Source organism: Streptomyces sp. NPDC007164 (assembly GCF_040634135.1).
Lineage (GTDB): Bacteria > Actinomycetota > Actinomycetes > Streptomycetales > Streptomycetaceae > Streptomyces > Streptomyces sanglieri.
In genome coordinates this window covers 54,533-105,799 of record NZ_JBEYFB010000004.1, presented here as the reverse complement: position 1 = coordinate 105,799, position 51,267 = coordinate 54,533, and the positions used below count along the sequence as shown (strand labels likewise).

50 protein-coding genes and 2 tRNA genes (1 of these 52 running past the window's edge) are annotated in these 51,267 nt (G+C 70.9%); 32 read left to right on the top strand and 20 right to left on the bottom strand.

Annotated elements, in window-relative coordinates; all coding sequences use genetic code 11:
• Positions 1-800, top strand: an 800-nt coding sequence (locus ABZ622_RS09185) for a PD-(D/E)XK nuclease family protein (protein ID WP_360541733.1), incomplete at its 5' end; no start/stop codon positions are given.
• A gap of 57 nt (positions 801-857) precedes the next feature.
• Here the strand turns inward: ABZ622_RS09185 and ABZ622_RS09180 are convergent.
• Positions 858-1,604 (bottom strand): hypothetical protein, encoded by a 747-nt coding sequence (locus ABZ622_RS09180; protein ID WP_360541732.1) that lies wholly within the window; start codon positions 1,602-1,604, stop codon positions 858-860.
• Positions 1,605-1,775: 171 nt separating this feature from the next.
• Here ABZ622_RS09180 and ABZ622_RS09175 point away from each other — a divergent pair, with 171 nt between their 5' ends.
• Complete coding sequence (locus tag ABZ622_RS09175; RefSeq protein ID WP_360541731.1) at positions 1,776-3,170, top strand: dipeptidase; 1,395 nt, start codon at positions 1,776-1,778, stop codon at positions 3,168-3,170.
• 44 nt (positions 3,171-3,214) lie between these two features.
• Entirely contained in the window at positions 3,215-4,162 is a 948-nt protein-coding gene (gene nudC / locus ABZ622_RS09170) for an NAD(+) diphosphatase (protein WP_259928770.1), read from the top strand.
• Positions 4,163-4,242: 80 nt separating this feature from the next.
• Here the strand turns inward: nudC and ABZ622_RS09165 are convergent, their stop codons facing one another.
• Positions 4,243-4,497, bottom strand: a complete 255-nt coding sequence (locus ABZ622_RS09165) for a mycoredoxin (protein ID WP_360541730.1) — start codon at positions 4,495-4,497, stop codon at positions 4,243-4,245.
• A 357-nt stretch (positions 4,498-4,854) separates the two neighbouring features.
• On the opposite strand from ABZ622_RS09165, the gene ABZ622_RS09160 reads away from it, so the two are divergent.
• From ABZ622_RS09160 to ABZ622_RS09140, 5 genes are all read left to right on the top strand, one after another.
• Positions 4,855-7,047, top strand: a complete 2,193-nt coding sequence (locus ABZ622_RS09160; RefSeq protein ID WP_360541729.1) for an ATP-dependent DNA helicase UvrD2 — start codon at positions 4,855-4,857, stop codon at positions 7,045-7,047.
• Between the two features lie 165 nt (positions 7,048-7,212).
• On the top strand, positions 7,213-7,548 hold the full coding sequence (locus tag ABZ622_RS09155; RefSeq protein WP_360541728.1) for a hypothetical protein: 336 nt from the start codon (positions 7,213-7,215) through the stop codon (positions 7,546-7,548).
• A 173-nt stretch (positions 7,549-7,721) separates the two neighbouring features.
• Positions 7,722-8,090: a WhiB family transcriptional regulator gene (locus ABZ622_RS09150; protein WP_124716511.1), complete on the top strand. Its 369-nt coding sequence runs from the start codon at positions 7,722-7,724 to the stop codon at positions 8,088-8,090.
• Between the two features lie 32 nt (positions 8,091-8,122).
• The gene (locus tag ABZ622_RS09145; RefSeq protein ID WP_124717384.1) at positions 8,123-8,446 is read left to right on the top strand and encodes a hypothetical protein; all 324 of its coding nucleotides are present in this window, start codon (positions 8,123-8,125) and stop codon (positions 8,444-8,446) included.
• A 171-nt stretch (positions 8,447-8,617) separates the two neighbouring features.
• Positions 8,618-8,833, top strand: coding sequence for a hypothetical protein (locus ABZ622_RS09140; RefSeq protein WP_360541727.1), 216 nt, complete (start codon positions 8,618-8,620; stop codon positions 8,831-8,833).
• A 75-nt stretch (positions 8,834-8,908) separates the two neighbouring features.
• On the opposite strand, the gene ABZ622_RS09135 is transcribed toward ABZ622_RS09140, so the two are convergent.
• Together ABZ622_RS09135 and ABZ622_RS09130 are read right to left on the bottom strand one after the other, a co-directional pair.
• A complete protein-coding gene (locus tag ABZ622_RS09135) occupies positions 8,909-10,408 on the bottom strand; it encodes an AarF/ABC1/UbiB kinase family protein (RefSeq protein WP_360541726.1) in 1,500 nt (499 codons plus the stop codon).
• Positions 10,409-10,449: 41 nt separating this feature from the next.
• Positions 10,450-11,595 carry a ThiF family adenylyltransferase gene (locus ABZ622_RS09130; RefSeq protein WP_360541725.1) on the bottom strand — a complete coding sequence of 382 codons (1,146 nt, stop codon included), beginning with the start codon at positions 11,593-11,595 and terminating at the stop codon, positions 10,450-10,452.
• A 236-nt stretch (positions 11,596-11,831) separates the two neighbouring features.
• On the opposite strand from ABZ622_RS09130, the gene ABZ622_RS09125 reads away from it, so the two are divergent.
• The 4 genes from ABZ622_RS09125 to ABZ622_RS09110 all read left to right on the top strand — a co-directional run bounded on the left by ABZ622_RS09125 (position 11,832) and on the right by ABZ622_RS09110 (position 15,691).
• Positions 11,832-12,455: a M48 family metallopeptidase gene (locus tag ABZ622_RS09125; protein WP_259928766.1), complete on the top strand. Its 624-nt coding sequence runs from the start codon at positions 11,832-11,834 to the stop codon at positions 12,453-12,455.
• Between the two features lie 107 nt (positions 12,456-12,562).
• Complete coding sequence (locus ABZ622_RS09120; RefSeq protein ID WP_360541724.1) at positions 12,563-14,224, top strand: TerD family protein; 1,662 nt, start codon at positions 12,563-12,565, stop codon at positions 14,222-14,224.
• An 11-nt stretch (positions 14,225-14,235) separates the two neighbouring features.
• Complete coding sequence (locus tag ABZ622_RS09115; RefSeq protein WP_189273532.1) at positions 14,236-14,916, top strand: AIM24 family protein; 681 nt, start codon at positions 14,236-14,238, stop codon at positions 14,914-14,916.
• A 19-nt stretch (positions 14,917-14,935) separates the two neighbouring features.
• Positions 14,936-15,691, top strand: coding sequence for an AIM24 family protein (locus tag ABZ622_RS09110; protein ID WP_360541723.1), 756 nt, complete (start codon positions 14,936-14,938; stop codon positions 15,689-15,691).
• 81 nt (positions 15,692-15,772) lie between these two features.
• Here the strand turns inward: ABZ622_RS09110 and ABZ622_RS09105 are convergent, their stop codons facing one another.
• Entirely contained in the window at positions 15,773-16,318 is a 546-nt protein-coding gene (locus ABZ622_RS09105; RefSeq protein WP_360541722.1) for an NUDIX hydrolase, read from the bottom strand.
• Positions 16,315-17,769: a zinc-dependent metalloprotease gene (locus ABZ622_RS09100; protein ID WP_360541721.1), complete on the bottom strand. Its 1,455-nt coding sequence runs from the start codon at positions 17,767-17,769 to the stop codon at positions 16,315-16,317. Before ABZ622_RS09100 ends, ABZ622_RS09105 begins: the two co-directional genes overlap by 4 nt.
• Positions 17,770-17,961: 192 nt before the next feature.
• On the opposite strand from ABZ622_RS09100, the gene ABZ622_RS09095 reads away from it, so the two are divergent.
• From ABZ622_RS09095 to ABZ622_RS09080, 4 genes are all read left to right on the top strand, one after another.
• A complete protein-coding gene (locus tag ABZ622_RS09095) occupies positions 17,962-19,104 on the top strand; it encodes an SDR family oxidoreductase (RefSeq protein WP_360541720.1) in 1,143 nt (380 codons plus the stop codon).
• Between the two features lie 142 nt (positions 19,105-19,246).
• Positions 19,247-19,708 (top strand): molybdenum cofactor biosynthesis protein MoaE, encoded by a 462-nt coding sequence (locus ABZ622_RS09090; RefSeq protein WP_360541719.1) that lies wholly within the window; start codon positions 19,247-19,249, stop codon positions 19,706-19,708.
• 128 nt (positions 19,709-19,836) lie between these two features.
• On the top strand, positions 19,837-20,007 hold the full coding sequence (locus tag ABZ622_RS09085; protein WP_266912420.1) for a hypothetical protein: 171 nt from the start codon (positions 19,837-19,839) through the stop codon (positions 20,005-20,007).
• A gap of 143 nt (positions 20,008-20,150) precedes the next feature.
• Entirely contained in the window at positions 20,151-21,239 is a 1,089-nt protein-coding gene (locus ABZ622_RS09080) for a PDZ domain-containing protein (protein WP_360541718.1), read from the top strand.
• A gap of 32 nt (positions 21,240-21,271) precedes the next feature.
• On the opposite strand, the gene ABZ622_RS09075 is transcribed toward ABZ622_RS09080, so the two are convergent.
• The gene (locus tag ABZ622_RS09075) at positions 21,272-21,832 is read right to left on the bottom strand and encodes a PPA1309 family protein (protein ID WP_360541717.1); all 561 of its coding nucleotides are present in this window, start codon (positions 21,830-21,832) and stop codon (positions 21,272-21,274) included.
• Positions 21,833-21,969: 137 nt separating this feature from the next.
• Here ABZ622_RS09075 and ABZ622_RS09070 point away from each other — a divergent pair, with 137 nt between their 5' ends.
• The 4 genes from ABZ622_RS09070 to ABZ622_RS09055 all read left to right on the top strand — a co-directional run bounded on the left by ABZ622_RS09070 (position 21,970) and on the right by ABZ622_RS09055 (position 27,618).
• Positions 21,970-24,969 carry a UPF0182 family protein gene (locus ABZ622_RS09070; protein ID WP_360541915.1) on the top strand — a complete coding sequence of 1,000 codons (3,000 nt, stop codon included), beginning with the start codon at positions 21,970-21,972 and terminating at the stop codon, positions 24,967-24,969.
• Between the two features lie 52 nt (positions 24,970-25,021).
• A tRNA-Met gene (locus ABZ622_RS09065) sits at positions 25,022-25,095 on the top strand.
• Positions 25,096-25,308: 213 nt separating this feature from the next.
• Positions 25,309-27,429 (top strand): tetratricopeptide repeat protein, encoded by a 2,121-nt coding sequence (locus ABZ622_RS09060; RefSeq protein WP_360541716.1) that lies wholly within the window; start codon positions 25,309-25,311, stop codon positions 27,427-27,429.
• A 115-nt stretch (positions 27,430-27,544) separates the two neighbouring features.
• Positions 27,545-27,618: transfer RNA gene (locus ABZ622_RS09055), tRNA-Met, on the top strand.
• 61 nt (positions 27,619-27,679) lie between these two features.
• Here ABZ622_RS09055 and ABZ622_RS09050 read toward each other — a convergent pair.
• The 4 genes from ABZ622_RS09050 to ABZ622_RS09035 all read right to left on the bottom strand — a co-directional run bounded on the left by ABZ622_RS09050 (position 27,680) and on the right by ABZ622_RS09035 (position 31,172).
• Positions 27,680-28,819, bottom strand: coding sequence for an ABC transporter substrate-binding protein (locus ABZ622_RS09050; RefSeq protein WP_360541715.1), 1,140 nt, complete (start codon positions 28,817-28,819; stop codon positions 27,680-27,682).
• A gap of 32 nt (positions 28,820-28,851) precedes the next feature.
• Positions 28,852-29,721: an ABC transporter permease gene (locus ABZ622_RS09045; protein WP_360541714.1), complete on the bottom strand. Its 870-nt coding sequence runs from the start codon at positions 29,719-29,721 to the stop codon at positions 28,852-28,854.
• Positions 29,718-30,428, bottom strand: coding sequence for an ABC transporter ATP-binding protein (locus ABZ622_RS09040; RefSeq protein WP_360541914.1), 711 nt, complete (start codon positions 30,426-30,428; stop codon positions 29,718-29,720). Before ABZ622_RS09040 ends, ABZ622_RS09045 begins: the two co-directional genes overlap by 4 nt.
• A gap of 324 nt (positions 30,429-30,752) precedes the next feature.
• Positions 30,753-31,172 (bottom strand): Fur family transcriptional regulator, encoded by a 420-nt coding sequence (locus tag ABZ622_RS09035; protein WP_360541713.1) that lies wholly within the window; start codon positions 31,170-31,172, stop codon positions 30,753-30,755.
• A 161-nt stretch (positions 31,173-31,333) separates the two neighbouring features.
• Between ABZ622_RS09035 and ABZ622_RS09030 the strand changes: the two genes are divergently transcribed.
• On the top strand, positions 31,334-32,785 hold the full coding sequence (locus tag ABZ622_RS09030; RefSeq protein WP_266912406.1) for a catalase: 1,452 nt from the start codon (positions 31,334-31,336) through the stop codon (positions 32,783-32,785).
• A 71-nt stretch (positions 32,786-32,856) separates the two neighbouring features.
• On the opposite strand, the gene ABZ622_RS09025 is transcribed toward ABZ622_RS09030, so the two are convergent.
• Positions 32,857-33,261 carry a CBS domain-containing protein gene (locus tag ABZ622_RS09025; protein ID WP_266912404.1) on the bottom strand — a complete coding sequence of 135 codons (405 nt, stop codon included), beginning with the start codon at positions 33,259-33,261 and terminating at the stop codon, positions 32,857-32,859.
• Positions 33,262-33,577: 316 nt separating this feature from the next.
• Entirely contained in the window at positions 33,578-34,378 is an 801-nt protein-coding gene (hisN, locus tag ABZ622_RS09020; protein ID WP_266912402.1) for a histidinol-phosphatase, read from the bottom strand.
• 138 nt (positions 34,379-34,516) lie between these two features.
• Between hisN and ABZ622_RS09015 the strand changes: the two genes are divergently transcribed.
• The gene (locus tag ABZ622_RS09015) at positions 34,517-35,200 is read left to right on the top strand and encodes a TetR/AcrR family transcriptional regulator (RefSeq protein ID WP_360541712.1); all 684 of its coding nucleotides are present in this window, start codon (positions 34,517-34,519) and stop codon (positions 35,198-35,200) included.
• Here ABZ622_RS09015 and ABZ622_RS09010 read toward each other — a convergent pair.
• From ABZ622_RS09010 to ABZ622_RS08995, 4 genes are all read right to left on the bottom strand, one after another.
• On the bottom strand, positions 35,130-35,453 hold the full coding sequence (locus ABZ622_RS09010; protein WP_124716491.1) for a multidrug efflux SMR transporter: 324 nt from the start codon (positions 35,451-35,453) through the stop codon (positions 35,130-35,132). The genes ABZ622_RS09015 and ABZ622_RS09010 overlap by 71 nt on opposite strands.
• 90 nt (positions 35,454-35,543) lie before the next feature.
• Positions 35,544-36,560, bottom strand: a complete 1,017-nt coding sequence (gene rsgA, locus ABZ622_RS09005) for a ribosome small subunit-dependent GTPase A (RefSeq protein WP_360541711.1) — start codon at positions 36,558-36,560, stop codon at positions 35,544-35,546.
• 3 nt (positions 36,561-36,563) lie between these two features.
• A complete protein-coding gene (aroA, locus tag ABZ622_RS09000; protein WP_266688732.1) occupies positions 36,564-37,880 on the bottom strand; it encodes a 3-phosphoshikimate 1-carboxyvinyltransferase in 1,317 nt (438 codons plus the stop codon).
• A 69-nt stretch (positions 37,881-37,949) separates the two neighbouring features.
• Positions 37,950-38,663: a M50 family metallopeptidase gene (locus tag ABZ622_RS08995; RefSeq protein ID WP_360541710.1), complete on the bottom strand. Its 714-nt coding sequence runs from the start codon at positions 38,661-38,663 to the stop codon at positions 37,950-37,952.
• A gap of 78 nt (positions 38,664-38,741) precedes the next feature.
• Between ABZ622_RS08995 and ABZ622_RS08990 the strand changes: the two genes are divergently transcribed.
• The 9 genes from ABZ622_RS08990 to ABZ622_RS08950 all read left to right on the top strand — a co-directional run bounded on the left by ABZ622_RS08990 (position 38,742) and on the right by ABZ622_RS08950 (position 47,227).
• Entirely contained in the window at positions 38,742-39,557 is an 816-nt protein-coding gene (locus ABZ622_RS08990) for an SOS response-associated peptidase (protein ID WP_360541709.1), read from the top strand.
• 67 nt (positions 39,558-39,624) lie between these two features.
• Positions 39,625-40,260, top strand: a complete 636-nt coding sequence (locus ABZ622_RS08985; RefSeq protein WP_360541913.1) for an alpha/beta family hydrolase — start codon at positions 39,625-39,627, stop codon at positions 40,258-40,260.
• A gap of 293 nt (positions 40,261-40,553) precedes the next feature.
• Positions 40,554-41,210 (top strand): sigma-70 family RNA polymerase sigma factor, encoded by a 657-nt coding sequence (locus ABZ622_RS08980; protein ID WP_266729806.1) that lies wholly within the window; start codon positions 40,554-40,556, stop codon positions 41,208-41,210.
• Positions 41,207-41,527 carry a mycothiol system anti-sigma-R factor gene (rsrA, locus tag ABZ622_RS08975; protein WP_124716484.1) on the top strand — a complete coding sequence of 107 codons (321 nt, stop codon included), beginning with the start codon at positions 41,207-41,209 and terminating at the stop codon, positions 41,525-41,527. The genes ABZ622_RS08980 and rsrA overlap by 4 nt, the downstream gene beginning before the upstream one ends.
• Before the next feature lie 137 nt (positions 41,528-41,664).
• Positions 41,665-43,113, top strand: a complete 1,449-nt coding sequence (locus tag ABZ622_RS08970; RefSeq protein WP_360541708.1) for an HD-GYP domain-containing protein — start codon at positions 41,665-41,667, stop codon at positions 43,111-43,113.
• Positions 43,110-44,453 carry an HD domain-containing protein gene (locus ABZ622_RS08965; protein WP_360541707.1) on the top strand — a complete coding sequence of 448 codons (1,344 nt, stop codon included), beginning with the start codon at positions 43,110-43,112 and terminating at the stop codon, positions 44,451-44,453. Before ABZ622_RS08970 ends, ABZ622_RS08965 begins: the two co-directional genes overlap by 4 nt.
• 92 nt (positions 44,454-44,545) lie before the next feature.
• Positions 44,546-45,538 carry a hypothetical protein gene (locus ABZ622_RS08960; protein ID WP_360541706.1) on the top strand — a complete coding sequence of 331 codons (993 nt, stop codon included), beginning with the start codon at positions 44,546-44,548 and terminating at the stop codon, positions 45,536-45,538.
• Positions 45,539-45,679: 141 nt separating this feature from the next.
• On the top strand, positions 45,680-46,318 hold the full coding sequence (gene def, locus ABZ622_RS08955) for a peptide deformylase (protein WP_360541705.1): 639 nt from the start codon (positions 45,680-45,682) through the stop codon (positions 46,316-46,318).
• A 177-nt stretch (positions 46,319-46,495) separates the two neighbouring features.
• The gene (locus tag ABZ622_RS08950; protein ID WP_360541704.1) at positions 46,496-47,227 is read left to right on the top strand and encodes a D-Ala-D-Ala carboxypeptidase family metallohydrolase; all 732 of its coding nucleotides are present in this window, start codon (positions 46,496-46,498) and stop codon (positions 47,225-47,227) included.
• A gap of 63 nt (positions 47,228-47,290) precedes the next feature.
• On the opposite strand, the gene ABZ622_RS08945 is transcribed toward ABZ622_RS08950, so the two are convergent.
• On the bottom strand, positions 47,291-48,265 hold the full coding sequence (locus ABZ622_RS08945; RefSeq protein ID WP_360541703.1) for a helix-turn-helix domain-containing protein: 975 nt from the start codon (positions 48,263-48,265) through the stop codon (positions 47,291-47,293).
• Positions 48,266-48,346: 81 nt separating this feature from the next.
• Here ABZ622_RS08945 and ABZ622_RS08940 point away from each other — a divergent pair, with 81 nt between their 5' ends.
• Positions 48,347-48,559 (top strand): hypothetical protein, encoded by a 213-nt coding sequence (locus ABZ622_RS08940; protein ID WP_360541702.1) that lies wholly within the window; start codon positions 48,347-48,349, stop codon positions 48,557-48,559.
• On the opposite strand, the gene ABZ622_RS08935 is transcribed toward ABZ622_RS08940, so the two are convergent.
• Together ABZ622_RS08935 and ABZ622_RS08930 are read right to left on the bottom strand one after the other, a co-directional pair.
• Positions 48,556-49,575 carry a ribonucleotide-diphosphate reductase subunit beta gene (locus tag ABZ622_RS08935; RefSeq protein WP_360541701.1) on the bottom strand — a complete coding sequence of 340 codons (1,020 nt, stop codon included), beginning with the start codon at positions 49,573-49,575 and terminating at the stop codon, positions 48,556-48,558. The two genes, ABZ622_RS08940 and ABZ622_RS08935, sit on opposite strands and share 4 nt — an antisense overlap.
• Positions 49,575-51,267 carry the 3' portion of a ribonucleoside-diphosphate reductase subunit alpha gene (locus tag ABZ622_RS08930; protein ID WP_360541700.1) on the bottom strand. Its footprint extends 719 nt past the window's final position, so only the last 1,693 of its 2,412 coding nucleotides appear in the window; its start codon lies off the right edge, out of view; it ends in the stop codon at positions 49,575-49,577. The genes ABZ622_RS08935 and ABZ622_RS08930 overlap by 1 nt, the downstream gene beginning before the upstream one ends.

Genomic DNA, 51,267 nt, shown 5'->3' with positions numbered 1-51,267 from the left:
CCCCCGCTCCCGCGCCCCCCGCTCCCGCGCCCCCCGCTCCCGCGCCCCCCGCCCCCCTGTCGCACGTCCCGGCCGCCCGTACCCCCGAGCCCGCCGAGGGGCACCGTCTCACCCCCGAGGAAGCCCGCACCCTCGCTTCCTGGGACCGCGACCTCGACGCCCTCGCCGGCGAGCTGCGCCGCGCCCGCGCCACCGTGCGCGACGTCCTCGTACCCGCGTCGCTCTCCGCCACCCAGCTGCTGCGCCTCGCCGACGACCCCGACGGCTTCGCCCAGGAGCTGGCCCGCCCGATGCCGCGGCCGCCGCAGCCCGCGGCCCGCCGGGGCACCCGGTTCCACGCCTGGGTGGAGTCCCGCTTCGAGGAGCTGCCGCTGCCCATGCTCGGGCCCGACGAGCTGCCCGGCGGCGACGAGAGCGACGCCGAGATCGCCGACGAGCGCGACCTCGCCGCACTCAAGGAGGCCTTCGAGCGCACCCCGTACGCCCGCCGCACCCCGTACCGCGTCGAGACACCGTTCCAGATCACCCTGGCCGGCCGGATCATCCGGGGCCGCATCGACGCGGTGTACCGCACCGGGGACACGTACGAGATCGTCGACTGGAAGACCACCCGCGCCAACACCGCCGACCCCCTCCAGCTCGCGGTCTACCGCCTGGCCTGGGCGGAACTGCACGACCTGCCGCTCACCGACGTCACCGCCACGTTCCTGTACGTGCGCAGCGGCGAGACCGTCCACCCCAAGCGCCTGCCGGGCCGGGCGGAGCTGGAACGCATCCTGCTGGACGAACAGCCGGACTAGTCCGTGCCCGCCCCGGGGCGGGGCCCAGGGGCAGGCACGCCCTGTGACGGGTACGGACTAGGACTGCGCGGGCCGGTCGATCAGCAGTTGGGCGCGGGCGGTCGTGAACAGCCGCCGCTGCGCGGCGAGCCCGCCGGGGGTCGCGGCGGTGTCGAGGAGCAGCTGATAGACCTGGCCGGCCTCGCCCGGGACGAAGACCTCGACGCGCTTGCGGGGTTCGCTCTGGCCCGCCCAGTGGTAGTCGATCTCCAGCCAGAGGGCGCTCCGGCCGTTCTGCCGGGTGGTGTGGGTGCCGGCCTTCAGACCGGCCATCGACGACCTGGCGGTGTCGCGGTACCAGGCGAGCTGCCCGGCGGAGGCGTCCTGGGCAGTCGCTCCGTACGACGTGTCCCGCTTGACGCTCATGTCATGGGCACCGTCCGGAGACACCCAGTTGCTCTGGATGGCGTTCCTCTCCTTCCGGGTCCAGCCGTCCGGCACGGCGAAGGCGACCGTGAGACCGGGCTCTTCGACCCGGCGCCACCTCTCGGGCACCGGCGGCGGGGCAGCCCGCGACGGCCCCGAGGTCGTGGCGCCGGGTTCGTCGGTCGCGTCCGGGGAACCGGGCCGGTCCGGTGCGGACGAGGCCGGGGCGGCCGGAGCGCCGGCGTTGTCGGCGATGGTCCGGTTGGCCGAGGAACCACCGACGAGCGGGACCCCCAGCACCGCCAGCAGCAGACCGACGACAGCGGTGACTGCCGAGACCCACGCGGCCGTCTCCCCGGTCCGCCGACCCGGCGGCGTACCCGCACCTGAACCGCTCAACTCCCTCTCCCCCCTCGCCTCCGGGCACGTGCGCCGCCCCGCAAGGCCATTCAGGAGGCCATTCAACTGGAGGAGCGGCGGCACCGACAGGTATCCGGCCACAGCGGTGCGGGCAGGGCCCCGGACCTCGGGCGGGAGGACCCCGCCGGGCGAGGCACTAGGCTCAAGGCCATGAGCGACACCCCGGACAGCGCCGTCCGTACGTACACCGAGCGGCACCGCACAGCCTTCCTGGACGACCTCGCCGACTGGCTGCGCATCCCCTCCGTATCCGCCCAGCCGGAGCACGACGGGGACGTACGGCGCAGCGCCGAGTGGCTGTCCGCCAAGCTCAAGGAGACCGGCTTCCCGGTCACCGAGATCTGGGAGACGCCCGGCGCCCCCGCGGTCTTCGCCCACTGGCCGTCCGACGACCCGGACGCCCCGACCGTCCTGGTCTACGGGCACCACGACGTACAGCCCGCCGCCCGCGAGGACGGCTGGGACACCGACCCGTTCGAGCCGGTGATCCGCGACGGCCGGATGTACGGGCGGGGCGCCGCCGACGACAAGGGGCAGGTGTTCTTCCACACCCTCGGCGTCCGGGCCCACCTCGCCACCACCGGCCGCACCGCCCCCGCCGTCAACCTCAAGCTGCTGATCGAGGGTGAGGAGGAGTCCGGTTCGCCGAACTTCCGCGCCCTGGTCGAGGAGCGGGCCGAGCGGCTCACCGCCGACGCGGTGATCGTCTCCGACACCGGCATGTGGGACGAGTCGACCCCCACGGTCTGCACCGGCATGCGCGGCCTCGCCGAGTGCGAGATCGAGCTGTACGGCCCCGAGCAGGACATCCACTCCGGTTCGTTCGGCGGCGCGGTCCCCAACCCGGCGACCGCCGTCGCCCGGCTCGTCGCCGCACTGCACGACGCGGACGGCCGGGTCGCGATCCCCGGCTTCTACGACGGTGTGGCCGAACTCACCGACACCGAGCGCGCGCTCTTCGCCGAGCTGCCCTTCGACGAGGCGACCTGGCTGCGCACCGCCAAGTCCCGCGCGGCATCGGGCGAGGCCGGCCACTCCACCCTGGAACGCATCTGGGCCCGCCCCACAGCCGAGGTCAACGGCATCGGCGGCGGCTACCAGGGCGCCGGATCCAAGACCATCATCCCGTCCTCCGCCCTGGTGAAGATCAGCTTCCGGCTGGTCGCGGGCCAGGACCCCGACCGCATCCAGGACGTGGTCCGGGCCTGGGCGGAAGCACGGATCCCGGCCGGAGTCGGGCACCGGATCACCTTCGCCCCGGCCACCCGCCCCTGCCTGACCCCGCTGGACCACCCCGCCCTGCAGGCCGTGGCCCGCGCCATGGGCCGGGCCTTCGGCCAGAAGATCCTCTTCACCCGCGAAGGGGGCTCGGGGCCCGCCGCCGACCTTCAGGACGTGCTCGGCGTTCCCGTCCTCTTCCTGGGCATCTCCGTACCGTCCGACGGCTGGCACGCCCCCAACGAGAAGGTCGAGCTGGACCTTCTGTTCAAGGGCGTGGAGACGACCGCCCACCTGTGGGGCGAGCTGGCCGCCGCACTCCGCTGAATCCTCTGAACACCCGATCCATCCCGGGGGAGTAGGAAGCACCTGTGAGCACCTTCGACAACGCCACCGCAGACCGGCCCATCGGTCTCACCGCGCCCAGCGGCATCGACCGCGCCGCGCACCACCGCCTCGACGAGGCATGGCTGTCCGCCGCGTGGAGCCACCCGACCACCCGTGTGTTCGTCGTCTCCGGCGGCCAGGTGCTGATCGACGACACCGCCGACGGCGGTACGGAGATCGTCATGACCCCGGCCTTCGAGGCCCCGGTCACCGAGACCCACCGCTACTTCCTCGGCACCGACGAGGACGGCGTCAGCTACTTCGCGCTCCAGAAGGACTCCCTGCCCGGCCGCATGGACCAGCCGGCCCGCCCGGCCGGGCTGCGCGAGGCCGGTCTGCTGCTCGGCCCGCGCGACGCCGGGCTGATGGTGCACGCGGTGGCCCTGGAGAACTGGCAGCGCCTGCACCGCTTCTGCTCCCGCTGCGGCGAACGCACGGTCATCGCGGCGGCCGGCCACATCCGCCGCTGCCCGGCCTGCGGCGCCGAGCACTACCCGCGCACCGACCCCGCGGTGATCATGCTCGTGACGGACGACCAGGACCGGGCCCTGCTGGGCCGCCAGGTGCACTGGCCCGAGGGCCGCTTCTCGACGCTCGCGGGCTTCGTCGAGCCGGGGGAGTCGATCGAGCAGTCCGTGGCGCGCGAGGTGTTCGAGGAGGCGGGGGTCACGGTCGGCGAGGTCGAGTACATCGCCAGCCAGCCCTGGCCGTTCCCGTCGAGCCTGATGCTCGGCTTCATGGCCCGGGCCACCTCGTCCGAGATCAATGTGGACGGCGAGGAGATCGAGGAGGCCCGCTGGTTCTCCCGCGAGGATCTGAAGGCCGCCTTCGAATCGGGCGAGATCCTGCCTCCGTACGGCATCTCGATCGCGGCGCGTCTGATCGAGCTCTGGTACGGCAAGCCGCTCCCGAAGCCGGGCAGCGTCGGCTGACGCCGGGACCGGTACACGGACGCCCCCTCCGGTGCTCGACCGGAGGGGGCGTCGCCGTACCGCGGGAACGCGCGCCGGGATCAGGCGGCGAGCGCCTGCTTCACCTGAGCCAGGGACGGGTTCGTCATGACGGCCTCGGCACCCGTGTCACCGACCACGAGGACGGTGGGAACGGTCTGGTTGCCCCCGTTGGCCTTCTCGACGAAGGCCGCGGACTGCGGGTCCTGCTCGATGTTGATCTCGGTGTACGTGATGCCCTCGCGGTCCATCTGGCCCTTGAGCCGGCGGCAGTAGCCGCACCACGTGGTGCTGTACATCGTCACAGTGCCCGACATGTCTAGGCGCTCCTCTGTCTCGTCTGTCTCGTTGGTCTTCTAGGACCCGTCGGAACTCGTCCGAACCCGTCCGAACTCGTACGTCTCATCCGGCACGCCGAGACATCCGTCGCGCGGAGAAGCCGGACCGTGCGTCACCGCACGGAAGGGGAACGTACGCGAGGCAACGACCATTCCCGCCACCGCCCCGCACCGGGCCCCGGGGCCCGGCATCGGGGCCCGGCATCCAGGCGGGCGCCGGGGTCGCTCCGGCGGCCCGCGGGCGGACGTCGAGGTCACCCCGGATTAGTACGACAGACGCGGCTCCCCTGTGGACAACCTCCGCGTCCGCCTCTGCCGACCTGGCAGCATGGCGGGGTGACAGCAGCAACGCATTCCTCCCTCTTCCCTCAGGTCCCCGAGTCGGCCGACGCCGTGCTCGACGGCCTGGACCCCGAGCAGCGCGAGGTCGCCACGGCCCTGCACGGCCCGGTGTGTGTGCTGGCCGGAGCCGGTACGGGCAAGACGCGTGCGATCACCCATCGCATCGCCTACGGGGTGCGCGCCGGGATACTCCAGCCCACGAGTGTGCTCGCCGTCACGTTCACCAACCGGGCCGCCGGTGAGATGCGCGGACGGCTGCGCCAGCTCGGCGCGGGAGGGGTCCAGGCCCGGACGTTCCACTCCGCCGCCCTGCGCCAGCTCCAGTACTTCTGGCCGAAAGCGGTCGGCGGCGACCTGCCCCGGCTGCTGGAGCGCAAGGTCCAGCTGGTCGCCGAGGCCGCGGCCCGCTGCCGCATCCGGCTCGACCGCAACGAGCTGCGCGACGTCACCAGCGAGATCGAGTGGTCCAAGGTCACCCAGACCGTGCCCGGCGACTACCCGGCCGTGGTCGCGAAGACCCAGCGCGACGCCCCGCGCGATCCGGCCGAGATCTCCCAGATCTACGCGACGTACGAGGAGCTGAAGCGCGACCGCTCGGTGATCGACTTCGAGGACGTGCTGCTCCTCACCGTCGCGATCCTCCAGGACCGCCACGACATCGCCGACCATGTCCGCCGCCAGTACCAGCACTTCGTCGTCGACGAGTACCAGGACGTCAGCCCGCTCCAGCAGCGGCTGCTGGACCTCTGGCTCGGGGACCGGGACACCCTGTGCGTCGTCGGTGACGCGAGCCAGACGATCTACTCCTTCACCGGAGCCACCCCCGACCATCTGCTGAACTTCCGCACCCGCCACCCCAACGCGACCGTGGTCAAGCTGGTCCGGGACTACCGCTCCACCCCCCAGGTCGTCCACCTGGCCAACGGACTGCTCGGCCAGGCCCGCGGCCGCGCCGCCGAGCACCGGCTCGAACTGGTCTCGCAGCGCGACCCCGGCCCCGAGCCCACCTACACGGAGTACGCGGACGAACCCTCGGAGGCAGAGGGCACCGCCCGCCGGATCCGCGATCTGATCGCCGCGGGAGTCCCGGCCGGCGAGATCGCCGTGCTCTACCGGATCAACTCCCAGTCCGAGGTCTACGAGCAGGCCCTGGCGGACGCGGGCGTGCCGTACCAGCTGCGGGGCGCGGAGCGGTTCTTCGAACGGGCGGAGGTGCGCGAGGCCGGAGTCGCCCTGCGCGGCGCCGCCCGCGCCGGGGGCAACGACTCCCTGCTCGACGACGCGGAGGGGCTGCCCGCGGAAGTACGCGCGGTGCTCTCCACCAAGGGCTGGACCCAGGAACCCCCCGCGGGTTCGGGAGCGGTGCGCGACCGCTGGGAGTCCCTGGCCGCCCTGGTCCGGCTCGCCGAGGACTTCGAACGGGCCAAGCCGGGCGCGACCCTCTCCGACCTGGTGGCGGAGCTCGACGAGCGGGCCGCCGCCCAGCACGCCCCCACGGTCCAGGGCGTCACCCTCGCCTCGCTCCACTCCGCGAAGGGCCTGGAGTGGGACGCCGTGTTCCTGGTCGGCCTGACCGAGGGCATGATGCCGATCACCTACGCCAGGACCGACGAGCAGATCGAGGAGGAGCGCCGGCTGCTGTACGTCGGCGTCACCCGGGCCCGTCTCCACCTCTCGCTGTCGTGGTCGCTCTCCCGCTCGCCCGGCGGCCGCGCCGGACGGCGCCCGAGCCGCTTCCTCAACGGCCTGCGCCCCGGCTCGATGCCGCTCGGCACGCGCGGCACGGCCGGTGGCGGCGGGATCGAGCGGGGCCCGGGTCCGGTGGCCAGGCGCAGCCGTCGTGGCCCCGCCCGGTGCCGGGTCTGCGGCAAGACCCTCACCGACGCCGGCGAGATGAAGCTGATGCGCTGCGAGGACTGCCCCTCCGACATGGACGAGGCGCTGTACGAGCGGCTGCGCGACTGGCGGGAGGTCAGGGCGAAGGAGATCGGCCAGCCCGCCTTCTGCGTGTTCACGGACAAGACGCTGATGGCGATCGCCGAGGCCGTACCGGGCAGCGAGGGCGAACTGGCGGTGATCTCCGGCGTCGGCGCGCGGAAGCTGGGCCGGTTCGGGACCGCCGTCCTGGCCATTTGCGCAGGTGAGACGGTTGAGGAGGTGCTCGGAGAGGCGGCTGACGAGATGTGAGAAGAACTCGTCGAAAAAATAGTTTGCGCCTGCCCCAGTCATCACCATAGGTTCTTAACCACGGGAACAGCGACTTCTCTGAAGCCCTGGTCCTGTGCTGTACTTATCCGAATACGTAGGACCGGCCCGCCGGTCCGCCCGAGACGCCGAGAGGAGGCGATTGAAGTGATCAGCATCATCAAGACCAACGAAATGACCGATCTCTCGGTCGTCTCCGCCTGCTCGCTCGGCCTCACCCGCTCTTCCGAGTCCCCGCTCCGTGGCACCGGTCTGTCCGGCATTTCTGTCGCACGTCCGCTGTCCCTGGCGAGCCTCCCCGTGCGGGAGCGCAATGAGCGACCGGCTCAGGCACCGGCAGCAGCAGTAGCGAAGGGACAGGCCCAGGCCTATGCCTTTGCGGCCGTCGGTGCGGGAGCGGAATCCGGCACCAAGAAGCAGACGAAGCAGCACCACACGATGTGGGCCTTCCGTGGGCCTGAACCCTGGAGTGATCCAGCCTGATTCACCATCAGGCCGGCGCCTTCAGGGCCGCGGAACCCCACTCGGGATCCGCGGCCCTTTTGTTTTGCCCGAACGGACGAGACAGCGCGAAGGAGCCTCGGGACAAGCAACACCCGGTACCAGCCGCCACCCGGCCAACAGGCCGGAACGACCAGACGAGGACACCACCCACCGTGCAACTCGAAGCGCACGCCCCGTCCGTACCGCCTTCCGACACGATCCCGCCGCCCGGCCTCACGGAGGACTCCACCTTGTTCCCCCTCACTGCGCTCACCGCGCTCGACGACGCCATCGAGAACCTCGGCGTGCCCGTCCCGTGCCGCTCCTACGACCCGGAGGTCTTCTTCGCGGAGTCGCCCGCCGACGTCGAGTACGCCAAGTCCCTCTGCCGCACCTGCCCGCTCGTCGAGGCCTGCCTCGCCGGCGCCAAGGAGCGTCGCGAGCCGTGGGGCGTCTGGGGCGGTGAGCTCTTCATCCAGGGAGTCGTCGTCGCTCGTAAGCGGCCGCGTGGTCGTCCGCGCAAGAACCCGGTCGCGGCGTGATCGCCGGACTGGGGGCCGCGGCCCCCAAACCCATGAAGCGCATCGGCACCATCGACCGTCCCCACACCCACGATCCCCGAAATCAGGCAGCAATGTCCGTCCCCACGAATGAGCCCGTCGGCTCCGCAACACCGAACGTCACGATCATCGGCGCGAACGACTCGCGTCAGAACAGGACCCGCGAGATGCAACTCATCCCAGAAGCCTTGGCTCGTGCTCATATGCACGACCGCATGAGGGAGGCCGACACGGAGCGCCAGGCAGTACGCCTGGTCAACGCGCGCCGTATGCAGCGCCGGGCCGAGCGCGCCTCGATGCGCGCCCGCCGGGCGTTGGCCATGGCCGTCATGCACTGAGCAGGGCCGCACACCAGTAGTACCCGCCGCCGGGCAGCCGCTCTGCCCGGCAGCAATCAGTACCCACAGTCAGTACCCCTTCCGCGGGGCCGGTCCGAGACGGACCGGCCCCGCGGTCGTGCTGTGCGGTGGCGCCGCGCGGCGCGGCGGTGACGGAGTTATCGTCACGAGGTGGACGAGGAGACCCAGCACCGGATTCAGCGACCCGCGCAGAGCGACGCCGCCGTCGTCACCTGCGCCTTGTGCGGCAGCTCCGCCGAGAGCGAGACCGCACCGCTGACCTGGCTCTGCTCCGTGGAGAACGGCAGACGCCAGTACTTCTGCGAGGAGTGCGCCCGCACCCACATCAGGTCGATCGAGAGCAGGCTGCACTCCGCCTGGTGGTGACTCCGCTTGGTGGTGCCCCCGACCCTGTGGTGATCCCCGCCCGGCGACGGGACCGCCAGCCGCGCAGCCCCGGACCTAAGCCCCCAGAGGCGCGTCCCCCGCCAACTCCTGCACCTCGGGCCCCTGCTCGTCGGCCTCCCGGACCGCGGATTCCCGCACCGGGGCTTCTGGTGCCGCGGATTCCTGTACCAAAGGTTCCTGCGTCTCAGCTTCCGGTGCCGCAGGCTCCGGTTCGTCCTCCGGCAGAAAGCCCGGCAACCAGGATTCGAGCTCGTCGCGCAGCCGCACCGTCGCACCCAGCTGGCACAGCACGCCGATCGTGCTCAACGTCACCCGGTGTATCAGCAGATAGGCGGGCGGCAGATTCAGCTGCTTGCCGAGCTGATGGGCGGGAGAGCGGGGATCCGCGATCCGCGCCGCCTGATTGCGCATCCAGCTCCGGGTGAACGTGAACTCCTCCACCTGCGCCGGCTCGATGATCGGGAGGAGATAGCCGAGCACCGCGTCCGGGTCGAGGTCGATCGTGTCCTTGACGAACCCCTCCTCGCGCAACCGCTCGTACACCGACTCCGCATCACCCGCCAGCGTCAGCCGCAGTGAGTCCCCGATGGTCCGGGGGAGACCGCCCGGCAGCCGGTCCACCGTCCCGAAGTCCAGCACTCCGAGCCGCCACTGCCCGTCCTCGCGGGTCTCCTCGTCCGGAGGCAGCAGCCGGAAGTTGCCCGGATGCGGGTCCGCGTGCAGCAGGCCGGTGCGCGCGGGCCCCGAGAAGAGGAAGCGCGCCAGCAGCTGCCCCGCCCGGTCCCGCTGCTCCGGTGTGCCCTCCGCGATCACGTCGGACAGCGGGACACCGTCCATCCACTCCGTCACCAGCACCTGGTCGGACTGGTGCACCACGCCGGGGATCACGACATCCGGGTCGTCCTCGAACTCCTCGGCATGATCCCGCTGCGAGCCCGCCTCCTGCTCGTAGTCCAGCTCCTCCGAGACCCGGTCGCGCAGCTCCGTGATGAGCGGTTTGATGTCCATCCCGGGAATCAGCGGGCCGAGCAGGCGGGCGAATCTGCTGAGTTGGGTCAGGTCCGAGAGCAGTGCCTCACCCGCGCCCGGATACTGCACCTTCACCGCGACGTTCCGCCCGTCGTGCCAGACCGCCCGGTGCACCTGGCCGATCGAGGCGGCGGCCGACGGCTTGTCCTCGAATTCGAGGAACAACTCCCGCCAGTCCTCACCGAGCCGCTCCTCCAGCACCGCGTGGACGGTACTGCTGGGCATGGGCGGTGCGGCTTCCTGGAGCTTGGTGAGCGCCGCCCGGTACGGCCCGGCGACCTCCTCGGGCAGTGCCGACTCGAAGACGGACAGAGCCTGCCCGAGCTTCATCGCCCCGCCCTTCAACTCGCCAAGGACCTTGAACAACTGGTCCGCGGTCCGCTGCTGCACCTCCCGGGCGACCAGCTCCGCCGATCTCCCGCCGATCCGCTTGCCCAGCCCCCACGTGGCACGGCCGGCGAAGCCCAGAGGCAGGGCGGCCAACTTGGCGGTGCGAGTGACCGCTTTCCGGGGTAGATCAGACATGAGCCCCTCCAAATCCCAGACTGCCGTACCGCGTGCGGCGGTTACCCGGCCATTGTGTCCTGCATCGCTCCGGTCCCGGAGGAGCCCTCCCGGTCAGTGTGCCCAGCCGCTCCACAGGAGCAGCCGAGGTGAGGCCCCAGCCGCTCGGCCCGCCAGTCCAACAGCGGCAGCGCGGCCTCCCAACGGGTCCCCGTGCTCGCCGGCAGTTCGCCGTCCAGGAAGGACAGCGCATGGGCCGCCGCGAGCCCCGCGACCGCCGTCGCCAGCCCCAGGTCGCAGGCCTGCACAGCAGTTCGCCGCCCGGACTGCCACTGGGACAGCATCCTCGTCCAGTCCTCGTCGCCGGCCGCGCGGTCCAGCGCCAGGCACCCGGCGCAGGCCGTACCCCCGGGCAGGACCAGAGGTCCGACGAACCCCGTCGCCTCCGTCACTCCGGCGTAGAGATGAGGCGTCCCCGACGCGATCCACGGTTCGGCCGCACGGGGATCGGGGACGTACGCCGTGAAGCCGTCGCGGGGGGCCATCACGATCAGTGACAGACCCGGCTCGCCACCGGCCGGGGAACCCGCCGTCTCCGCCGCCCGGGGAGCCGGACCCGCGGCGGATCTGCGCACCAACTGCCGGGCGGCGGTGTCCCTGCGCTCCCCGACGGACGCCGGCGGAAGCCCGCCGGGCGAGATGTCGCACGGCTCGGCGTGCCCGCCGTCCAGAACCTCCACCCGGCCCACCCCGGACCCGGACAGCACCGCCGCGATCGCGGCACCGACCCGTCCCGCACCCCGCACCTGCACCCGCATCGCCCGACGGGCCGCCAGCCGCCGCATCCCGCCGCCCGGTTCGGGATGAACGACGGAGAGCGACGCCAGATCGGGGCGGTGCCGGTCCAGGGCGCCCGGCCTGTTCCGCAAGGCGTCGGCCTCCGGGCCGGCGGCCCGTACGTCGTCGATCAGTCCCGCGTTCATCAAGCGGCGCACCAAGACCTCCACTTGATGGGGCGACAGGTCAAGGGCGCGGGCCTCCTCGCGCAGCAGCGGCAGGCCGCGTGTTCCGTCGAGCAGTTCCAGAAAACTGCCCGTGGCGATATCCAGCGGGCCGAACTTCACGGCATGGGCGTGAGTCACACCGAATTGCACGGTGCCCCGGCCGCGCCAAGCGCGGCGCAGTGCGGGCTTCAACATCGGATGCACGGCTACCCCCGGTCTGAGTTGCTTGATCCCTGCGGTTCCCTGATCCCCGCTCGCGGGCCGCTGCCCGTGATCTTCGCGAGATCCGTTGTCAGAATGCAGGCAGGCGTCGAAGCGTGCAGAAAGTTATCCACAGGCATGGGGTATTAGTCGTTCAAATGGTGCATGCCATGGAGTGGATCAAGCGTGAACCGTCCGGAGACGGGACTTCCCCCGCCGCCACCGGGTAACGTCGTGGCGTGCCCGCCGACCCGTCACCCGGAATCGCCGGGGAGACCCCCGCGCGCAGTGCAGGAACCCAGCAGCGCAGCGCGACGGACCGTCCGCCCCGCGCCTCGGCAACGAGTGCGGTCGAGGTCCGAAGGAGCAACCGCCGCAGCAGAACGGTCTCCGCGTACCGGGAGGGCGACCGCACCATCGTGCTCATCCCGGCCCGGATGTCGGAGGCCGAGGAGCAGCGCTGGGTGAACGTGATGCTCGACAAGCTCGCGGCACAGGAGAGCAGACGCGTCTTCGGCGACAGCGAACTCGCCGAGCGCGCCGAGCGGTTGTCCGCCCAGTACTTCGAGGGCCGGGCCAGGCCCGCTTCGGTGCGGTGGGTGACCAACCAGAACACCCGCTGGGGGTCCTGCACCCCGGCGGAGGGCAGCATCCGCCTGTCGCACCGCTTGCAGGGCATGCCCGAGTACGTCGTCGACTACGTGCTGGTCCACGAGCTGGCCCACCTGCTCGTTCCCGGTCACGGTCCACGCTTCTGGCGGCTGCTGGAGGCGTACCCGCGTACCGAGCGGGCGCGCGGATACCTGGAGGGCGTGGTGGCGGCCGACCGGCTGCCCCAGCTGCCCGCCGCGCGCGGTGAGTGACGTCCACCGATTCTGTACCGGGTGTGTACCGACTTAGCTCGATGTCGGACTTTGCGGTTAGCCTGGCGCGACGCATTCACATTCGGGATGGGGGACGGTCGTTACGCATGGCCAGGGAATTCCAACGCGGCCACAAGGCCAAGATCAGCGATCTCACGCCGGGGACGGATCTGTACGTAGGTGTGCAGATCGCCGGTCAGGGACTGACCTTTGACATCAGCTGCTTCGGCCTCGACGCCAATGAGCAGCTCTCCGACGACCGGTATTTCATCTTCTTCAATCAGCCTAAATCACCCGAGGAGTCCATTCAGCTCCTCGGTGCCCAGGCCGGCGACACCGAGTCGTTCCGCGTCACCCTGGACCGCATTCCGGCGAACATCCACAAGCTGTCGTTCACCGCGACGGTCGACGGGGCCGGACAGATGTCCCAGGTCGGCCCCGGATACATCCGGATCGTCGCGGGTGGCGAGGAAGTCGTCAGGTACGCCTTCAACGGTTCGGAGTTCACCACCGAGCGTGCGGTGATGCTGGGCGACTTCTATATGAAGGACGTCTGGCGGTTCGCCGCGGTCGGCCAGGGCTTCGACGGCGGCCTCGACGCGCTGCTGAAGAACTTCGGCGGCGAGGTCGCCGAGGAGGAGCCCGCCGCACCTCAGCCGCAGGCCGCGGCGCCGTCGTTCGCCCCGCCGGCCCAGGCTGCCGCACCGGCCCCCGCCCCGTCCTTCGGGGCCCCGCCCGCGCCGCAGGCACCCCAGCCCCCGCAGCCGGCGCCGTCCTTCGGCGCTCCGCCCGCCCCGGCCCCGCCGCCCACGCCGCAGCAGCAGATGCACGCCGCGCCGACGATGGCGGCGCCGCTGGCACCGCAGGGCGGCACCGTGCCGCCGCCCGCCCCCGCCCCCGCTCCGTACGGGCAGCCGCCCCAGCAGCCGCAGTTCGGGCAGATCCCCGGCCAGGTGCCCCCCGCCGCCCCGTACGGCCAGCAGCCTCCCGGCCAGTACGGTCAGCAGGCCCCGGCTCCGTACGGTCAGCAGCCTCCCGGCATGCAACCGCCGGGAATGCAGCCGCCCGGCATGCCCCAGGGCGTGCCGCAAGGCGTTCCGCAGGCCGGTGCCGGTCTCCAGGCGGCGCTCCAGCCGTACAAGGAGACGGCCACCGGTCAGCGCTGGACCCCGCAGAATCAGCAGCTCATGCGGGTCGACCTCACCATGGGCGGTACGCCCGTGCTCGCCCGCCAGGGCAGCATGGTGATGTACCAGGGCAAGGTCGACTTCGGCTACAAGGGCGCCGGTTTCTCCGGCCGTATCGTCGGCAACGCCACCGGTCAGGAAATGCAGCTGATGCGCTGCAGCGGCCGCGGACAGGTCTTCCTCGCCGAGGACGGCTCCCATCTGCACGCCATCGAGCTCCAGGGCGACGGCATCTGCGTCTCGGCGGAGAACGTCCTCGCCTTCGACGAGTCGCTGCAGCACGAGGTCCGCCGGATCGAGGGCCACGGCATCCCCGGCGGCGCCCTGTTCACCATGCAGTTCCAGGGCGCCGGCACGGTCATCGTCAAGACCCACGGCGTCCCCGTCGTCCTGCCGGTCACGCCGACCACCTTCGCCGACTGCAACGCCGTCGTGGCCTGGTCGTCCGCGTCCCAGGTGATCATCTCCAGCCAGGTCCGGCTGCGCCGCAACGCGTACCCGGGACACAGCGGGGAGACCGTGAACCTCCAGTTCCGGGGCGCTCCCGGCAACTTCATCGTCGTCCAGCCCTACGAGGTCTGAGGGAGTCCGTCATGAACCAGCAGCTCGCGGGCTACGCCCCGACCCCCGTCACGGCCCGTATGGAGAACCACGGCCGCACGATGCTCAAGGTCGCCATGGCCACCGGCCAGGACCTCTACGCACGTACCGGCTCGATGGTCGCGTACGAGGGCTTCATCCAGTACGAACCCAACCCGCCCGCCGTCCGGCAGATCGCCTCCCAGTGGATCACCGGTGAGGGCGCGCCGATCATGAAGTGCTCCGGCGACGGACTGCTCTACCTCGCCGACTACGGCGCCGATGTGGTCGTCATCAACCTCAACAACGACTCCCTCTCGGTCAACGGCACCAACGTCCTCGCCTTCGACGGCCATCTCACCTGGGGCGTGGAGCGCGTCAAGGGCCTCGCCAAGTTCGCCGGCCAGGGCCTGTGGAACGTCTGCATCTCGGGCACCGGCTGGGTCGCGATCACCTCGCGCGGCACACCGATCGTCGTCGACTGCGGACGCGGCGAGGACGAGACCTACGTCGACCCGGACGCCCTCGTGGCGTGGTCCCCGAACCTCAAGGTGAAGGGCAAGCGCAGCTTCAAGGCCTCCTCGCTCATAGGGCGGGGCAGCGGCGAGGCGTACCAGATGGCGTTCTCCGGCCAGGGCATTGTCGTCGTACAGCCGAGCGAGGACAGTACCGACCGCCTGCGGGTCCGGAACTGACGGGGGAGGAGAACACACCATGCAGAGTCCGCTCTTCAGCTACACCGAACAGCAGTCCCAGGACCGGTACACCATCCAGAACCCGCAGCTCCTGCGGGTCTCGCTGACCGGCCACGACGACGTCCTCGCCCGCAAGGGCGCCATGGTCGCGTACCAGGGGCTGATGGAGTTCGACGGCGAGTACCAGTCGCACGGACAGCGCCGCGCCCGCGCGAGCACCGGTGAGGGCCTCGACCTGATGCGCTGCTCCGGGCAGGGCACCGTCTACCTCGCCAACCTCGCGCAGTACATCCACGTCGTGGACGTCGACCACGACGGCATCACCGTGGACAGCGCCTATGTCCTGGCGCTGGACTCCTCGCTGCACACCGAGGTCATCGCGGTGGACAGCCAGTACGGCATCTCGGGCACCGGGAAGTACCAGCTCAACATCTCCGGCACCGGCAAGGTCGCCCTGATGACCTCGGGCCAGCCGCTGATGATGCAGGTCACGCCGGACAAGTACGTCAACGCCGACGCCGACGCGATCGTCGCCTGGTCCAGCTCGCTGCGGGTGCAGATGCAGGCCCAGACGCACTCCTCGGGCGTCTGGCGGCGGCGCGGGAACACCGGCGAGGGCTGGGAGCTCAGCTTCCTCGGCCAGGGCTTCGCCCTGGTGCAGCCGAGCGAGGTGCTGCCCCCGCAGAACCACGAGATCGGCCAGGGCGTCCGCGCCCAGTTCGGCATGGGCCAGCAGGGCGCCCACGGTCAGAACCAGAACAACTCCTGGAACTGAAACACCGAGCGCCGGCACGGCGAACACGGGTGAGGGGCGGTCTCCGCCGAGACCGCCCCTCACCCGTGCCGCGAGCGGTACCTACCGGCGCCGCTCCAGCTCGGCGCGGGTCCGCTCCATCAGCCGTACGACCGAGGTGTCGGCCACCGAGGCGACCTCGTCGTAGGCGAACCAGCGCAGGTCCAGCGACTCCTCGCTGATCTGCTCCGTCGCCCCGGAGGGCGCCAGAGCCGCGTACTGCACGTCCAGGTGCCAGTGGCAGGGCGCGGGGATCGGGTGGCGGTCCAGCCGCACCGGGCCGCCACCGAGCAGAGTCAGACCGGTGATGCCGGACTCCTCGGTCGCCTCCCGCAGCGCCGCGGCGGCGAGCGACTCGTCCTGCGGCTCGCAGTGGCCGCCCATCTGGAGCCACATCCGAAGCTTGCGGTGCAGGGTGAGCAGCACCCGGCCGCGCTCCGGGTCGACGACCAGCGCGCTGGCCGTCAGATGGCCGGTCCCGCAGGCCTTCCATATGCCGTCGGGGTGCTGTGCCAGATGGTCGAGGTAGCCCCGGCGCAGCTCACCCTGGTCCGGGTCCGGGCTCTCGTACCCCTTCAGTACGAGAACGGCGTCGTCGTGCAGGCTCACCGGTCGGTGTCGCCCTTGCCGTCGTCCTCGCGGTCCTCGGTCTCACCGGTGCCGCGTGCGCCCTTGTCGTCCGCGGCGGGCTTCTGCGGGCCCTTCGCGGCCTCGCCGAGCATCTTGTCCAGCTCGGAGAAGTCCAGCTGCTCGTGGTGCACGAAGCCGTCCGGATCGTCCAGGTCCTGGGCCGTGGGCAGCATGTCGGGGTGCTCCCACAGGGCGTCGCGCCCGTCCAGACCGCGCGCGTCGGTGAGCGAGGCCCACAGGCGCGAGGCGTCACGCAGCCGGCGCGGGCGCAGCTGGAGGCCGATGAGCGTGGCGAAGGTCTGCTCGGCGGGACCGCCGGAGGCGCGGCGCCTGCGCATCGTCTCGCGCAGCGCGTCAGCCGACGTCAGACGGGACTTCGCGGCCTCGTGCACCACGGCGTCCACCCAGCCCTCGACCAGCGCGAGAGCCGTCTCCAGCCGGGCCAGGGCGGCCTTCTGCTCCGGGGTGTCCTCCGGCTGGAACATGCCCTGCTGAAGGGCGTCCTGGAGCTGCTCGGGCTGCGACGGGTCGAACTGGCCGACCACGTCCTCCAGCTTGCTGGTGTCGACCTTGATGCCGCGCGCATAGCCCTCGACGGCACCGAACAGATGCGAGCGAAGCCACGGAACGTGGGCGAAGAGGCGCTGGTGCGCGGCCTCGCGCAGCGCGAGATACAGCCGCACCTCGTCCTGCGGCACGCTGAGGTCCTTGCCGAACCGCTCCACGTTCAGCGGCAGCAGGGCGGCCTTGCCCGCCGGGCCCAGCGGCAGGCCGATGTCGGTCGAACCGACCACCTCGCCCGCGAGCACCCCGACGGCCTGCCCGATCTGCTGGCCGAACATGGCGCCGCCCATCGACCGCATCATGCCGATCAGCGGGCCGGCCATCGCCTGCATCTCCTCGGGCAGCACATCGCCCATCGCGAGACCGACGCGCTCCGCCACCGGGTCGACCAGCTTCTGCCAGGCGGGCAGGGACGCCTCGACCCATTCCGCACGGCTCCACGCCACGGTCGAGACCGAACCGGAGGGCAGCGACGTCACACCGTCCAGCCAGAGGTCCGCCAGGCGCAGCGCCTCGTCCACCGCGGACCGCTCGGACGGGCCGACGCTGGCGTCCTTGGTGCCGTCCGGCGTGCCCTGCGAGACCGTCTGGCGGGCGATCTGCTTGGCCATGTCCCAGTTCACGGGACCGCCCTCGTAGCTCAGCATCTGGCCGAGCTGCTGGAAGGCGGCGCCCAGGTCATTGGGGTTCATCGAGCCGAACATCGCCGCGAACGGGTTGTCCCCGCCCGCGCCGGGTCCGAAGCCGAACGGGTTAGCAGGCCCGCCCGAACCCTGCCCACCTCCGGTGGGGTCCTTCTTCTTGCCCTCGTCGCCGTTCTCCGGCTCCTCCGGCGGAAGGCCGAATCCGAATGGGGTGTCACTCACGGGTTTCCTCGGCTCGTAGGGCCGTCGGCTCGAACCGACGGCGACTGCCCGACATCACCATCCAGCGTAGACACCAAAACTCCGCTCAGGGCCTCAGTGCTCCGCCGGCTCCCGGCCTGCGGCAGGATGGACGCCACCTGGTACGCACGCGTCATTCGGGTACGTACTGAAGACAACCGCTGGAGACGCCCGGTGAGTTCCCCAGATCCTCAGGTTCGCGCAGCGCGAAACCTGTCCGCCCCCTCGACCGAGAACAAACCAGAAAAGAGCCGCTCCAAGAACCGTGGACCCGTCGTCGCGGTCACCGGAGCGGCAGGGGGCGTGGGCGAGCTGCTCACCGCACGCCTCGCGGCATCCGAGGAGATCAAGCAGGTCATCGCCATCGATGAACGCCGAGGAGAGGTCTCCGAAGCGACCTGGCACATCCTCGACGTACGAGACCCCGCCATCGCGGAGAAGCTGCGCGGCGCAGACGTCGTGGTGCATCTCGCACTCGATCTCGACCTGGAGACCGACCCAGCCGCCCGCACCGCCTACAACGTGCGGGGCACCCAGACCGTGCTGACGGCCGCCGCGGCCGCCGGTGTCCACCGGGTCGTGCTGTGCACGTCGGCGATGGTCTACGGGGCGCTGCCCGACAACGACGTCCCGCTCGCCGAGGACGCCGAGCTGCGCGCCACGGCGGAGGCCACCGGCGTCGGCGACCTCCTGGAGATCGAGCGGCTCGGCCGCCGTGCGCCCCGCGCCCACCCCGGACTCAATGTGACCGTGGTCCGGCCCACCGTCCTGGTCGGCGGTACGGACACCGCGCTGACCCGCTACTTCGAGTCACCGCGCCTCCTGGTCGTCGCCGGATCACGTCCGACCTGGCAGTTCTGCCATGTCGACGACCTGGTCACGGCCCTGGAGTACGCCGCGCTGGAGAAGATCGACGGCGAGTTCGCGGTCGGCTGCGACGGCTGGCTGGAGCAGGAGGAGGTCGAGGAGCTCAGCGGCGTACGCCGGATGGAGCTGCCCTCCGCGGTGGCCCTGGGCGCCGCCGCCAGGCTGCACCGGATCGGCCTCACCCCGTCCCCGGCGGGCGATCTGGCGTACACGATGCACCCCTGGGTGGTCAGCGTGAGCCGGCTGCACGACGTGGGCTGGCGCCCGGCCTGGACCAACGAGGAGGTGCTCGCCGCGCTCCTCGAAGAGGTCGAGGGCAGACACACCGTCGCCGGACGCCGCCTCGGCCGCAAGGACGCCACCGCGGCCGGTGCCGCCGGTGCGACCGTGGCGCTGCTCGGCACCGCCGCCCTGGTCCGCCGCGCCCGCAAGGCCCGCCGCCGCATCTGAGGGCCGCCCGGCGGGGACCGCCCGAGCGGGAGCTTCTGCAGGCCCGAGCGGGAGCTTCTGTAGAAGGCTCCAAGGCCAGGGGCGGCCCGCCGGTGGAAAGCGCTATTCCGCCCTGTCGGCGCCGTGCGGCACCATGGGCCTCATGGCTCCCACCTTTGACCACCCCGGCGAGCGGGCGGCGGGCGACCCCGTCCGGCTGCTGGAGATTCGCGACACCCCGCTCTCCGTCGACGAGGTCTTCCGGGCCGTCGGGGACGACGCGGCGGGCGGCACGGCGCTCTTCGTCGGCACGGTGCGCAACCACGACGGCGGGCAGGACGTCGGCGCGCTCGGGTACTCCTGTCACCCCTCGGCACAGGACGAGATGCGCCGGGTGGCCGAGAAGGTCGTCGCGAATTTCCCGGTCCGGGCGCTGGCCGCGGTCCACCGGGTGGGTGACCTCCAAGTGGGCGATCTCGCGGTGATCGTCGCCGTCTCCTGCCCGCACCGCGCCGAGGCGTTCGCGGCCTGCCGCAAGCTCATCGACGACCTCAAGCACGAGGTCCCGATCTGGAAGCACCAGCGTTTCTCGGACGGCACCGAGGAATGGGTCGGCGCCTGCTGAGCGCAAGCCGGCCAGGAGGCCGTCCGGCCCGATTTGCGTAACCCCACCCCTGCCGTGAGTGTTGGGTGTCCAGACGGTTAATCTGCTGATCGGTCAGTTGCGGTCGCTCATGGGGTAGGGAGGTCGTAATGGCAGCACTTGCCTGGTTGCTGATTCCGCTTTTCGCTGCGTTCGGTGCTGCGATATGGGGAAGCTGGGCCACCCGTAATCGAACGACCGGCGATGTCTCCGAACTCGCCGGCTATGCCAGGTTCCGCGAGGCGATGGAGAAGCCGCACTCCGGTTCCGACGTCGTCTGACGTTTCCTCGCGCGTACGCAGTCGCCAATCCGCATCGCGGCTCCGGCGGCCGACGCCCTCCGGCCCAGCCCGCGCCCGGCTCCCCGCCTCGTACGGACCGGCCCCGGCGGTGCACTGACAGACCCTTCCCGTACTGTCGTTCCATGCCACGCCGCACCGCGACGATGCTCGCCTCCACCCTGGTCCTCATCGCGCTGCTCTGCGCAGGCGTGCTGATCAAAGTGCCGTATTCGGAGATGTCTCCCGGGCCGACCGTGAACACCCTCGGCGAGGTCGGCGGGGAACCCGTCCTGCAGATCACCGGGCACAAGACGTACCCGACGTCCGGCAACCTCAACATGACGACGGTCAGGGTCACCGGTGCCGACTACAGCATGAATCTCGTCGAGTCCGTCTACGGCTGGCTGGCCCACGACAGCGTGGTCGTGCCGCACGACACGCTCTACCCCGACGGCAAGACCGAGCAGCAGTCGACGCAGGAGAACGCCGAGGAGTTCAGCCAGTCCCAGGAGAGCGCCAAGGTCGCCGCGCTGACCGAGCTGAACATCCCGGTGGCCTCGCGCGTCGTGGTCTCCACGGTCGTCAAGGGCAGCCCCGCCCAGGGCAAGCTGCACGCCGGCGACGTGATCAAGCAGGTCGACGGCTCGCCCGTCGAGCAGCCCGAGGACGTCGCGAAGCTCGTCACCCGCCGCGACCCCGGCCAGAAGGTCACCTTCACGGTCGTCCCGGCCAAGACGGCGGAGGCCGCCGAGAAGGCGGGCAAGGAGCCCGAGGGCAGCCGGAAGGTCGTCATCACCACCGCGAAGGCCCCCAAGGAGGACCGCGCGATCGTCGGCATCCAGGCCGGGACGGACCACACGTTCCCGTTCCTGATCGACATCAAGCTCGCCGATGTCGGCGGGCCGAGCGCCGGTCTGATGTTCTCGCTGGGCATCATCGACAAGCTGACCCCCGGGCAGCTCACGGGCGGCAAGTTCGTCGCGGGCACCGGCACGATCGACGACAAGGGCAAGGTCGGCCCGATCGGCGGCATCAACATGAAGCTGGTCGGCGCGCGCGACGCGGGCGCCAGATACTTCCTGACGCCGGACGAGAACTGCAAGGCCGCCGCCTCCGACACCCCGAGCGGACTCACGCTGGTGAGGGTGAAGACGATCGACGACGCGAAGAAGTCGCTGGAGAAGATCAAGGCGGGGGACACGGCCGGCCTGCCGAGCTGCTCGGCAGGCTGACCGCGCCCCCTGCGGGGGGAGACGCCGGGAGGTCAGGCCTCGAAGGTCGCGGCCAGCGCGTCGGCCAGACCGGGCACGAGACCGGCGCCGGTCCGTACCTCGCTCGGGGTGTCCTTCGCGCGCAGCCGTACCGCCGACTCACGCGTACCGTCCCGGAGGACCGCCACGGTCATCCGCACCTCCTGACGCTCCGGGTGCTTGGCGACCCACTTGGTCAGCTGGGCGTCGCTGAGCCCTTCGGGCACGGCGGCCTCGGCGGACGGCGGCAGCATCAGCCGCTCCACCGTCATCGCGCATCCGATCACCGCGTCGGGCCAGGCGATCGTGGCGAGGAAATCGTCCAGGGCGGTGCCCGGCGGCAGCTCGTCCTGCTCGATGGGGGTCAGTGCGGCGGTCGGGGCTTCGGAGCTGTCCAGGCCGAGCTGGGCGGCGAGAGAGGGTTCCTGGACCCGCAGCTTGGCGGTGTCGACCAGGGCGAAGAGCCGGGCCGGCTGGTCCCAGCCGAGGCCGGAGATGTACTCGTCGATTTCGAGCACGGCGACGGTGAGCGGGCTGGCGGCCATCGGGGGGCCTGAGGGGGAAACGTTGGACATGGCCAATATCCTGCCTCCTTCCGCCCCGGGAACGGGAACTAGGTAAAGCCTCAGTAAGTTGCATAGGTGGGCTCTACGATCGCTGGGCCCGCTTCACACGACCCGCGAACTTCGAGGTGCGCACGTTGGCTTTCCAGATGCCGGACCGCGGCGGAGGCCCGACCGGGCCACGGATCAGAGTCGGCCGCCCGTCCCGGCGTGCCCGTACCCTGCTCATGACATTGGGCGTCCTGGCGGTTCTCGCCATGGCGTTCGTCATGTTCGCCGGGTTCTGGACTGACTGGCTGTGGTACCGGTCGGTCGCGTATTCATCCGTCTTCACCACCACCCTGTGGACCAAGATCGGGCTGTTCTTCGTCTTCGGACTGCTGATGGCTGTCGCCGTCGGCCTGAACATCTGGCTCGCGCACCGGCTCCGGCCGCCGCTGAGCGCGATGTCGCTGGAACAGCAGAGCCTGGACCGTTACCGGATGAGCCTCGCCCCGCACAAGAAGTGGGTGCTGCTCGCGATCACCGCGCTGGTCGGTCTGATCGCCGGAGCATCCGCCTCCGGCCAGTGGCGTACCTGGCTGATGTACGTGAACGGCGTGGCGTTCGGGCAGAAGGACCCCCAGTTCCATCTGGACGTGTCCTTCTACGCCTTCGATCTGCCCTGGTACCGCTTCCTGCTGGGCTTCGGCTTCGCGGCCACGGTGCTCTCGCTGATCGCCGCCGCGATGACCCACTACCTGTACGGCGGGCTGCGCATCACCAGCCCCGGAGCGCGGGCGACCGGCGCGGCCACCGGCCATCTGTCGGTGCTGCTCGGCGTCTTCGTCTCCCTGAAGGCCGTGGCGTACTGGCTCGACCGGTACGGCCTGGCCGTGAAGTCCAGCGACTTCAAGGCCACGGACAACTGGACGGGCCTGCGGTACGTCGACGCCAACGCCTATCTGCCGGCGAAGACCATCCTGTTCTGCATCGCCGCGATCTGCGCCGTGCTGTTCTTCGCGACGCTCTGGCGCCGCACCTGGCAGCTCCCGGTCATCGGCTTCGGCCTGATGGTGCTCTCGGCGATCCTGATCGGTGGGCTGTACCCCGCGATCGTGCAGAAGTTCCAGGTCCAGCCGAACGAGCAGGCCAAGGAAGCTCCGTTCATCCGGAAGAACATCGAGGCGACGCGCGATGCCTACGACATCGACGACGCGCAGGTCGACGACTACTCCGGCAAGAGCACGACGGACGACGACGCCAAGCTGCGCGCCAGTGCGAACGAGGCCGCCAGCTACCGGGTGATGGACCCCAACGTCGTCTCCCCGGCCTTCCAGCAGCTCCAGCAGAAGAGGAACTACTACCAGTTCCCCAAGACGCTTGACGTCGACCGCTACAAGGACGCCGCCGGCAAGGACCAGGACACGGTCATCGGTCTGCGCGAGCTCAACCTCGACGGCATCCCCAAGCGCAACTGGATCAACGACCACTTCACCTACACCCACGGCTACGGCGCCATCGCGGCCCGGGGCACGACGACGGGCAAGAACCCGAAGGGCTCCCCGGACTTCACCGAGTCCGGCCTGCCGACGTCGGGTGAGCTCGGCAAGTACGAGCAGCAGATCTACTACGGCGAGAAGACCGAGCAGTACTCCATCGTCGGCGGGCCCCAGAAGGAGCTCGACTACGAGGAGGACGGCGAGAAGACCACCAGCTACAAGGGCGACAGCGGGGTCAGTCTCTCCAACGCGTTCAACCGCGCCGCGTACGCGGTCTCGTTCAGCGAGCCGCAGATCCTCTACTCGGGGGCCATCGGCGAGGGCTCGCGGATTCTCTACAACCGCACGCCCAAGGAGCGCGTCGAGGCGGTCGCCCCGTGGCTGACCATCGACGGCGACGCCTACCCGGCCGTGGTGAACGGCCGCATCCAGTGGGTCGTCGACGCGTACACCACCACCAACGGCTACCCGTACGCCTCCCGTACGACGCTCGGTGACACCACGGCCGACTCACTGACCACCAACCAGCGCGCGGTCGTCGCCCAGCAGAACCAGGTCAACTACATCCGCAACTCGGTGAAGGCCACCGTCGACGCCTACGACGGCAAGGTCAAGCTCTACGAGTGGGACACCGAGGACCCGGTCCTCAAGACCTGGCGCAAGGCGTTCCCGGGGACCGTGGAGCCCAGGGCGGACATCCCGCAGGAGCTCATGGACCACCTGCGCTACCCGCAGGACCTGTTCAAGGTGCAGCGCGAACTGCTCACCCGCTACCACGTCACCAACCCCGCGCAGTTCTACAGCGGCAGTGACGCGTGGCAGGTCCCGGACGACCCGACCAACAAGGAGTCGGGCGCCGTCCCGCCGTACTACCTGAGCATAAAGATGCCGGACCAGACGGCTCAGAAGTTCTCGCTGACGACGACCTTCACCCCGAAGGGACGGCCCGACCTCGGGGCGTTCATGGCGGTGGACGCCGATGCGGCCAGCAAGGACTACGGCACGATAAGGCTGCTGAGAGTCACCACCACGGTGAAGGGCCCCGGGCAGGTACAGAGTGAGCTCAACGGCAACGACGATGTCGCCGAGTTCGTGAGAAACCTGAAGGGGACCGACTCCGACATCGAGTACGGCAACCTCCTGACCGTGCCGTTGGAAGGGGGCTTCCTCTACATCGAGCCGGTGTACACGCGCGGTGGCACGCAGAACTATCCGCTGCTGCGCAAGGTCGCCGCCTCGTACGGGTCGAAGACCGTCTTCGAGAACAGCCTCGGGGAGGCGCTCAACGCGGTCTTCGGGGTGACGGACTCCGGCACCACCCAGCCGCCGTCGGACACCACCCGGCCACCGGGCACCACCCAGCCGCCGGCCACCGGTGACGCGGCGCTGAAGAAGGCGATCGCGGACGCGCAGAAGGCCTACTCGGAGGGCGAGGCGGCCCTCAAGGAGCAGGACTGGGCCGCCTACGGCAAGGCCCAGGCGGATCTGCAGGACGCGCTCCAGCGTGCGGCGGCTGCCCAGCCGAAGTCGGGCAGCGCGAACAGCGCGAGCGGCCCGGACAAGGCGGACGGTGCCGACAAGGCGGATGCCGACAAGGCCGACGGTGCAGACAAGGCCGACAGCGCCGACAAGAGAGACGAGCCGGCCAGTGCCGACAGCGGTGGCTGAGTAACCCGGTAAAGGCTCACCCCCGCGTCGTGGTACGGTTTCACCACAACGACGCGGGGTGGAGCAGCTCGGTAGCTCGCTGGGCTCATAACCCAGAGGTCGCAGGTTCAAATCCTGTCCCCGCTACTGAAAGACCAAGGCCCGGATCCTTTCGAGGATCCGGGCCTTCGTCGTGTCATGGCGACTTTCTTGTGCAGGGTGCGTGAAGTGCGGTTCGTGGGGCACGAGTTGGCTCCGGACGTGTTTGACTTATCTCTCTGTGGGCATGTCGACAAAACGCTGAAGTGACCTAACTGGCCGCGCTATACCAGGTGTACGCGGGTGGCAGGCGGTGCGACGATGGTATTTATGGGGGACAGGGCAACTCTGTTGGAGACAGGGCGGTTTGTGCAACGTCGCGTTCATCAGCCGGATATCGCGACGAATGCGGCTTTTGGCGTTGCCGCCACCGAGAACAACGAGACCACTGACACACCTGAGACACCCGAGACACCTGAGATCATCAAGGCGACCGAGACTGCCGAGACTGCGGGGTGTGCCGCGACCGTCGAGAGCACGGAGTTCACAGAGAGCACGGGAAGCGCCGGGACCGAGCGGGGCACCGGGACCGTCGGGGCCATGGAGACTCCCGGCGGCGCCGAGAGCCCGGAGAGCGCCGAGAGCGAGGCGCGTCACCGTCGCGCCGCCGACGCCGGGGACACCGCGTCGATGAGCATTCTCGGCGCCGTGCTGCTGCGCCGCGGAGACCTGGACGGCGCGGAACCCTATCTGCGCCGCGCCACCGCGGACGGCGACCGGGCCGCGGCCAACAACCTGGGCGTCCTGCTCCACCAGCGCGGATACACCGACGACGCGGCCGGCTGGTGGCGCATCGCCGCCGTCGCGGGGTCCGCCGCCGCCGCGCACGCGCTGGGCCGCCACTACCGCGAGCGCGGCGACGAGCCCGGCGCCGAGTACTGGCTGCGGCAGTCCGCCGAGCAGGGTCACGCGCTGGGCGCGTACGCCCTGGCCGACCTGCTGGAGCACCGCAGCGACGTCGGTGCGGAGCGCTGGCTGCGCGCCGCCGCCGAGCAGGGGCACCGGGAAGCCGCGTACCGCCTCGCACGCATGCTGGACCGCAACGCCGGCGACGACCCGCATGACGCCTTCGGCCGCCCGGGGCTGGGCCCCGGTGCGGGCGACCGCTCCGGCGCGGCCGGACGGCCCGTGGCGCGCAAGGACGACGGCCCGGTGGCGGGTCCGGCGACCGGACGGGTGGGCGAGGCCGAGCAGTGGTACCGGCAGGCCGCCGCGCGTGGCCACCGGCGTGCCGCCCTGCATCTCGGCGCCATCCTCGAACAGCGCGGCGAGCTCAAGGAGGCCGGCCGCTGGTACCTCATCTCCGCGAAGGCGGGCGAGGCGCGCGCCGCCTGTGCGCTCGGCTTCCTGCTGCGTGACGCGGGTGACGAGGAGAGCGCCGCCGTGTGGTGGCTGCGCGCCGCCCAGGACGGCGACGGGAACGCCGCCAACGCCCTGGGCGCCCTGCACGCGGCCCGTGGCGAGCAGCAGACCGCCGAGCGCTGGTACCGCGCCGCCATGGACGCGGGCGACGTCAACGGCGCCTACAACCTCGGCCTGCTCTGCACGGCCCAGGACCGCACGCCCCAGGCCGAGCAGTGGTACCGCCGCGCCGCGTACGCGGGCCACCGCGAGGCCGCCAACGCACTGGCCGTGCTCCTGCTCCAGGCGGGCGACGCGACCGGCGCCGAGCCCTGGTTCTCCAAGGCGGCCGAGGCGGGCAGCGTGGACGCGGCGTTCAACCTCGGCATCCTGTACGCCGGGCGCGACGAGGACCGCATGGCGCTGGTCTGGTACGAGCGTGCCGCGGCGGCCGGGCACACCGAAGCCGCCCTCCAGGTCGGCATGGCCCTGCTGCACCACGGCGAGGAGCAGGAGGCGGAGCGCCATCTGCGCTGCGCGGCCGGCGGCGGCAGCGCCGAGGCGGCCTTCCGGCTGGCCGGGGTGCTGGACTCGCGGCAGCCGCCGCCCGGACCCCCCGCGCTCGGCGAGCCGATGCCGGAGAAGACCGAGTGCGAGGAGTGGTACGAGCGGGCCGCCGAGCAGGGCCACCGCCGTGCCCAGGTGCGGGTCGGGATGCTCGCGGCGGCCCGCGGCGACGTGGACAGCGCCGCCCGCTGGTACCGCGAGGCCGCCGAGTCCGGCAGCCGCAACGGTGCCTTCAACCTCGGACTGCTGCTCGCCCGCGAGGGCAGCGAGCGCGAGGCAGCCCTGTGGTGGAGCCGCGCCGCGAACGACGGGCACGGCCGGGCCGCCCTGCGCCTCGCCCTGCTGGCCGCCCGCCGCGGTGAGCTGGCCGAGGGGCAGCGCTGGTGTGCGCGGGCGGTGGAGCTGGGCCCGGCGGAGGTCGCCGAACGGGCCGCCCGGCTGCGGGAGGCACTGCACCAGGAGCTGACCGCGTAGGGACGGAGGCCCGCCGGGGCGGCGCGTGAGCGGCGTCCCGGTGCCCGTCCCCGTGGGGCGCAGGAACGGATTTGCGCTGGTCGGCAGCGGTGACGTACAGTTCTAAACACAACGACGCGGGGTGGAGCAGCTCGGTAGCTCGCTGGGCTCATAACCCAGAGGTCGCAGGTTCAAATCCTGTCCCCGCTACTGAAGACAGAAGGCCGGATCCTTTCGAGGATCCGGCCTTCTGTGCATGTGCTGCGCGAGGTCAGAGCTTGTGGCCCACGGCCTCCGAGTACATCGTCCGGTCTACGGCCTTCGCCTCCGGCACCGAGGCGCCCTCGGACACTCCCGAATCGGCGTACGCCTCCTGCAGCCGGTCCGTCGTGCCCTTGCGTATCTCCCAGTCCATCCGCATCGACGGGGTCGACCGCAGCGTGGCCTCATCGGTCTTCATCAGCTTCGCCAGCTCGGTCACGAAGCCGGGATCGGACTTGTAGTCGCCGGTGAAGTAGGTGTTCACCGTCCGGATGTAGGCGCGGAGGAAGGCGACGCCCGCGTCCGGGTCCTCGTTGAGCAGCGTTGGGCCGAAGAGCAGGCCGCCGAGCGGTTCACCGACGGGCTGGCCGCCCAGGAACGCGTACTTCCTGTCGCCGTCCACCCTGCGCCAGATCGGGTCGAGCAGCCAGGCCGAGTCCACGCCGCCGTTCCGCAGTGCGGTCAGCACGTCCGCGGAACCGAGCTGCTGGAAGCTGATCCGGTCGAGGCCACCGCCGTGCCTCTTCAGGGAGGTGCCCATCGGGTACGCGATGACCGAGCCCTTGCCGATCATGGTGCCCAGCTTCCGGCCCGCCATCTCGACGTGATCGGCGCTCTCGCCGTCCTTGAGCCGCACCCACAGGCCGCTCTTGGAGGCGGGGTCGGGGGAGAAGTTCCCCGCGACCCACTTGATGTCGAAGCCGCCGTTGATGCCGTTCATCACGGCTGCCTCGGGAGCCGCCCACTGGGCGTCCACGTCGCCCTTGGCGAGCAGCGGCAGGGCGTCCGGGGTGGGCAGCACCTTCAGTTCGACGTCCAGCCCCTCCTTCGCGAACTCGCCCTTCGCCACCGCGACCTGGAGCGGAGCGACGTACTCCGCGCTCAGGGTGCCGGTGGCGACGGTGATCTTCCGCTGCTTCGCCAGGGGTTGGGCCGCCGGGGCGCCCTTGTCGCAGCGGGCCGCCTTCCGGTCGGGGGCGAGGTCGGCCGGGTCGGTCCAGCTCCCGGCGCCACAGCCCGCGACGGGCTTCACGGTGCGCGGCGCGGCGGCACCGCCGCCGCCGGAGTCGTGCCCGGCGCAGCCCGCGGCGCCGAGCAGGGATGCCGTGACGAGCACGACGGTGCGGGTGATGCGGGTGTGGGTACGCACAGTGCCTCCGTACGAAGAGCGTGGGGAGCCGTTCAGGACCGACCGCGGCCGCGGTCGCGCGGGGCCCACGGCGTGAGCAGCCGTCCGGCGATCCGCACCACTTCGGAGAAGACGACACCGAGGACGGCCACGCACACGATGCCGACGAACATCACGTCGTTCTGGAACAGCGCCCGGGAGTCGAAGATCAGATGGCCCAGACCGTCGGCCGCGGCGATCTGCTCGGAGGCGACGATGACGAGCACGGCCACCCCTGCCGCGATCCGTGCCCCGACCAGTACCGCGGGCAGCGACGCGGGCAGCAGCACATGGCGGAACATCTGCCGGTGCGAGGCGCCGAAGACCTGGCCGGCGTCGCGGTGACCGGCTGGGACGGCGAGCACGGCCGCCATGGTGGAGATCCAGACGAAGAAGAAGACGGTCGCGGCGACCAGAGCGATCTGCGGCCCTTCACCGAGGCCGAACATATTGAGGAAGACGGGCAGCAGGGCCAGCTTCGGCACGACGTACAGGGCGTCGAGCAACGGCTCCAGCGCCGCCCGTACGAGGGAGAGTGAGCCCATCAGCAGGCCGAGCGCGTATCCCGCGACGGTGCCGATCGTGTAGCCGCCCAGGACCCGCTTGAGCGTGGCCCATACATCCGGCCACAGTTCACCGGCGCCCGCCCGGTCCAGGCCGTCCGCCAGGATGGTGGAGGGGGCGGGATAGACCCGGGCATCGATCCAGGACTGCGCGGCGGCCAGCTGCCAGAGCAGCACGAGGAGCAGGGGCACGGCGACGGCCAGCGTGATCTCCAGGGCGCGGCGCCTGCGGTGGGTGCGTGCCGGACGCAGCTCCTGCGGGCCCGGTCTGCGGATCAGAAGGCCCTCGTCGGGCTTCGTGGTGTTCACGGTGACGGTCATGCCGGGACCGCCTCCCGGTGCACCTCGCCACGCAGGAGCTCCCACAACTCGCTCTTCAGCGCGGTGAATTCGGGTGCCGAACGGACCGTGCCGGTGCGCGGCCGGCCGAATGGCGGGCGGCGCTCGGCGATGATCTGCCCCGGTCTGGCGGACATCACCAGCACCCTGTCCCCGAGCACGATCGCCTCTTCGAGGCTGTGGGTGATGAAGAGGGTGGTGGTACGGGTGGTCTGGGTGAGGTCGAGCAGCTCGTCCTGGAGGATGGTGCGCAGCTGGGCGTCGAGCGCCGCGAACGGCTCGTCCATCAGCAGGATCTCGGGTTCGACGGCGAGGGCGCGGGCGATCGCGACCCGTTGCCGCATCCCGCCGGAGAGGGCGGCCGGATAGGCCCCCGCGAAGTCGGAGAGCCCCATCCGGGCCAGCCAGTCGCGTGCCCTGGCATCGGCCTCCTTGCGCGGTGTGCGCTGGATGTCGAGACCGAACCGGACGTTGGCGAGCACGGTCTTCCAGTCGTAGATGCCGTAGTCCTGGAAGATCATCGCCGCCGGACGGGGCGAGGCCGTACGGATGGACAGCTCGCCGGAGCTGGGGCGGAGCAGCCCGGCGGCGATCCGGAGCAGCGTGGACTTGCCGCAGCCGGACGGGCCGACGACGCAGGTGAACTCGCCCGGCGCGACGGAGAGATCGAGCGGACCGAGGGCGGACAGGGCCTTGGTGCCGCGCCCGAACGAGCGGGTGAGCGCTTCGGCGCGGAGTTTGGGACTGGTGACTGCGGGGGCGGGTTCGGCTGCGGGGGCGGGTGGGGTCGGGTGCGGAACTCCCACGGGTCTCTCCTCGGGCGTATCGAGGTGCGGATCCGCCGCGGGGCGGACGTGATCGCCGCAGACGATATGACTACCCGTCAGATTGGGGAAGGGGGTGCGCAGGTGCCAGTGGTCGGGAGGGGTGTCGTCCCCCGCGGGGATTCACGCGGAAGGCCCCGGTGCGAATGACGCTCGCACCGGGGCCTTCGACGTGAGGAGCGGCCCGGCTCAGCCCGTCGACGCGCAGTTCGGGCAGATGCCGCGGTAGGTCACCTCGACGCCGGAGACCGTGAAGCCGAAGCGCTCGTCGCTCGGCAGGTCCGCCATCGGGTCGCCGGCCGGGTGCACGTCGCGGATCGTGCCGCAGCTCGCGCAGACCAGGTGGTGGTGGGGCCGGTGCGCGTTCGGGTCGTACCGCTTGGCGCGGCGGTCCGTGGAGACCTCGATGACCTCGCCGAGCGTCACCATCTCGCCCAGTGTGTTGTAGACGGTGGCCCGGGAGATCTCGGGCAGCTTGGCCACGGCCCGGGCGTGGACCTCGTCGGCCGTCAGGTGCACGTGGTCCCCGTCGAGGACCTCGGCCACGACGCGCCGCTGCGCGGTCATGCGCCAGCCGCGTCCGCGAAGTCGTTCCAGCAGGTCACTCATAGAAACAAGCCTAACAGTGGAGGGACCAGGTCCCGAACGGGTGTGACTTTGGATGTTCACTTGACTTGGACTAAGTCCATTGTAGGATCGGCACCGGCATACGCCAAGGGACAGGCTGTGCAGGACAAGACGAATGTGCAGGAACGACGCAGGAGGCGCACGTGACGCAGGGACCGCTCACCACGGAGGCCGGCGCGCCGGTCGCCGACAACCAGAACAGCCAGACCGCGGGCGTCGGCGGTCCCGTCCTGGTGCAGGACCAGTCGCTGATGGAGAAGCTCGCGCACTTCAACCGTGAGCGCATCCCGGAGCGCATCGTGCACGCCCGCGGCGCCGGCGCGTACGGCACGTTCACGCTGACCCGTGACGTCTCGCAGTGGACGCGAGCCAAGTTCCTCTCCGAGGTCGGCAAGCAGACCGAGACCTTCCTGCGCTTCTCGACCGTCGCGGGCAACCTCGGCTCGGCCGACGCGGTGCGCGACCCCCGCGGTTTCGCGCTGAAGTTCTACACCGAAGAGGGCAACTACGACCTCGTCGGCAACAACACCCCGGTGTTCTTCATCAAGGACGCCATCAAGTTCCCCGACTTCATCCACACCCAGAAGCGCGACCCGTACACCGGCTCGCAGGAGGCGGACAACGTCTGGGACTTCTGGGGTCTGTCGCCCGAGTCCACCCACCAGGTGACCTGGCTCTTCGGCGACCGGGGCATCCCGGCCACGCTGCGCCACATGAACGGGTACGGCTCGCACACGTTCCAGTGGAGCAACGAGGCCGGCGAGGTCTTCTGGGTCAAGTACCACTTCAAGACCGACCAGGGCATCAAGAACCTCACCCAGGCCGAGGCCAACAAGCTCGCCGGTGAGGACCCGGACAGCCACCAGCGCGATCTGCGCGAGGCGATCGAGCGCGGCGACTTCCCGTCCTGGACGGTGCAGGTCCAGATCATGCCGGCGGCCGAGGCGGCCACGTACCGCTTCAACCCGTTCGACCTCACCAAGGTGTGGCCGCACGCGGACTACCCGCCGATCGAGATCGGGAAGCTGGAGCTCAACCGGAACCCGGAGAACGTCTTCGCGGAGACCGAGCAGTCGATCTTCAGCCCCGCGCACTTCGTGCCCGGCATCGGTCCGTCCCCCGACAAGATGCTCCAGGGCCGTCTCTTCGCGTACGGCGACGCCCACCGCTACCGCGTCGGCATCAACGCCGACCACCTGCCGGTGAACCGCCCGCACGCCACCGAGGCGCGTACCAACAGCCGGGACGGCTATCTGTACGACGGCCGTCACAAGGGCGCGAAGAACTACGAGCCGAACAGCTTCGGCGGTCCGGCCCAGACCGACCGTCCGCTGTGGGAGCCCACCACCGTCACCGGCGAGGTCGCCACGCACGCGGCCCCGAGCCACGCCGAGGACAACGACTTCGTGCAGGCCGGAAACCTGTACCGGCTCTACTCCGAGGACGAGAAGGCCCGGCTGATCGACAACCTCGCCGGGTTCATCGCCAAGGTCTCGCGCGACGACATCGCCGAGCGCGCGATCAACAACTTCCGCCAGGCGGACGGCGACTTCGGCAAGCGTCTGGAGGCCGCGGTCCAGGCCCTTCGCGGCTGATCCGGACGGTTGTCGTCGGCGGTGGGCCGGCCTCCCCTTCGGGGGAGGCCGGCCCACCGGTCGTTCGGGGCTCAGCCGATGAGTTCCACGTGGTGGCGGCGCCGGGTGGGCGCCCAGCAGCGCAGGATGTCGCGTACGGAGACGATGCCCACGGGGCCGTGGCCGTCCAGCACGATCAGATGCCGGAACCCGCCGTGTGTCATGGCCACCGCGGCCTCTTCCAGGGTCCAGGTGGGCGAGGCGAAGACCACGTCGGTGGTGGTGTGGGTGGCGGCGGTCTCGACGTCCGGATCCTGTCCGGAGCCGACCGCGTTGAGTATGTCGCGTTCGGTGAGGATGCCGAGCCCGCTGTCGTCCTGGTCGAGTACGACCGCGGCCCCGACATGGCGGACCGACATCAGCCGGGCGGCCTGGCGGAGCGTATGGGCGGGCCCGATGGTGAGGACCAGCGTGCTCATGGCGTCACGGACGAGCATGAAGAGAGCCACCTCCTTGGTGAAACGACTGTGTGAGTCGATTCACAAATTCACAAGCGGGGAGACTCTCAGAGTCGCACCGATGCGGGGACGGAACAAGGGGGGACGAAGCTCCCCCGGGGGCGCACGGCAGTGCACGACGCCCCCGGGGACACGATCCCGGCGTACGAGCCGGGTCGGCAGCGCAGGTTCAGCAGCACAGGCTCAGTAACGCCGGGTCGGCAGCGCAGGTTCGGCAGCGCTGGCTCAGTAACGCCGGGTCGGCAGCGCAGGTTCGGCAGCGCTGGCTCAGTAACGCCGGGTCGGCAGCGCTGGCTCAGTAGCGCTGGTTCAGATAGCCGAGCAGCTCGTGGTGGAGCAGTCCGTTCGAGGCCGCCGCGTTGCCGCCGCCGGGGCCGGAGACGCCGTCAAGGCTGGTGAACTTCCCGCCCGCCTCCTGGACGACGATCGCGTTGGCGGCCATGTCCCAGAGCGAGAGCTCCGGCTCCGCGCAGATGTCCACCGAGCCCTCGGCGACCATCATGTACGGCCAGAAGTCCCCGTACCCGCGAGTGCGCCAGCAGGCCCGGGTCAGGTCCAGGAAACCGTCGAGGCGGCCCTGCTCCTCCCAGCCGCTCAGCGAGGCGTACGCGAACGAGGAGTCCGCGATCCGCTCCACCTTCGACACCTGGAGCCGGGTCGCGGAGGTCAGGCTGCGGCCGGTGTACGCGCCGGCGCCCTTGGCCGCCCACCAGCGCCGGTTCAGCGCGGGGGCCGACACCACGCCGACCACCGGCTGGAAGCCGTCCTCGCCCGCCTCCATCAGCGAGATCAGCGTCGCCCAGACGGGCACGCCGCGCACATAGTTCTTGGTGCCGTCGATCGGGTCGATGACCCAGCGGCGCGGGCCGGTGCCCTCGATCCCGAATTCCTCGCCCAGAATCGCGTCACGCGGGCGGGCCCGATGGAGGTGGCCGCGGATCAGTTCCTCGGCGGCCTTGTCCGCCTCGCTCACCGGAGTCATGTCCGGCTTGGTCTCGACCTTGAGGTCGAGGGCCTTGAACCGGTCCATCGTCGCCGCGTCGGCGGCGTCCGCCAGCACATGGGCAAGGCGCAGATCATCGTGGTAATCGGGCATGCCGTCACAGTATCGAGCGAAGGTGAACAGAGCCACACGCCTCGGGAGCCGCGCGCCCCCGGGAGCCGCGCGGACCATTGACAGTCCCCGGGGCCGCGCCGACGCTGGGACGCGGAGCCCTCGGCGCGGGAGGCGACGATGCCCACAGCGCGGGAACTACTGCTGGACGCCGCCCTCTCGGCGCTGGCGACCCTGCCCTGGACGTCGGTGCGCATGGTCGACGTGGCATCCGCCGCCGGCGTCTCCCGGCAGACCCTCCACAACGAGTTCGGCGGCAAGGACGGCCTGGCCCGCGCCCTGGTGCGGGACGCGGCCGACGGCTATCTGGCCGGGGTCGAGCGCGCACTGGGAACGGCCGGCGGTACGGCGGACAGGCTGGCCGCCACCGCCGCCTGGACCGTTCGGGCCGTACGGGCGAACGTGCTGGTCAAGGCGTTGCTCACCGGCTGCTGGAACGAGCGGCTACCCCGTCCGGGCCCCCTCGTGGCCGGATGCCCGGACCCGTTGCCCGGCCCCTGGAGCGCCGGTCCCGGCCCGCCGGCCCCCGCCGAACTGCTCCGCCGGGCCGGCGAACGCGCGGTGGCCGCCCTGGACGCGGAACGGCCGCCGCACGACCCGGAAGCCCTCGCCGTGACCTGCGAGATCGTGCTGCGGCTCGCCCTGAGCTACGCGCTGGTGCCCACCCCGTCGGGGACCGGGGGAGAGCCGGCACCGCTGGTGCGCCACGTGGTGGCGCGGGCGCCGTACGCGGTCAGTGGGACGAGCCCGACAGCTGGAGCCCGATCACCCCGAGGATCACCAGGGAGATCGACACCAGCTTGAGCGTGGAGACCACGTCGTCGAGGAAGACCATGCCGTAGATCGCGGTGCCCGCCGCGCCGATGCCCGTCCACACGGCGTAGGCGGGGCCCACGTCGAGCTTCTTCAGCGACATCGTCAGCAGACCGAAGCTGCCGAGGGCGAAGATGCAGAACGCGATGGTCGGCCAGAGCCGGGTGAAGCCGTGCGAGAGCTTCAGACAGACGGCGAAGCCGGTCTCCAGAAGTCCTGCGACCACGACCAGCAGCCACGCCATCGTCAGTGCCCTCCCACGTCGGTGACCGCCTTGCCACACTGGGTGTGATTATGTACTTACCGGTAGGAGCAGTTCGCAAACGCGCCCCGGTCAGTCGCCTTCGCGTCGCTCCCGGGTGGAGAGCAGCCGGTGCAGCGAGTCCAGCCGGGCCGGATCGGCATGGCCGTCCGCCACCCAGGCGGCCAGGGCGCATTCCGGTGCGTGGCTGTCGTGGGTGCAGCCGCGCGGGCACTCCTCGGTGCCCGGCTCCAGGTCCGGGAACGCGTGGATCACCCGGGACGGGTCGATGTGGTTGAGCCCGAAGGAGCGCACACCGGGGGTGTCGATCACCCAGCCGCGGTAGTCGGGCAGCGGCAGCGCCAGCGCCGATGTGGTGGTGTGCCGGCCGCGCCCGGTGACCGCGTTGACCACGCCCGTCGTACGCCGGCGGTCCTTCGGCACCAGCGCGTTGACCAGCGTGGTCTTGCCGACGCCGGAGTGCCCGACGAAGGCGGTGACCCGGTCGTTCAGCTGCTCGCGGACCCGCTCCGCCGCGTCGCCGTTCTCCAGCTCCTCGCGGCTGGTCACGATGAACGGGACGCCCAGCGGGGTGTACGCCTCCAGCAGCTTGTCCGGGGAGGCCAGGTCGGACTTGGTGAGGACGAGGAGCGGGGAGAGCCCGCCGTCGTACGCCGCGACCAGACAGCGGTCGATCATCCTGGGCCGGGGTTCCGGATCGGCCAGGGCGGTGACGATCGCCAGCTGATCCGCGTTGGCCACGACCACCCGCTCGAACGGATCGTCGTCGTCCGCGGTCCGGCGCAGCACCGAGCGGCGCTCACCGATGCGGACGATGCGCGCGAGGGTGTCCTTGTCGCCGGAGAGATCACCGACGATGGAGACGGTGTCACCCACCACCGCGGCCTTCCGGCCCAGCTCACGGGCCTTCATCGCCATGACCGTACGGCCGTCGACGAGACAGGTGAGGCGGCCCCGGTCGACGGTGAGGACCATGCCCTCCTCGGCGTCCTCGTGCTTCGGGCGGGTATGGGTGCGAGGCCGGTTGCCCTTCGGGTTGGGGCGGAACCGGATGTCGTCCTCGTCGGGGTTCTTGCCGTAGCGGCGCATGTCTCAGGCCCCGAGCATTCCGGTCCACATCTGCGGGAAGTCCGGCAGGGTCTTGGCGGTCGTCGCCACGTTCTCGATCTCCACTCCGGGTACGGCAAGGCCGATGATCGACCCCGCGGTCGCCATCCGGTGGTCGTCGTACGTATGGAAGGTACCGCCGTGCAGCGGGCGGGGCCGGATGTGGAGGCCGTCGGCGGTCTCGGTGACGTCGCCGCCCAGCTCGTTGATCTCCTTGGTGAGCGCGGCCAGCCGGTCCGTCTCGTGCAGCCGAAGATGGGCGACGCCGCTCAGGGTGGATGGCGAATCGGCCAGGGCCGCGACCGCCGCGATGCCCGGGGTCAGCTCGCCGACCTCGCCGAGGTCGACGTCGATGCCGTGGATCCGGCCCGAACCGGTGAAGGTGAGGCCGCGCTCGGTCAGCTCGCAGCTGCCGCCCATCGCGGTGAAGATCTCCCGCAGCGCGTCGCCCGGCTGGGTGGTGTGCTCGGGCCAGTCCGGGACGGTGACCCGGCCGCCGGTGACCAGCGCGGCCGCCAGGAACGGCTGGGCGTTGGAGAGGTCGGGCTCGATGGTCAGGTCACGGCCGAGCAGGGCGGAATGGGAGACCCGCCAGACGTTCGGCTCGCCGCCCGTCTCCGGCTCGTCGACCTGCGCGCCGACCGCCCGCAGCATGTCGACGGTCATCCGGATGTGCGGCATGGAGGGGAGCCGGGCGCCGGTGTGACGCACCTCCACCCCCTGGTTGAAGCGCGGCGCCGACAGCAGCAGCGCCGAGACGAACTGGGAGGACGAGGAGGCGTCGATCGCCACCGGACCGCCGTCCAGCGCACCGCTGCCGTGCACGGTCATCGGGAGCGAGCCGCGCCCCTCGTCGTCGATCCGGGCACCGAGCACCCGCAGCGCGTCGATCACACCGGTCAGCGGGCGCTCGTACGAACGCGGGTCGCCGTCGAAGCGGACCGGGCCGTCGGCCAGGGTCGCGACCGGCGGCAGGAAGCGCATGACCGTGCCGGCGTTGCCGACGTCGACCGTGGTGGGGCCGTGCAGCCCGGCCGGGATGACCCGCCAGGCCTCGCCGGAGCCGTCCGGGCCGACGCCCTCCTCGATGCCGACGCCCATCGAACGCAGCGCCTCGGCCATCAGCAGGGTGTCGCGGGAGCGCAGCGGGCGGCGCAGCCAGCCGGGCTCGGCGGCGAGCGCGGCCAGGACCAGCGCGCGATTGGTGACCGACTTCGATCCGGGCACGGTGACGGTCGCGTCGACCGCCCCGGTCGCATGCGGGGCGGGCCAGAGAGCGGGGTGCACGGAGCTTTCGGTCATGGATCTCACTTTAACGGCCTTCGCCCGACGGCCCCCGCCCCGCGGCCTTCGCCCAGGCCCCCGTATGTCTCACATACCGAGCAGCCAGCGCCCGCCGCCGATCAGCGAGCAGAGCGACACCGCGTGGAAGAGGAAGAGCCAGAGCGCGGCCGGTACGTCCGTCAGCCGCGACAGCTGGTCCGCGTCCGAGTCCGGCGCACCGCCGTGCCGCCGCTTGGACTGGAGCTCGAAGGCCGGGCGCACGCCGCCGAGCAGCAGGAACCAGACCACGGTGTACGCGAACAGCGACTGCCAGGCGGGTGAGGCCAGCCAGGACACCAGCAGGAAGGCCGAGCCGGTGAGGATCACCGTCAGCGCCCCGTAGACATTGCGGATCATCACCAGCATCACCGCGAGCAGGACGGTGGCCACCCACAGCAGCAGCGTGATCCGGCCGTCGACCAGCAGCCACGCGCCGCCCAGGCCCAGCAGCGGCGGGGCGGTGTAGCCGGCGGCCGCGGTGAGGACCATGCCGATGCCGGTCGGCCTGCCGCGGCTGACGGTCAGGCCGCTGGTGTCCGAGTGCAGCCGGATGCCGGACAGCTGCCGGCCGGTGAGCAGCGCGATCAGCCCGTGGCCGCCCTCGTGCGCGATGGTGATCGCGTTGCGGGTCAGCCGCCAGAGCGGATTCGGTACGACGGCGATCAGTGCGAGCGTGCCGGTCACCACCACCAGCCACTGCTCGGGGGCGGGCTGGGTGCCGAACACGCGGTCCCACAGATTGCCCAGTTCGGTGCTGTCCATGGTGTGGGCGGCTCCTTGCGGTGTCGGCTTGCGGTATCGGCGCCCGGCCGGTGTGACGGTCGTGGCAGTCTGGCACTCATGTGCGGACGGTATTCAGCGAGTCGGCGGCCCGAGGACCTGACCGGACTCTTCCATGTCGAGAAATGGGAGCCGGCCGAGGCCCTGGCGCCCGATTGGAACGTGGCGCCCACCAAGGAGGTCTACGCCGTACTGGAGCGTCCTGTGAAAGACGCAGACGACCAGCGTCCGGTTCGCCAGATGCGCGCCCTGAAATGGGGACTCGTACCGTCCTGGGCGAAGTCCCCGGAGGGCGCCGCACGGATGATCAACGCCCGCGCGGAGACCGTCCACGAGAAGCCGTCCTTCCGCCGTCCCTTCGTCTCACGGCGCTGCATCCTGCCCGCCGACGGCTACTACGAGTGGGTCACCGGCGTGGACGAACGGCAGCTGGAGGAGAAGGGGAAGAAGAAGCGCCCGCGCAAGCAGCCGTACTTCGTGACCCCCGCCGACGGATCGGTCTTCGCGATGGCCGGGCTGTACGAGTTCTGGCGCGACCGGACCCTGCCCGACGACCACCCGATGGCCTGGTGGGTGACGTGCACGGTGATCACCACCGAGGCGGAGACCACCCCGCTCGCCGTCGCCCCCGCGGACGGCCCGGCCGCGCTCGCCGACATCCATCCCCGGATGCCGCTGATGCTGACGCCGGACCGCTGGGACGACTGGCTGGACCCTTCGCGCACCGATGTCGAGGAGCTGAAGGCGCTGCTCGCCCCGCCGCCGGGCGGGCTGATGCGGGCCTACCCGGTGGCCACGGCCGTCAGCAACGTCCGCAACAACGGACCCGAACTGCTGGAAGAACTGGCCGCGCCGGAGGTGGGCACCCTCTTCTGAGGTCCCGGCGGGGAGGATGGGGCGCGTGACTACTGCAGAGACGGGCCGCGGGGCCGGGACCGCCGAAATGGCCGACACCGACGCCGGGCCGGCCAGGATCACCTGGTTCCCGGCGACCGGTACGACGAAGGCGGCGGGAGCCCGCACGGTGCTGGCCCTCGGCCATGGCGCGGGCGGCGGCATCGAGGCCCGCGACCTGCGGGCCCTGGCCGCCGTGCTGCCCGCCCACGGGGTGACCGTCGCCCTGGTGGAGCAGCCGTGGCGGGTCGCCGGGAAGCGGCTCGCGCCCGCCCCGAAGACCCTGGACACCGGGTGGCGGGGGCTGTGGCCCGCGCTCACCGCCGCCGGGCTGCCCGTCGTCGCGGGCGGGCGGAGCGCCGGGGCCCGGGTGGCCTGCCGGACGGCCGCGGAGCTCGGCGCCCACGCCGTGCTCGCGCTGAGCTTTCCGCTGCACCCCCCGGGAAAGCCGGAGAAGTCCCGCGCCGACGAGCTGCTCGGCTCCGGGGTGCCCACGCTCGTCGTGCAGGGCGGCCACGACCCGTTCGGGCGGCCCGCCGAATTCCCGCCCGGGGAGTACGAGCTGGCCGAAGTGCCGTACGCCGACCACGGGTTCGCCGTACCGAAAAAGGCCGGGCCGAGCCAGGACGAGGCGATGGAGATCCTCACCGGCGCAGTGACCGGATGGCTGTCCGCCCTCGCGTGACGTACACCCCGGGAACGTGGCGTACACCCGGGGAATGTTGGGCGAGGGGCCACTGTTGTCGGTGTCATCGGTACATCAACGTCGTACGTGGAGAGGGAGTCCGTCGCATGGGTTCGACCATCTGCCCGAGCCGCTCGAACGCCGCTGACCTGGAGTGGACGGTGCTGCACGCGGCCAGGACCACTCCCGAGCGGGCCCAGGGCGGATCGGATCGACAGCCCGTCTCGAAGCAAGGTCGACTATTCTCCGATTCGAGCGGGTCCGGTTTCGGCTCCGCCACAGCGTTGGAGGAGGTGGGTCCGGTCACTGGGACCGACACAGGGACCGACGACGGCCGCGCACAGGAGACGTCCGCCGAGCGCAACGCGCGCTTCGAGCGGGACGCGCTCGGTTTCCTCGACCAGATGTACTCGGCCGCGCTGCGCATGACGCGCAATCCCGCGGACGCCGAGGACCTGGTCCAGGAGACGTATGCCAAGGCGTACGGCTCCTTCCACCAGTTCCGTGAGGGCACCAACCTCAAGGCGTGGATGTACCGCATCCTCACCAATACGTTCATCAACTCGTACCGCAAGAAGCAGCGCGAACCCCAGCGCAGCGCCGCCGAGGAGATCGAGGACTGGCAGCTGGCGCGCGCCGAGTCGCACATGTCGACCGGTCTGCGCTCCGCCGAGTCGCAGGCGCTCGACCACCTGCCCGACTCGGACGTGAAGTCCGCTCTGCAGGCGATCCCCGAAGAGTTCCGCATCGCCGTCTATCTCGCCGATGTCGAGGGCTTTGCCTACAAGGAGATCGCGGACATCATGGGGACTCCCATCGGTACGGTGATGTCCCGACTGCACCGGGGCCGCCGCCAGCTGCGCGGCATGCTGGAGGACTACGCCCGTGAGCGCGGGCTCGTCCCGGCCGGTGCCGGAGAGTCGGACGATCGGAAAGGCTCGGGCTCATGAGCTGCGGAGAGCCGCACGAGACGGACTGCTCGGAAGTCCTCGATCATCTCTACGAGTTCCTCGACCACGAGATGCCCGACAGCGACTGCACCAAGTTCGAGGTGCACTTCGAGGAGTGCTCCCCGTGCCTGGAGAAGTACGGCCTGGAGCAGGCCGTCAAGAAGCTGGTGAAGCGGTGCTGCGGCCAGGACGACGTGCCGAGTGACCTGCGGTCCAAGGTGATGGGCCGGATCGATCTGATCCGCTCGGGGCAGGCCGTGCCCGAGCAGGACGTGACGGCGGCGGAGAGCGGACAGCCGACAGCCGCCAAGGAGTGACACCCGGCGGCCGGACCGTACCGGCCGCCGCCCCCGAATCACCCGAATGTGCTAATCGGGCTCATTGAGGCTCGACCGGTCGCACAACTCGCTAGCCTGACGCCTCCATTGACCATGTCGGAGGGCGGGCCGAGCGGGTGAGAGCCACACGCGGGGCGGCGCGCACGTTCATTCCGGCGGTCGCGCTGGGCGCCCTGCTCTGTGTGCTCCCCGCGCTGCGCGGCGGCGCGGGAACCCCCTGGATCACCGTCGCCCTGCTCGCCGGGCTCTATCTCGCCTGTGAACTCCCCGGGCGCCGCCCCTTCTTCGGAAGCTCCGTGCCGATCCGTGCCGGATCGTTCTTTCCGTTGCTGCTGGCCGCCGCGTTCCTGCTGCCGCCCGCCGCCGCCGCACTTGTCGCGGTGCCCGGATCGCTCGTCGGCCGGGTCGAACAGCCGCCCTTCACCGCACGGCGCGTCTGGCGGGCCGCACAGCTCGCCCTCACGGTCTGGGCCGCCTCGTCCGTCCACGGACTGTTCGGCGGCACCGCCACGCTCGGCGGCACCGCCACGCTCGGCGGCCCCGGCCGCCTCCCCGACCTGCCCTACGCGATCCTGCCCGCCTGCGCCGCCGCCCTGGCCTTCAGCCTCGTGCTCACCGCGCTGGACGGCGCCATCCTGGTGGCGGCCGAACGGCTGCCGCTGCGGCGGGCCTGGAGCGGGCTGCTGCCCCGCTCGCTGGGGCCGCATCTGGTGCACGGACTGGCGGGGCTGATGATGGCGGTCCTGTGGCGCGGCCCGTACGGTCCGCTGTCCGCGCTGATCGTTCTGCTGCCGATGTACATCTCCTGCTGGGTCTTCGCCCAGTACCACCGCGAGCACGCCGCGCACCGCGCCACCATCAGGGCACTGGTGCAGGCCGTCGACATCAAGGACACCTACACCCGGGGCCACAGCGAACGGGTCGGGCGGGCCTCCGTCCTCATCGCCCGCGAACTGGGCATGGACCCCGGCCGCCTGGAGGTCGTCCGGTTCGCCGGCATCCTGCACGACGTCGGCAAGCTCGGTGTCCCCACCCGGGTGCTCCGCAAGGACGGTCCGCTCACGCCGGAGGAACGACAGGTGATCGAACTGCATCCGGAGTACGGGCACGAGATCGTCCGCGGCATCGGCTTCCTCGGCGAGGCACGGGCCGCGATCCTGCACCACCACGAACGGCTGGACGGCAGCGGCTACCCGTACGGGCTCAGCGGGCGAGAGATCCCGGAGTTCGCCCGGGTCGTCGCGGTGGCGGACGCCTTCGACGCGATGACCTCGACCCGGTCCTACCGGCGGGGGCGGCCGGTGCCGGCCGCGCTGGAGGAGCTGAAGCGGTGCTCGGGCACGCAGTTCGACCCGCAGATGGTCCGGGCTCTGGTGCGCGGACTCGAACGGCACGGCTGGTCGGCGGTGACGACGGCCGGGACGGCGGACGAGCAGGGCTTCCCGAGGCCGCGGGGCGGGCGTGCCGAGGCCGGGGCGGTCCGGCGGTCCGGCGGGCTCGGCCACGTACCGCCGCCGCAGTCCCCGTTGCCCGCTCCGCAGTCGCCCGCGGACCGCCGCGGATGACCCGGACCGGAGCCAGGCCCGGAGCCAGGGCCGGAACAAGGCCCCGAGCCAGGTCCCGCGCCAGGGCCGGAGCGAAGCCCCGAGCCAGGGCCAGGACGCGGCTGCCCCCCGCCGTCCTCACCGTCCGCGCCACCGCGGCCCTGCTCGCCGTCGCCGGGCTCGGCCACACCCTATGGACCGGCATCCACGACCCCGGCCACGCCCTCGCCTTCGGGGTGCTCATCACCGTCGGCGAGCTGGCCCGCTGGGGGGCGCTGCCCGGCGAGCGGGAGCCCGCACCGCTCGGCGCCGCCGGAGCCCTCGCGTACGCCCTCCTCGGCCGAAGCGGTGGCGAACCCACCCACCACGGTGTCCTCCAGGTGGTCGCCGTGCTCGTCGCGGCGCATCTCGTCGCCTGCGTGCCCCATGTGGCCCGCGGCACGGGGCCCGCCCCGGACCAGGTGGCCCGCCGCGTCCTGACCGTCACCTTCGCCGCCGTGTGCTTCCAGCCGCTGTACAACAGCAGCCGCACCGCGAGCTGGTCCGGCGAGGGCCCGTACTACGTGCTCGTCCTGCTCGCGATCCTCGTCCTGACCGCGCTGTGCGACGCGGTGCTCGCGGCCCTGCTGCTGCGCTCGCGCACCCGCCACCCCTACCCGCCGCTGCTGCGGGACGAGCTGCGCGGGCTCCTCGGCATCGGGTCGGCGGTCTGCGCGACCGGGGTCGTGATGGCCCTCGGGGTGGCCGTCGCCGGGCTGTGGGCGCTGCCGGTCCTGTGCGTACCGCTGCTGCTGACCCATGTCTCGTTCCGCCGGTTCGTCGCGGTGCGCACCACCTACCGGCAGACCATCGCCTCGCTCGCCAGGTCCACCGAGATCGCCGGGTACACCCCGCACGGGCATGCCCGCCGGGTCGCGGTGCTCTGCCGGGCCGTCGGCCGTGAGCTGGGGCTCTCCGGGAACCGGCTGACCGTCCTGGAGCACGCCGCACTGATGCACGACATCGGCCAGCTCTCGCTCGTCGACCCGGTCCCGGACGGGGCGACGGCCACCCTGCCGGCCGCGGAGCAGCGCCGCATCGCGCTGCTCGGCGGGGCGGTGGTCCGGCAGACCGGGGTGGACACCGAGGTCGCCGTCGTCGTGGAACGGCAGGCCGACCCCTACCGCGAGCAGCCGTTGTCCGCGAGGATCGTCAGGGCCGTCAACGCATACGACGACCTGTGCGGGGAAGGTCTCATCGGGCCGCTGGGCGCGCTGGAACAACTCAGGCTCGGGACCGCCCACGACTTTTCGCCCGAAGTCGTGGAATCGCTGGCCAGGGTCCTCGCCCGGGGCGGTCCGGCCCCGGTCCCGCCCGGGTAACCCATGGGTAATGAGCGGGCGTCCGGCCCGGCATGGTTGGATGCGAAGAAGAGCGGAAAAACGAGGGTGTCCAGTCGGGACAGGCGGGAATCGTGAGGATCTTCGGGAAGGTACGGCATCGGCCCTCCGCCTCTTGGCGGCAGGCCACGGACCGCGCGTTCACGCTGATCGGCGACGGCCGGTACGAGGACGCGGGCGCACTGCTGACACGTGCGGCGGATCTGGAACCCTGGCTCTCCGAGTCGTGGTTCAATCTGGCGCTGCTGCACAAGTTCCGGCACGACTGGGAACAGGCGAGAGCCGCCGGCCTGCGGGCCGTGGCGCTGCTCGACAAGGAGTCCGGCGCTCCCGACTGGTGGAACGTCGGGATCGCCGCCACCGCGTTGCAGGACTGGCCGCTGGCCCGCCGGGCCTGGCAGGCGTACGGCCTGAAGGTGCCGGGCACCGGTCAGCACACCTCGGCGGCCAACAGCGAGCCGGTCGGCATGGAGCTGGGCAGCGCCGCGGTACGGCTGTCGCCGGAGGGCGAGGCCGAGGTCGTCTGGGGCCGCAGGCTCGATCCGGCCCGGATGGAGGTGCTCTCCATCCCGCTGCCGTCGTCCGGGCGCCGCTGGGGCGAGGTCGTCCTGCACGACGGGGTGCCGCACGGCGAGCGGGTCACCGCGGCCGGGCCTTCCTACCCCGTCTTCGACGAGATCGAGCTGTGGGCGCCGTCTCCCGTGCCCACCTGGGTGGTGCTGCTCGAAGCGGCCACCGAGGCGGACCGGGACGCGCTGGAGCAGCTTGCCTCCGACGCCGGGTTCGCCGCCGAGGACTGGTCGTCCTCCGTACGGCTGCTCTGCCGGGCCTGCTCGGAGAGCCGGATGGAGAGCGACGAGGGCGACGGCGAGCACCTCGACCCGCACGACCACAGCGAGCCGGGGCATCCGGGCCCGCTGGGCCACCGCACCGCCGGTGAGCTGTGGGTGCCCGAGCGGGAGTGCGGGATAGCGGCGCCGGCCGGGCTGGTGCGCGGTCTGCTGGACGGCTGGGTGGCGGACAGCCCGGACAGCCGCGAGTGGCGGGATCTCGAAGAAGTCTGCTGACCGGTGCCCGTAGGCTGTACGGGCACCGGTCGCGGTGCTCGGGTGCCCGGGTCCCGGAAAATGTGGGACGGCCGGGTTTCAGGTGTGACCGGGCTTCAGGTTTGGCCGGGTTTCAGGTTTTGAGGAAGGCGTACGGCGGACATGGCGCAGCAGGAGACGGACGAGCAGATCAGCGTCGACGACGAGGGTTTCGTCGTGGACACCGAGGACTGTGAGGCGCGCGAGGAGGCACATCGCGAGCGCGGCACCTCCCGTCCGATCACGGTCGTGGGCAACCCGGTGCTCCACACGGAGTGCAAGGACGTCACCGAGTTCGACGACGAGCTGGGCCGGCTGATCGACGACATGTTCGCGAGCCAGCGGACGGCGGAGGGCGTCGGCCTGGCCGCCAACCAGATCGGCGTCGACCTCAAGGTCTTCGTCTACGACTGCCCGGACGACGACGGTGTGCGGCACGTGGGCGCCGTCTGCAACCCGGTGCTCGAAGAGCTGGCGCCGGAGGACCGGGTCCTGGACGACTCCAACGAGGGCTGCCTCTCCGTCCCGACGGCGTACGCCTCGCTGGCCCGCCCGGACTACGCGGTGGTCCGCGGCCAGGACGCCAAGGGCAACCGGATCAAGGTCCGGGGCGACGGCTACTTCGCCCGCTGCCTCCAGCACGAGACGGACCACCTGTACGGCTACCTGTACATCGACCGGCTCTCTAAGCGGGACCGCAAGGACGCGCTGCGGCAGATGGCGGAGAACACGCCGCGCTACGAGGTCGTGCCGAACGACTGAGCGCGCACCCGGCAGCCACCGACGGGCCCGGCCTCCTCGCGTACCGCGAGGGGTCCGGGCCCGTCGCGTTCGCTCCCGGAGGGACGTCAACTGCCATTCATCCATGGGTGGTTGACGCGCGTCGACTCGTCCGACAAGCTCTCTGACCACACTTCCGTCACAACGGGGAGCCCCCACATGCTCAGACGAACCGCACGACTCCTGCTCGGTCTTGTCATGACCATGGCTTTCGCCTTGGGTGGTGCCGTGATGACCGCCGGCACCGCACAGGCCGACGGCTGCTACACCTGGACCCGCACGATGTCCCCCGGCGCCACCGGCAACGACGTCGTCCAGCTCCAGATCCGGGTGGCCGGCTACCCCGGCTACAACTCCGTACTCGCCATCGACGGCTCCTACGGACCGGCCACCACCGCCGCGGTCAAGCGCTTCCAGGCCGCCTACGGGCTGGCCGCCGACGGCATCGCGGGCCCGGCCACCCAGGCCAAGATTTACGAGCTCCAGGACAACGACTGCACCCCGGCGCACTTCACGTACGCCGAGCTCAACCGCTGCAACAGCACCTGGGCCGGTGGTGCCGTCGCTGCGGGAACCGCCAAGGCCAACGCGCTGAGCACCATGTGGAAGCTGGAGGCGCTGCGCCACGCGCTCGGTGACCGCCCCATCACCGTCAACAGCGGCTTCCGCTCCACGTCCTGCAACAGCGCGGTCGGCGGGGCGTCGAACAGCCGTCATCTGTACGGCGACGCGGCCGACCTGGGCGGGATCGCCTTCTGCACCCTGGCCCAGCAGGCCCGCAACCACGGCTTCAACGGCATCCTCGGCCCGGGGTACCCGGACCACAACGACCACGTCCACGTGAACCAGGGCCCCAGCCACTTCTGGTCCGCGCCCAACTGCGGCATCTGACACGCACCGCGCACGGGGAAGGGGCCCTGGAATCCGTCCGGACCAGGGGCCCTTCCCCGTGTCTCAGGCCACCTCGACCACCGGAATCGGACCGCGGAAGGTGCGGCGGTAGGCGTTCGGCGTGGTGCCCAGGGAGCGGACGAACTGGTGGCGCAGGGCGGCGGCGGTCCCGAAACCGGTGCGCCCGGCGATCGTGTCCACCGTTTCATCGGAAGTCTCCAGCAGATGCTGTGCCAGCAGCACCCGCTGGCGCAGCAGCCAGCGGTACGGAGTGGTGCCCGATTCCTGCTGGAAGCGGCGGGCGAAGGTGCGCGGCGACATGTGGGCCTGGGCGGCGAGCTGCTCGACGGTCATCTCCTGGTCCAGGTGGCGCTCCATCCAGACCAGCGTCTCGCCGACGGTGTCGCAGGGCGTGCGGGGCAGCGGCCGCTCGATGTACTGCGCCTGGCCGCCGTCCCGGTGCGGCGGCACCACCATGCGGCGGGCGATCGCGTTGGCCGTGTCGGGGCCGTACGCCTGCCGGACCAGATGCAGGCAGGCGTCGATCCCGGCCGCCGTGCCCGCCGAGGTGATGACCTGGCCGTCGTCCACGTACAGCACATCGGGTTCGACGACGGCCCGCGGGAAGCGGCGGGCCAGCTCCGCGGCGTGGCGCCAGTGAGTGGTGCAGCGGCGCCCGTCCAGCAGCCCGGCCGCGCCGAGCACGTACGCGCCCGAGCAGACGCTCAGCACCCTGGCCCCCCGTTCCACGGCCCGGCGCAGGGCGCCGAGGACCTCTTCCGGGTACTCCCGGTCCATGAAGTGGCTGCCGGCCGGCACGGCGATCAGGTCGGCCTCCTCCAGGCGGTCGAGGCCGTGCGGCGTGCTGATGGTGAAGCCGGCATGGGTCCGCAGCCGCGGGCCCTCGGCGGAGACCACGGCGAAATCGTGGACCGGCAGGCCCGCGTCGCTGCGGTCGAGCCCGAAGACCTCGCACAGCACGCCCAGTTCGAAGGGGTGGACCTCGTCGAGCAGCAGAGCGGCGACATTTTTCAGCATGGAGCCAGTGTGGCAGCAATTCGACGTTCCATGACAGTCCTGCCACTGTCGCAATGTGTCCGCGCGGACGAGAGTAGAGCCATGAACACATTCCAGAACGTCCTGGGCATAGCCGCGCTCATCGCTCTCGTCCTGCTGCCCGCCCTCGCCGGGCTCGCCCGCGAGCGCCGCATCGACCGCGAGCTGCGCGCCGCGGAACGGGCCCGGAGCGACGGACCCCCGCAAACGACGGGCGCCGCGCAGCCCGTCACGGCTGCGCGGCGCCCCCACCTCAGAAGCTGGGCCAGGATCTAGAAGTCGTCGTCGAAGGCGACCGAGCCCTCCACCGCCACCTGGTACGCGGACGGCCGGCGCTCGAAGAAGTTCGTCAGCTCCTGGACGCCCTGGAGCTCCATGAACGAGAACGGGTTCTCCGAACCGTAGACCGCCGGGAAGCCGAGGCGGGTGAGCCGCTGGTCGGCTACGCACTCCAGGTACTGCCGCATCGACTCGGTGTTCATGCCGGGCAGCCCGTCACCGCACAGATCGCGGCCGAACTGCAGCTCCGCCTCGACCGCTTCCCTCAGCATGTCGGTGACCTGCTGCTGGAGCTCGTCGTCGAAGAGCTCCGGCTCCTCCTTGCGGACGGTGTCCACGACCTCGAACGCGAAGTTCATGTGCATCGTCTCGTCCCGGAACACCCAGTTGGTGCCCGTGGCGAGACCGTGCAGCAGACCCCGCGAGCGGAACCAGTAGACGTACGCGAACGCGCCGTAGAAGAACAGCCCCTCGATGCACGCCGCGAAGCAGATCAGGTTCAGCAGGAACCGGCGGCGGTCGGCCTTCGTCTCCAGGCGCTCGATCTTCTCGACCGAATCCATCCACTTGAAGCAGAACTGCGCCTTCTCGCGGATCGAGGGGATCTCCTCGACCGCGTCGAACGCCGCCGCGCGGTCGTCCGGGTCGGGCAGGTAGGTGTCCAGCAGCGTCAGATAGAACTGGACGTGCACGGCCTCCTCGAAGAGCTGCCGCGACAGATACAGCCGCGCCTCGGGGGAGTTGATGTGCTTGTACAGCGTCAGCACGAGGTTGTTGGAGACGATCGAGTCACCCGTCGCGAAGAACGCGACCAGCCGGCCGATCATGTGCTGCTCGCCGGGGGACAGCTTGGCGAGGTCGGCGACGTCGGAGTGCAGGTCGACCTCCTCCACCGTCCAGGTGTTCTTGATCGCGTCCCGGTAGCGCTCGTAGAAGTCCGGGTAGCGCATCGGACGCAGGGTCAGTTCGAAGCCCGGGTCCAGAAGGTTCTTGTCGGAGTTGGTGGAGCTCATTACTGGCAGGCCTCGCAGGACTCGGGGTTTTCGAGGGAGCAGGCGATCGCGTCCGCGTCGGGCGCCGACGACTGCTGTACGGGAATGGGGGCGGCGGCCGCGGTCCGGCCGGACGCGGCGCGGGCGATCCTGGTCGCCGGGCGCGAGCGCAGGTAGTACGTCGTCTTCAGCCCCTGCTTCCAGGCGTACGCGTACATCGAGGAGAGCTTGCCGATCGTCGGCGTCTCCAGGAACAGGTTCAGCGACTGGCTCTGGTCCAGGAACGGCGTACGGGCCGCCGCCATGTCGATCAGGCCGCGCTGCGGGATCTCCCACGCGGTGCGGTACAGCGCCCGCACGTCCTCGGGGATCCAGGCGAAGCCCTGCACCGAGCCACTGGCCTCGCGCAGCGCCTCCCGGGTGCGCGCGTCCCACACGCCGAGCTTCTTCAGCTCGTCCACCAGATAGGCGTTGACCTGGAGGAACTCACCGCTGAGCGTCTCGCGCTTGAAGAGGTTGGAGACCTGCGGCTCGATGCACTCGTACACGCCCGCGATCGAGGCGATCGTCGCCGTCGGCGCGATGGCGAGCAGCAGCGAGTTGCGCATCCCGTTCTTCGCGACCCGGGCGCGCAACGCGTCCCAGCGCTCCGGCCAGTTCAGCTCGGTGTCGTAGTGGTCGGGGTGCAGCACCCCGCGCGCCGCCCGGGTCTCGGACCAGGCGGGCAGCGGACCCGAGCGCTCCGCGAGCTCGCAGGACGCCTCGTACGCGGCGAGCATGATCCGCTCGGAGATCCTCGTGGACAGCGCCCGCGCCTCGGGGGAGTCGAAGGGCAGCCGCAGCTGGAAGAAGACGTCCTGGAGACCCATCGCGCCCAGCCCCACGGGGCGCCACTTCGCGTTGGAGCGGCCGGCCTGCTCGGTCGGGTAGAAGTTGATGTCCACGACCCGGTCGAGGAAGGTCACGGCGGTGCGGACGGTGGCGTCCAGCCGCTCCCAGTCGATCCCGCCGTCGGCGACGAACGCGCCGAGGTTGACCGAGCCCAGGTTGCAGACCGCCGTCTCGCCGTCGTCGGTGACTTCCAGGATCTCGGTGCACAGGTTCGACGAGTGGACGACGCTGCCCGGCTCGGCGGTCTGGTTCGCGGTCCGGTTGGAGGCGTCCTTGAACGTCATCCAGCCCTGGCCGGTCTGCGCGAGGGTGCGCATCATCCGGCCGTACAGCTCGCGCGCCGGCATCGACTTGCGGGCCAGGCCCTTGGCCTCGGCGGCCCGGTACGCGGCGTCGAACTCGTCGCCCCACAGGTCGACCAGCTCGGGCACGTCGGCGGGCGAGAACAGCGACCAGTCGCCGTCCGCGTCGACCCGGCGCATGAACTCGTCCGGGATCCAGTGCGCCAGGTTGAGGTTGTGCGTACGCCGCTGGTCCTCACCCGTGTTGTCGCGCAGCTCCAGGAACTCCTCGATGTCCGCGTGCCAGGTCTCCAGGTAGACGGCGGCGGCGCCCTTGCGGCGGCCCCCCTGGTTGACCGCGGCGACGGAGGCGTCGAGCGTCTTGAGGAACGGCACGATGCCGTTGGAGTGCCCGTTGGTGCCCCGGATCAGCGAACCGCGGGAGCGGATGCGGGAGTACGACAGACCGATGCCGCCCGCGTGCTTCGAGAGCCGCGCCACCTGGTGGTAGCGGTCGTAGATCGAGTCGAGCTCGTCCAGC

Excerpts from the sequence above, each read along its gene's own strand:
- ABZ622_RS09115 (WP_189273532.1), top strand. The coding sequence starts at position 14,236 with ATGAACCAGCAGCTCGCGGGCTACGCCCCGACCCCCGTCACGGCCCGT.
- ABZ622_RS09085 (WP_266912420.1), top strand. The coding sequence starts at position 19,837 with ATGGCAGCACTTGCCTGGTTGCTGATTCCGCTTTTCGCTGCGTTCGGT.
- ABZ622_RS08945 (WP_360541703.1), bottom strand. The coding sequence starts at position 48,265 with ATGCTGAAAAATGTCGCCGCTCTGCTGCTCGACGAGGTCCACCCCTTC.
- ABZ622_RS09135 (WP_360541726.1), bottom strand. The coding sequence starts at position 10,408 with ATGTCTGATCTACCCCGGAAAGCGGTCACTCGCACCGCCAAGTTGGCC.
- ABZ622_RS08935 (WP_360541701.1), bottom strand. The coding sequence starts at position 49,575 with ATGAGCTCCACCAACTCCGACAAGAACCTTCTGGACCCGGGCTTCGAA.
- ABZ622_RS09015 (WP_360541712.1), top strand. The coding sequence starts at position 34,517 with ATGCCCACAGCGCGGGAACTACTGCTGGACGCCGCCCTCTCGGCGCTG.
- ABZ622_RS08940 (WP_360541702.1), top strand. The coding sequence starts at position 48,347 with ATGAACACATTCCAGAACGTCCTGGGCATAGCCGCGCTCATCGCTCTC.
- rsgA (WP_360541711.1), bottom strand. The coding sequence starts at position 36,560 with ATGCGCCGCTACGGCAAGAACCCCGACGAGGACGACATCCGGTTCCGC.
- ABZ622_RS09070 (WP_360541915.1), top strand. The coding sequence starts at position 21,970 with ATGCCGGACCGCGGCGGAGGCCCGACCGGGCCACGGATCAGAGTCGGC.
- ABZ622_RS09175 (WP_360541731.1), top strand. The coding sequence starts at position 1,776 with ATGAGCGACACCCCGGACAGCGCCGTCCGTACGTACACCGAGCGGCAC.
- rsrA (WP_124716484.1), top strand. The coding sequence starts at position 41,207 with ATGAGCTGCGGAGAGCCGCACGAGACGGACTGCTCGGAAGTCCTCGAT.
- ABZ622_RS09010 (WP_124716491.1), bottom strand. The coding sequence starts at position 35,453 with ATGGCGTGGCTGCTGGTCGTGGTCGCAGGACTTCTGGAGACCGGCTTC.
- ABZ622_RS09080 (WP_360541718.1), top strand. The coding sequence starts at position 20,151 with ATGCCACGCCGCACCGCGACGATGCTCGCCTCCACCCTGGTCCTCATC.
- ABZ622_RS09110 (WP_360541723.1), top strand. The coding sequence starts at position 14,936 with ATGCAGAGTCCGCTCTTCAGCTACACCGAACAGCAGTCCCAGGACCGG.
- ABZ622_RS09145 (WP_124717384.1), top strand. The coding sequence starts at position 8,123 with ATGAAGCGCATCGGCACCATCGACCGTCCCCACACCCACGATCCCCGA.
- def (WP_360541705.1), top strand. The coding sequence starts at position 45,680 with ATGGCGCAGCAGGAGACGGACGAGCAGATCAGCGTCGACGACGAGGGT.
- ABZ622_RS09075 (WP_360541717.1), bottom strand. The coding sequence starts at position 21,832 with ATGTCCAACGTTTCCCCCTCAGGCCCCCCGATGGCCGCCAGCCCGCTC.
- ABZ622_RS08995 (WP_360541710.1), bottom strand. The coding sequence starts at position 38,663 with ATGGACAGCACCGAACTGGGCAATCTGTGGGACCGCGTGTTCGGCACC.
- ABZ622_RS09090 (WP_360541719.1), top strand. The coding sequence starts at position 19,247 with ATGGCTCCCACCTTTGACCACCCCGGCGAGCGGGCGGCGGGCGACCCC.
- aroA (WP_266688732.1), bottom strand. The coding sequence starts at position 37,880 with ATGACCGAAAGCTCCGTGCACCCCGCTCTCTGGCCCGCCCCGCATGCG.
- ABZ622_RS08950 (WP_360541704.1), top strand. The coding sequence starts at position 46,496 with ATGCTCAGACGAACCGCACGACTCCTGCTCGGTCTTGTCATGACCATG.
- ABZ622_RS08965 (WP_360541707.1), top strand. The coding sequence starts at position 43,110 with ATGACCCGGACCGGAGCCAGGCCCGGAGCCAGGGCCGGAACAAGGCCC.
- ABZ622_RS09035 (WP_360541713.1), bottom strand. The coding sequence starts at position 31,172 with ATGAGTGACCTGCTGGAACGACTTCGCGGACGCGGCTGGCGCATGACC.
- ABZ622_RS08985 (WP_360541913.1), top strand. The coding sequence starts at position 39,625 with ATGGCCGACACCGACGCCGGGCCGGCCAGGATCACCTGGTTCCCGGCG.
- ABZ622_RS09060 (WP_360541716.1), top strand. The coding sequence starts at position 25,309 with ATGGTATTTATGGGGGACAGGGCAACTCTGTTGGAGACAGGGCGGTTT.
- ABZ622_RS09045 (WP_360541714.1), bottom strand. The coding sequence starts at position 29,721 with ATGACCGTCACCGTGAACACCACGAAGCCCGACGAGGGCCTTCTGATC.
- ABZ622_RS09165 (WP_360541730.1), bottom strand. The coding sequence starts at position 4,497 with ATGTCGGGCACTGTGACGATGTACAGCACCACGTGGTGCGGCTACTGC.
- ABZ622_RS08990 (WP_360541709.1), top strand. The coding sequence starts at position 38,742 with ATGTGCGGACGGTATTCAGCGAGTCGGCGGCCCGAGGACCTGACCGGA.
- hisN (WP_266912402.1), bottom strand. The coding sequence starts at position 34,378 with ATGCCCGATTACCACGATGATCTGCGCCTTGCCCATGTGCTGGCGGAC.
- ABZ622_RS09120 (WP_360541724.1), top strand. The coding sequence starts at position 12,563 with ATGGCCAGGGAATTCCAACGCGGCCACAAGGCCAAGATCAGCGATCTC.
- ABZ622_RS09025 (WP_266912404.1), bottom strand. The coding sequence starts at position 33,261 with ATGCTCGTCCGTGACGCCATGAGCACGCTGGTCCTCACCATCGGGCCC.